The sequence below is a fragment of the Corallococcus sp. AS-1-12 genome, assembly GCF_020036995.1.
Taxonomy (GTDB): Bacteria; Myxococcota; Myxococcia; order Myxococcales; family Myxococcaceae; genus Corallococcus.
Map to the genome: position 1 here is coordinate 115,344 of NZ_JAIQDD010000012.1, position 55,661 is coordinate 171,004.

The window sequence follows — 55,661 nt, forward strand, 5'->3', positions numbered from 1 at the left end:
CCGCGTCTCGCCCTGGAGGGCGAGGGCGGTGTGCGGAAGTCAGGGGCTGGAGCGCAGGGCCTTGAGGGCTTCGCGGAAGAGCGCCTGGAAGGTGGCGTCCGGGCCCAGCCGCTCGATGACGACGTCCGCGGCCTTCTCCGCCTGGGGCTGCTTGTAGCCCAGGTTGAGCAGCGCGGAGACGAGGTCCGCCTTGTTGCCGGAGGTGACGGGCGCGCGCGGGGTGGTGCCCTTCGCGATGCCCTCCGAGTGGAGGTTGCGCACCTTCTCCTTGAGCTCCAGGACGAGCCGCTCGGCGGTCTTCTTGCCCACGCCGTGGATCTTCGCGAGCCGGCCCGTCTCACCGCGCGACAGCGCCGCGATGAGCTCGCCCACCTCCATGCCGGACATCACGCCCAGGGCCATGCGCGGGCCGATGCGGGACACGCTGTTGAGCAGTTGGAAGAGCTCCTCCTCCGCCGGGGAGAGGAAGCCGAAGAGCTCGAAGGCGTCCTCGCGCACCACGGTGCGGATGCGCAGGTCCACCGGCTGGCCGTCCTCGGGCAGCTTGCCCAGCGAGACGGTGGACAGGTTCACGCGGTACCCCACGCCGTGCACGTCGATGACGGCGTCCTCGGCACCCTTCTCCAACACGTTGCCACGCAGCCGGGCGATCATCGGCGGGCCTCCGGGCGCTGGTAGGCGGACGACAGGCGGTCCGCGAGCACCGACGCGGCCCCCTTGCGCTTGCCGTTGCCGGGAGCGCTGGCGCGGGGCATGCCCACGCGGAACTGGTTCAGGTGGCACAGCGCCACGGCGAGCGCGTCGCTGGCATCCGCGCGCTCCAGCGTCGCCTCCTCCACGCCGAGCAGCGTGCGCACCATGCGCGCCACGGCGTCCTTGCCGCCCGCGCCGCTGGCGCCCACGGACTTCTTCACGCTGGCGGGGGCGTACTCGTGCACGGGCAGGCCCGCCTGCGCCGCGGCGAGCAGCGCCACGCCGCGCGCGTGCCCCAGCACCAGGGCGCTCCGGGCGTTGCGGAAGGTGAAGAGCCCCTCCACGGCCACGGCCTCCGGCTGGTAGCGCTGGAGCGCGGCGCTCAAGGCGGCGTGCAGGTCCTTCAGGCGCTCAGCGAGGGGCGCGGACTCCACCACCTTGATGACGCCGTGGCCCAGGTGCACGAGCTTGCCCTTCTTCTCCTCCACCACCCCGAAGCCCATGAAGCGGCTGCCAGGGTCCACGCCGAGTACCCGCACCGGCCCGTTCCTTTCCCACGCGCCCTTCCGGGGCATTACGTGGACAGCGACTCCATCAGGGACTCGTCGATTTCGAAGTTGGCGTGCACGTGCTGCACGTCGTCGTTGTCGTCGAGCGCGTCCATCAGCTTCAACAGGCGCTTCGCGTTGTCGCCTTCCACCTTCACGGTGTTCTGCGGCACGAAGGTCCACTTCTGCTCGCCCAGGGGCAGGCCCGCGGCCTCCAGCTTCGCGCCCACCGCGTGCAGGTCCGCCGGGGCGGTGCGCACCTCGAAGCCGTCCGGCCCCTGGTCCACGACGTCCTCCGCGCCCGCGTCCAGGGCCTGCTCCATCACCTGGTCCTCGGTGGGGCCGGGCTTCACGGTGATGACGCCCTTCTTGTGGAACATCCAGCCCACGGCGCCCTCGGCGCCCATGTTGCCGCCGTAGTTGCCCAGGAGGTTGCGCACGTCGCTGGCGGAGCGGTTCCGGTTGTCGGTGAGGCACTCGATGATGAGCGCGACGCCGCCGGGGCCGTAGCCCTCGTACGTCACCTCTTCGTAGGACTCGCCGGCCAGTTCGCCCGTGCCCTTCTTGATGGCGCGCTCGATGGTGTCGCGCGGGATGTTCGACTCGCGCGCCTGGGCCACGGCCACGCGCAGGCGGGCGTTGCTGGACGGGTCACCGCCGCCCAGGCGCGCGGCGACGGTCATCTCCTTGATGGCCTTGGAGTAGAGCTTGCCCTTGGCCACGCCCAGGACGGCATTCCGGCGTTTGAGTTTCGACCAGCGGTTGTGACCGGACATGGGGGGCGGCTTCGGCGTGGGGTGGACGGGCGTTCAGCCCGGGGCGCTCCCGGCCTTGTGCCCCGAGCAGGCCGCCCGAGTCAAACCCTCACGACGCGTCCGGCCCGGGCTCCGGGCCGGATTCGGGCGCCAGGACGGGCTCGAAGAGGCGGGGCGGCCCCGCGGACTCCCGGGCGCGCTCGCGCTCCTCCACCAGGATGGCGGGCACCAGCACGCCCAGCATGAACAGGCGGGTCGCCGCCTCGTAGGCCAGGGCCTCCGGGAAGCGGCACTCCAGCAGCATCGCGCGCACGGTGCGCCGTCCGTCGAACAGGCGCACCACCTGCTCCACGTCCTCCGGCAGCGAGGGCAGCTCCCGCGCGAGCCGGTTGAAGTCCACCGTGAGCCGCGCCGCCAGGGGCAGGCCCTTGACGCGCAGTTGTTCGAAGCGCTCCAGGCCGGGCACCACCTGGTCGCACAGGAACGGGCGGTCCATGGAGAAGCTGCCCCGCTGCAGCTCCGGGCCGAACGTCACCGTGTACGCGCCCGAGCCGAAGCACAGGAGGCGCCGGAACGCGAGGCAGCCGCGCTCGCCATGGAAGGTCGCGTCCACCACCTGGCCATGGCGGAAGACGAGCGCGCCGGCCGCCTCCGACAGCACCACCCGGCCCGAGCGCACGCCGGACAGGAGCGCGCGCATCAGCGCCACGAGGGGCAGGGTCGCGGTGTGCGCGTCGTAGACGTCCTCCTCGCCGCGCCGCCCCGCCTTGAGCCGCGCGAGCACCGCCACGTCGCGCGCGTCCACCGGCTCCACCAGGTACTCGTCCGCGCCCACGCCCGCGGCGAGGTCGCGGTGGAACTCCTCCGCGCACTTCGCCACCAGCAGCACCGGCAGGTGCGCGGACTTCGGGTCCGCGCGGAGCACGCCGCAGAGGCTGAAGCCGTCGCCGTCCGGCAGGTCCGCGTCGATGATGACCAGCCGGGGCCGCTCGGCCTTCGACTCCGGGGGCGCCGCGTCCGGCCGCGTCCCTCCCGGATCCACGCCCAGCAGCTCCAGCGCCGCGCGGGCCCCGTCCACGTGCACGGGCCTGAAGCCTTCGCGGGCGAGCGCCGCCGCCACCACCGGCCGCGCCGTCTCCCCCACGAGCAGCACCCAGCCCCCGGCCCCACCCGGAAGGTCGAGTGCTTCACGACCTGCCGCGGGCATGGAGGTTTCAGGAGGCGGTGCGACGTGGAGGTAGGCAACCATGGATTCCCCATTCTTCCAGTGATCCCGGCCGGATGTACAATCCGCCCCCAAGTCCCTGGGTTCGTTGGGTTTTTGCCAGCCTGCATCCCAAGCTAGGGTGCGCGGCCATGACGCGCCTCGGACCGCTGCTCGCCCTCCTCGCCGTGCCCGCCCTCGCCTCCGCCCAGGACGCGGAGGTCTCCTTCTCCCAGGAGGACCCGCTGGGCTCCGTGGTGGCGCCGGTGATGCTGCCCGCGGGGGCGACGGCGCTCTATGGCTACACGGGCGCGCCGGAGGTGGGCGTGGGGTTCCGGCAGGGGCTGGGCGCGCTGGAGGTGGAGGCGCGGGCGCGCTTCGACTGGTTCAAGCTGGCCGCGTCGCTGGAGCTCGTGGGCCGCAAGGAGGTGGTGCGCAGCGGGGCGTTCGGGCTGGCGCCGACGTTGGGCGTGGGCCTGGTGCTCAACTCCGGCTCCACGTACATGGACGACGACAACTTCTCCGGCGTGCTGGTGCGCATCCTGCCGGGGATGGTGGCGGGCTACCGCGTGGCGGACACCGTGGCGGTGCTGGGCCTGGTGGACCTGCCCATCGACCTGGGGCTCACGGGCGACAAGCAGCGGCGCTTCCAGGCGCTGGGCGGCCTGGGCGTGGAGGTGTACCTGGGCGGCAACCTGTCGCTGCTCGCGGCGGGACAGGTGGGCGTGGAGACGTTCCAGGAGCGCGCGGGCGCGGGCCAGACGCGGCTGGGGCTCACCGGGCGCGTGGGCCTGGGGACGCGGCTGTTCTGACTAGAAGTCCGGCGGAGGGCTCTGGCGCGGCGTGCCCATCATCTCCAGCGCGCGCATCGCGACGCGGATGAGCGTCTGGGCGCACGGCTCGCAGCCTCCGCCGCAGCAGTGGGGCCAGCGTCCCTCCGGGTCGCGCAGGAGCGGGCGCACGCTGGACTGGTAGTAGCTGGGGAACTGGAGTTCCTCGCTCGCTCGCGCGAGCGCGTCATCGAGGGACAGGGGCGCGGGGGCGGGGACGTCGGACACGCTCCGGTACATACCAGCTCAGAGCAGGGACGTCTGCGCCGGGGCCTCCGTCGCGGCGCCGTCCGCGGGCTGGCAGTGCGCGCACCAGTGCGTGTTGCGGCCTCCGATGCGCAGGTGGGACACGGGCGTGGCGCAGCGGGGACAGGGCGCTCCCGTCCTGCCGAAGATGTTGCGCCGGTGCTTCGCCTGCCCCTGCACGCCGAACAGGTCGCGCTGCGTGCCGCGCAGCCGCAGGCCCTCTTCCAGCACGTCGCGGATGCCCTGGTGCAGCCGGACGATTTCCGCGGGCGACAGGGACGACGCCAGCCGCCGGGGGTCGATGCCCGCGACCCACAGGCTCTCGTCCGCGTCGCGGTTGCCCAGCCCCGCGAGCACGCGCTGGTTCAGGAGCACCGTCTTGAGCGGGCTGCGCCTGCGGCGAAGCTGCTTCGCCAGGACCTCCGGAGTGAAGGCCTCATCGAGCGCCTCCGGGCCCAGCTCCTCCAGCTTGAGCTGAGACGCCAGCAGCGACGTGGGCCCCAGCGCCACGCGCGCGTAGCCCAGCGTGTCCGTGAGATGGAGTTCTTCATTGCCCTCCAGCGTGAGGACCACGAGCGTCGCGGGGGGCCGCTCGCTTCCCACGGGCCGTAGCTGCAGCTCGCCCCAGAGCATGAAGTGCAGCGCGAGCGTCTGCCCGTCATCCAGCGTGAGCAGCATGAACTTCGCGCGCCGCTCGGCCGCGAGCACCTTGCGGCCCCGGAGGTTCTGGATGAAGTCCGGCGGCGAGGCGAAGCGCACCGCCGCGGGCACCCGCACCTCCGCGTCCACGAAGCGCCGGCCCACGACGGCCTGCTTCAGGTCTCGGACGATGATTTCGACTTCAGGGACTTCCGCCACGCGCAGGCCTCCCCCACGGGTCACAACGTAGGAAGGCCGCGAGGTAACGCCATGGGTTGAGCCCTGCTGAATAGGTGCCTCGTCCGACCGCCAGGCGTGCGGCCGGACGAGGGGGCACCGCCCTGCCCCATCTCCTCGTCAGGCGCGCACCGTCACCTCGTGGACGTCGCGCTCCAGCTCCCGCACGTCCACCTTCACGTCGAGGAAGTGCGCCATCGTCTCGCGCTGCGTGAGCGAATGGCTGTCCAGCGCCACCGTGCGGAAGTGGCCGCCCTTCGCCAGGGCGCACAGCAGGAGGAGCTGATCACACAGGTGCTCGCCCACGGGCACGCCCGCGTCCAGGTAGCGCTTCACCTTCGAGGCGACCTCCTCGGCCACGGCCTCCGCGCGCTTGCCGCGCTCACCGAAGCCGGTGAAGACCTCCGTCACGTGCTCGCTCTCCACCTCGACGCGCAGCACGTTGCCCGGACCGTAGGCGCGCTTGAGCTCCTCCGGCCGCTGCTGATCCGGCCGCAGCTTGAGCACGGCGGCCACGGTCTCCAGCTCGCGCTTCGCCACGTCGAAGGGGATGGACGCCACCTGGGCCACGGCCTCCGTGCGCAGCACCCGGCCGCGCTCCAGCAACTGGAGCGGCTGGAGCTTCGCGGGGTGGATGTCCACGCGGAACCGTCCGCCGCCCGCCGGATAGTAGCCGGGCCGCTCCAGCGCCACGTCCACGCGCGGGCCCATGCGGCGCAGGAGCGGCAGGTACGCCTTCTCCAGGAACTCGAACGGCGGCGCCGCCGGGTTGTGCGTCCCGCCCTCCAGCATCAGCGTGGAGGCCCCTTCCGCGTGCAGGAGCGCGGGCAGCACCGTCTGGAGCACCAGCGTCGCGCTGCCCGCCGTGCCCACCGCGAAGTGGTAGTTGCCCGCCGACAGCGCGCGCGGGTGGAAGGCCACCTGCTTGGAGCCCAGCTCCGCGCCCGTCACCTCCGCGGCGCCCACGGCCTCCGCGGCCTTGAGCGCGGTGAGGTGCTGGCGCAGCAGGCCCGGCTTGGCGCGGCCGGCGCGCACGTTGACCATCTCGAACGGCGTGCCCGTCACCAGCGACAGCGCCAACGCGGTGCGCAGCACCTGGCCGCCCCCCTCCCCCTGTGAACCATCGATGCGAACCATGTGCGTGGTGCTCCTTTGCGCGCTCGCGGACGTGTGCAGCATCCCATCCCTGATTTCAAAAAATAGCGGCGCCCGCTCCCCCACGTAACGGCCGCTTGCGCGGACCTCTTCGGGGGAACGGGCGCCTCGGTGTCTTCATCCCGGCATGTGCACCTCCGCGGGCGGCGGGTGGAACGACGCTTCGGCTATCCCTTCACGCACACCACCTGCTTGAGCGTGTGGACGACCTCCACCAGGTCCGCCTGCGCGGCCATCACGGCGTCGATGGGCTTGTACGCGGCCGGCGTCTCGTCAATCACGTCCACGTCCTTGCGGCACTCCACGCCCGCGGTCGCCTTCGCGTGGTCCTCCAGCGTGAAGCGCTTCTTCGCCGCTTCGCGCGACATCACCCGGCCCGCGCCATGGCTGCACGAGTGGAAGGCATCCGCGTTCCCCTTCCCGCGGACGATGTAGGAACGGGCCCCCATGCTGCCAGGGATGATTCCCATGTCGCCCTCGCGCGCCCGCACCGCGCCCTTGCGGGTCACGAAGCAGTTCTTTCCGAAGTGGTGCTCGCGCGAGATGTAGTTGTGGTGGCAGTTCACCGCGGACTCGGACAGCTCGAACGCGGGCAGCTCACCGCTCGCCTTCAGGGCCTCCACCGCCGAGTGCAGCATGAGCTCGCGGTTCATCGCCGCGAAGTCCTGCGCCCAGCTCACCGCGAAGACGTAGTCCTCGAAGTGCTCCGTCCCCTCCGGCAGGTACGCCAGGTCCGCGTCCGGCAGGTGGATGAAGAAGCGCTCCATGTCCTGCTTCGCCAGCTCGATGAAGTGGCTTCCGATGCGGTTTCCCACGCCGCGCGACCCCGAGTGCAGCATCAGCCACACGCCGTCCGACTCATCGACGCACAGCTCGATGAAGTGGTTCCCCGTTCCCAGCGTTCCCAGGTGCGCCAGCTCCGGCCCACGGCCGATGCGCGGGTGCTTCGCGACGATGCGCGCGTACCCCTCCGCCAGGCGGGCCCACGCGGCGGTATGCGTCGCGGGCGAGTCCTTCCACGCGCCGCGGTCATTCCGGCCGCCGTTGTCCGTACGGCCGTGCGGCACCGCCGCCTCGATGGCCGAGCGCACCCCGCGCAGCGAGTCCGGGAGCTGATCCGCGCGCAGCGTCGTGCGCACGGCGATCATCCCGCATCCGATGTCCACGCCCACCGCCGCCGGCACCACCGCGCCCACCGTGGGCACCACGCTCCCGACCGTCGCGCCGTAACCGCGGTGCACGTCCGGCATCACGGCGACCCACTTGTGGATGAAGGGCAGGCCGCGGAGGTTGCGAAGCTGCTTCTTCGCCTCGTCCTCGAACGGCACCCCCACCGTCCACGCCTTGATGGGGCGGCCCGCTTCGTCCGACAGCACCTCGTAGTTCGCGTTCATGCGGTCCATGGCTCTGCACCTTTCGGTCGTTCGACCCGGGCGCTGTGTCCCGGTCACGTAGGGGAGCTAGAGCAGCCGGCGTGCCAACGCCGTCCCCGAGGGGAGCCCCCAGGGCAGGCTGTAAATCCGTATCCCATGGGATAAATACCTATCCTGATGGCTCAAAAGGCGAAGGCGCGGCGGACGGTCGTCATCGGGATGCTGGGGACGACGCTGGACACGGGGATGGGGGCGCACCGCTGGACGCGGTGGCGGCCCACGGTGTCGCTGTGTCAGCAGGAGGACCTGCTGGTGCACCGGCTGGAGCTCCTGCACCCGCCCGCCGCGACGTCACTGGCGGCGGTCATCCGGGACGACATCGCCCAGGTGTCCCCGGAGACGCAGGTGCGGCTCACGTCACTGCCCATCCGGGATCCGTGGAACCTGGAGGAGGTGTACGGCGCGCTGCTGGACCACGTGCGCGCGCAGCCCTTCCATCCGGAGGAAGAGGACTACCTGGTGCACATCACCACGGGCACGCACATCGCGCAGATCTGCATGTTCCTCCTGGTGGAGAGCCGGTTGATTCCAGGCCGGCTGGTGCAGACGTCCCCCGGCAAGGGGAAGGAACACGGGGCGGTGGGCACGCACGCCATCATCGACCTGGACCTGTCCAACTACGACACGCTGGCGGCGCGCTTCCGGCAACAGCAGCGCGAGGGCCTGTCGTTCCTCAAGTCCGGCATCGACACGCGCAACGCCGCCTTCAACCGGATCATTGAGCGGATTGAGCAGGTGGCGGTGCAGTCCCGGGCGCCGCTGCTGCTGACGGGCCCCACGGGCGCGGGCAAGTCGCAGCTCGCGAAGCGCATCTACGCGCTGAAGAAGGCGCGCAACCAGGTGACGGGACCGTTCGTGGACCTGAACTGCGCCACGCTGCGCGGCGACGGGGCGATGTCCACGCTCTTCGGCCACGTGAAGGGCGCGTTCACGGGCGCGGTGGGAGACCGGCCCGGGCTGATGCGGCAGGCGAACGGCGGCGTGCTGTTCCTGGACGAGATTGGCGAGCTGGGCGCGGACGAGCAGGCCATGCTGCTGCGAGCGCTGGAGGACAAGCGCTTCCTCCCGGTGGGCGCGGACAAGGAGGCGGAGAGCGACTTCCAGCTCATCGCGGGGACGAACCGCGACCTCCAACTGGATGTGGAGCGGGGCCGGTTCCGCGAGGACCTGCTCGCGCGCATCAACCTGTGGACCTTCCGATTGCCCGCGTTGAGAGAGCGGCCGGAGGACATCGCGCCCAACCTGCAATACGAACTGGATCAGGCGTCCCAGGCGCTGGGGACGCGGGTGACGATGAGCAAGGAGGCGCAGGAGCACTTCCTGCGCTTCGCCACGTCCCCTGAAGGCCGGTGGAGCGGCAACTTCCGGGACCTCAACGCGGCGGTGCTCCGCATGTCCACGCTGGCGGCCGGTGGGCGGATGACACGCGAGGTGGTGGACGAGGAGCTGGACCGCCTGCGAGCGCAGTGGCGGCCCGCGAGCGCGGCGACGTCAGCGGGAGAAGACGTGCTGGTGGAGGTGATGGGGGCCACGCGCGCGGCGGAGTTGGATCGGTTCGACCGCGTGCAGCTCGCGGACGTGGTGACGGTGTGCCGCTCCGCGCGCTCGCTGTCGGATGCGGGCCGGACGTTGTTCGCGCAGTCCCGTGAGCAGAAGAAGAGCGTCAACGACGCGGACCGCCTCCGGAAGTACCTGGCGCGCTTCGGGCTGGCCTGGGCGGATGTGAGCGGTCGCGACGCGGAGTGAGGCTGGCCCGGCCCCATCCTGGCGACCGGGCCGCGCTCGCGACTCAGCAGGGCAGCCAGGGGCCGACGCCGCGGTCGCACGAGTCGTAGCAGATGGAAATGGCCGCGGCGCACTGCTCATACGTCGCCTGACACTGAGCCGGGCACCAGGAGTAGGCCTGGTAGCACTCATCCACGCACGAGACCGAGGCCTGGGTGACGGACTCGCGCTCCGTCGCCTCCGGGCCCACCGGCTCTGCTTCAGGCGCACCACCGCCGCAGGCGAGGAGGGACAGCGCGGACAACGTGGCCAGGACACACGAACGGAGGGAACGAGCCTGCATGGGATGCTCCGTGGGCAGAGGAGGACCGCGCCCCGCAGCGTAGTCCGGCGGCCCAGGACGGCGCATTCCCCGGGCCGCATTTCCCTTCCACGGGCCTTCCGGCCTGGTGTCAGCGGAAGGCGTCCGCCACGGACCGGCACTGCTTCGTGGCCAGGGCCTCATCGGGCACGCGGACCGTCCCTGCATCGGGAGCCGACGGCACGGGCGCGTTCGCGCCACCCAGCCACGCGGGCGGCACCGTGCATTCGACGGTCAGTGGACCCTCGAAGGTCGCGCGCACGCTCCCGTCCTTCATCCGGACCTCACCCTTCGCATGCATCCCGGAGACGGTCAGCTCCAGGGTGCCCTCGTCCATCATCATCGCGGCCCCCCCGGCCACCTGGTGGTCCACCACCGCGAGGCCCGGGCCCAGTGCCGTCCGAGGGATGATCCGAGCGGTGGCGTGCCTTGACGTCACGAACTTCTCATCCACCGCCATGCGGAAGCCCCAGGTGCCCCCGTCGTCCGATTGCGCGCTCAGCGCGACCTGCATCAGGGGCACGGGCGGCTCCCCCAGGAAGTCGGCGCTGAACCGCACGGACGGAGCCGAGTAGGAGCCCTGGTCCGTGCGCACGGTGGCCGCGCCCCGGGGCTGGGGCCGCTCCTCCGTGAGCGCGTCACGCGACGCCGCCCGCTCCTCCTTCGGCTTCGCGCAGGCGCCCAGGAGCAGCGCCGCCATCAGGACCCCATGCCGCATGCTCAGCACCCCACCCGCAGGAGCATGGCGCTGACGGTGGTGTTGTCGTTCTCCTTCAGCTCGTCCACCGCGCCCGCCGGATCCATGTCCAGGTAGACGTAGTACGTGTTGAACGGCAGCGACGCCGGCACCGTGAAGCCCAGCGAGTAGATGCCCTCCGAGAACGCCCCCAGCGAGTGGTTGAACGTGGCCACCACGTTGGTGGATTCGTAGTAGCCATTCGGCGGCGCCGTCGGGCTCAGGCGCACGCGCATGGCGTAGGACGACGCGGCCGCGTTGCCCATGTTGCCCACGTAGAACTTCACGCTCTGCGCCGTGCCCCGGCACACCGTCTTCGTGCCAGCCGGGTCCAGCGTCTGCGCCACGTCCCCCACCACGCCCATGGCGGACGGCAGCAGGTTCGGCTTCGTCACCGAATAGCCGTACAGCGTGTTCATGCCCTGCGCGTTCGTGGGCCACAGCGTGGAGGACTCGTAGCCGCCCGTCACCAGGTGCGGCGGCGAGGTGCGCAGGATGCTGTGCCCGCCCTCGTGCTTGAAGCCGAAGAAGTGCCCCGCCTCGTGCACGAACGTGCTCCGGCCCGACGTGCCGAACGCGCTGCCGGTGCGCGGCGTGAAGTCCAGGTCGCTGGCGATGCAGATGTCCGCCTCGTCGATGCCGTTGCTCCCGATGAAGCACAGCCCCACGACGGAGTACGTCACGCCGTTGTTCCCGTCGATGGCCGACCGGTCACACAGGCCGATCTCGTTCTGCCCGTCCGTGTGGTCCAGCGAGCAGTCCGTCGCCGCGTTCACGTTGTAGCCCGCGACGATGTGGGACAGGTCGTCCCACTGCCTCAAGCCGTTCCAGTACGCCGTGTTGGTGTTACCGGAGTCCGGGATGCTGCACCGGTTCCGGTACACGACCGGGCCGCTGTACCACTTCACCGGCGACCCGTTGCACGTGTCCCACGCGGCGGCGCCCGCCTCCATGCCGCCCAGCACCAGCGCCGCGACGGCGCCCACGAATGTCGTTGTCTTCATGGCGGACCTCTTCACGGCTGGCCGGGCGGGACGTCCCGCTCGGGCTGGAGGGGAACGGCACCCGGCACCCCGGACGCGCCCGCGGCGGGCGTCACGGGGACGGACAACGACGACGCGGTCGTGACGGGCGCCTCGCGGAACGCCCCCGTCACCGCGAGTCCCCGCGCGCGCAGGTGGTTCTGGAGCAGCGAGAGGAACGCCTCCCGCTCCATCCCCTCCGGCGCCCCCCGCGACAGCGCCTCCGCGCGCGGCGCCGGACGGGCACCCGTCAGGTCCACCGTCTCGAACACCGGCGCCGTCTGCCGCACCCCCGCCGGGCCCAGCCCCGCCACGAGCCCGCCCTCGGCCCCCACCAGCACCTCGCGGCCCGCCACCGACTCCACGCGGAAGGCGTGCTCGTCCAGCACCGGCGACAGGCTCCACCCGGTGTTGCGCAGGAAGACCACGTAGCGCGCGCCCCGGACGAAGCGGGGCACATGGCTCACCACGAGCTGCCGTCCATCCGGCAGCAGCCCTCCGGCCTGCTTGAGGCGCAGCTCCCGCGGCGCCGCGCCCAGGTGCGCCCGCACGTTGCCGAGCGTCACCACCGTCCACGGGCCCGTGCGCGGCGAGTACTCACCGCGCACGTCCGTGACCTCCCCCTCCACCACGGAGGCCGTCTGGTCGAACAGGCCGAGCAGGCTGTCCACCGCGCGCGGCGGCCGGAGCGGCGCTTCCGCGGCCAGGGGGGCCTCCCGCCGCGCGGGGGCTTCGTCCCCACTGGCGGCGCTGCACCCCGTCACTCCCAGGAGGAGCAGTGCGCACGCCCCTCTTCCGAACGTCGTCCATGGCCTGCCCACGCGCATCACGTCCGCTCCCTTCGTGTCGTCAGTGGATGAGATAGAAGGCGTCCTGGCGCGGAACGAAGAACCGCCAGCCTTCGTCCGTCAGGTACGCCGGATCTTCCTGCATCACCGCCACCTTCTGCCCGCCCCACTCCGGAACGGGCGTGACGGTGTTGAGCTCGACGGCGAGGTACGAGCCCTTGCGCAACAGCCGGGGCGCCTCCGAGCGCGCCGCCGCGCGGAAGTCGATGGAGGCCCCCAGCGCATGGCCCTGCGCGCCCAGCGGATGGCTGTAGACCTTGGCCTCGATGCCCCGCTCCTTCATCTCCGCCATCGTCGCGTCGTAGACGTCCGCCGACGAGCGCCCCGGCCGCGACGCCCGCAGCATCAGCGCGTCCTGCAGCGTCCGCGTGTTCTCCAGCGCGCGCTTCAGCCCCTCCGGCGCGTCCGTCTCCCCGTCCTTCAGCACGTAGGCCATCTTCTGCCAGTCCGTGCTCAGCCCCAGCGCCGTGACGCCGAAGTCCACGTGCAGCAGGTCTCCGCGCTGGATGACCACCGCCTCGTCCGCCACCGCCAGGAAGCCCCGGGAGAAGCCGTCCTTCATGCCCTGCCGCTGCACGCGCAGGTCCGGCTGGAACCACGTGCCCACGCGCGCCTCGAAGAGCGCGTCGTAGAGCCAGCGGCGCACGTCCCCCACCGTCGTCTTGCCGGGCACCACCACCTCGTTGGAGAGCGCCCGCTTCACCAGCGACTCCGTCAGCACCACCAGGTCGCGGTAGGGCGTGAACTCGCCGGGCAGCCGCGTGTCCAGGTACTCCTCGATGAGCGGCGCCGCGCTCACGAAGCGCGCTGGCGCGGACGGGCCCAGCGCCTCCACCAGCCACTTGTACGTGTCGTGCGTCAGGCTGCGCGTCACGCCCCGCCGCCCGTCCATGGCCAGCGCGATGGTGCGCGGGTGGTAGCGCGCGTCCAGCTCCGCGAGCGCCTCCGCCTGCTTGCGCTCCACCGCGGGGGACTCGAAGAAGCGCGACACCGCCTCCGTGGCGTAGCCCGTCAACGCGACCTTCTGGAGCCCCGCGTCGCCCGCGTCCACGAAGACGAACACGTCGCGGTTGCCCGCGTACGGCAGCGGCGGCGCGACCCAGGACGTCAGCGGATCATCGTGGAACTCCTCGTTGACCACGACCCACATGGCCACGCCGTGCCGGCGCATCATGTCCAGCAGCAGCCCGTGCCGCTCCTTCAGCCAGGACTCGCGCAGGGCCCGCTCCTGGGACGGCGGCGGCACGGGGGGAGTCGTGAGGGCGGTGGGGGCGCTCACGGGGGCGGTGGCACACGCCACCAGACAGCCCAGGCTCAAGGCGGGGAGGACTGCGCGCCAACGCTTCATGTCGGGAACTCCAGGTCGGGAAGGAGGAGGGGCAGCCTAGCGCGCCTGAAAAACCGAAGCCCCCCGCTCCCGGAACCCATGGGGTCCGGGAACGGAGGGCCTGGGGCGCATTCCCACCTGCTCACCCGCTCGGATGTCCTGGCTCCCTCACGCTTCCGGATCCCTTCCCCCCCGGTCCGGGACACCTGGAACCCGCCGGCCTCACGGCCCGCGAATCCACTGGAAGCGGCGGCCCTCCCCCGAAGGCCGCGTGGAGCGCGAACATCCAACCGCGCGCGCCGTTACCTCAGTAGCTGGCGACCCAATCCAGGTCGCTTTCCTCAAAGTCGAAGGGCGGTTGCTCGCCTTCGTGCCGGGAGCCCTCCGCCCCGTTCCCCTCGTGTGTGTCCTCCCGCACGCCCGCGCCCCCGTTGGAACCGGGCGCCCACAGCACGCCTTCCCCCTGGCTCCACGCATCGATGCGGTACATCGAATCCCCCCGGGTGCGGTGTCTTGCCGTCCACCCACGCCGCCGTCGCCACGCCGCGCCTCGATAATTAGACGCCGACCGCCAGAATCCTTGGGTCGCCCCTTACTCATTTCACGAAGGAGCCCCCCTGCCGGAGCGCCAGGGCCCGAATTCCGGCCTCCTCGCTCCACCCCGGCTCCCCCCGGCGGGCCACGGCCTCGAAGGCCTCCGCCGCCTGGAGCCGGAGCCCCATGGCCCGGAGCACCAGCGCCCGGTTCCACAGTGCCTGGGGATGGTCCGGTGCCTGACGCAGCACGCCTTCGAGCAGGTCCAGGGCGCGCCGCCAGTCCCCCGCCGCCATCGCCACCACGGCCCGGTCGCTGTCCCGGTCCAGCGAGGGGGCGCTGCGCGACAGGAAGTCCGACGCCTGACGCAGTTCGCCGCGCACCAGGTAGGCCGCCGCGATGCCGTGCAGGTCCCCCCGCTCCTCCAGCGCCGCCAGGGTGCGCAGGGGCACCGGCGGTTCGGTCGCGAGCGCCGCTCCGCCCGCCCCCCCCGTCCGGACGGGGACGTAGGGGAGGTAGCGGTCCGCGGCCGGGTACGCGATGCGCGCCTCCAGCTCCCGCGCGGACGCATCCGCCCGCCACGCGTCCCCCGGCTTGAAGCCGTCCCCGGTCAGGAACGCGGCGAGCGCGCCCAGCCCCATGGCCAGCACCGCGCCCAGCGCATGCCGCCACCGGCCGCGCGGCAACGCGAAGCGGAGCGGTCCGCGGACAGGGGTGCTGGGCGGTGGTGGAGCGTCGTTGTGGGCCACCGCGCCACACAGGGCCTGGACGCTGAGCATCTCCAACTGCATGGCATCATGCAGCCCACTGGCGCACGCACGGCAGAGGGCCAGATGGAGCCGGAAGTGCTCCTCGTCCCCCGATTCCAGCTCCCCATCCAGGAAGCGGTAGAGCTTCTTGCACCAGAGATCCATCAAGCGTCAGGGCCCGAGTCTCGAGGCCGCCTCCCGTCCCTTGCGAAACGCGAGCGGGAGCAATCCTTGGTGGATTCCGCTGGCAGCGTCCGGCGCCTGCTCCCCCGCCTGCCCAGCACCCGGTCTCCGAGGAGGAACAGGCGCCAGGCGCCCGCGCCTTCAGCGCCGCGTGCGGGGGCGCATCAGCGTTCCGCCGGAGCGGCTGGTGCGCGGGCACGGGAGGCGCGGCGCGCTGACGGCCTCCACCGCCTCCGTCTTCGCGAACCAGGGGCAGCAGTTGGCGCAGCCCGGGCAGCGGCGGCGGAAGCGGCGGGCACCCTGGTGCCAGGCCCGGCCCTCGCGATCCGGGGGCGGAGCCACCTGCGTGGCGAGCACGTCCCCGGGCCAGTTCTCCGGCACGTCGTCGTCCCAGGACCCGGGCACCGTCTCGCGGGCCTGACGGGCGGACACCCAGCGCTCGCTCTCCGCGGGGTCCTCCAGCGCGAGCCTCGCGAGCATCTCCAGTTGCAGCAGGTCATGGAAGCGGCGGGCGCAGACGTCGCAGGTGGCCAGGTGGCCCCGGACGCGGCGCTGATCCTCGGCGGACAGGCTGCCGTCCAGGAAGGGCTGGAGGTCTTCACACGCGGTGCTCATCGTTCCCTCTCCTGGCGGCGGCGTTCCGCGGTGTCGTGGAGCATGGCCTTGAGGCGGCGGCGGGCGTGGAAGAGCCACGTGCCCACCGTTCCCGCGCTGGGGGTGTTCATCCGCCGGGCGATCTCCGCGTGGCGCAGGCCCCGCGCGTGCAGTTCGAACGCCTGACGCAGCTTCTCGTTGAGCCGCGCCACGGCCTGGCGCAGTTCGTCCTCCGTGACGCACTCCCACTGCTCGGGCTCCGGCGCGTCCTCCGGGTCCTCGAAGAGCATGTGGACGTTGTGCAGGTCCACCCGGCGGTCCGTCTCCGCGCCCTGGCGGCGGCACTGGTCCAGGAACCGGTTGTGCAGCACGCGCACCAGCCACGCGCGGCGTGCGGGCTCCGGCCAGCGCTTGAGCCGCTCCCATTGCAGGAGCGCGCGCAAGAGCACGTCCTGCACCAGGTCGTCGCAATCACTGGCACTCTTGCCGCAGACATTGCGCGCGATGGCGACCAGCACCGGCTGATGGCGGATCGCGAACGCGGCGAACTCCCCTCCAGAGCCCTCCCGGACTGGCGGCTCCTCCCTCCCTGGCACCATGCGACCGCCTCCCTTCCCTCCAGAGAACGCCGAGGGCCGGATTCTTTTCTTCTCACGGATGCGACAAATGCTGTCGCGCTTCTTTCCGCAGCACGGCGACCAGTACGGCTGAAACACTTCAAGCAGACGCCAATTCCTTGCATGGAATAGACAGACATCCAGGGACTCCCCGATCCAATGTCTCTCCATGGGTGAGACTTGCCTCCGGGGTGGCTCGGGCCAGACCCGGCGTGAAAAGGGGGGCGGAAAATGGGCGTCAGCATGCCCCGGCGGCGTCCCGGCGGATGGGGCGGTTTCGTGAACGCGGATCCGCGGTGGAGGCGGGCCCGGGCGGCACCTCCTGGTGCGTCAGGCGGGGGGGGAGTCCTCCCGGGGCCCGGGGAAGCGTCCTCGGACGAAACTCCCCCCTTGCGTGCCTGGGGAGTCCTTTGGTCCTCTTGGGCCACCGCCGTATGCCCATGGAAACCGCCGCCGACAGCCGAGAGTACCGCGTGGTCTTCTTCTGCCCCGCGTCGAACGCCCGGCTCGAGCGGCTGGAGGTCCCGGTGCGCCGGCTGCTGTCGCGCATCCAGGCGCCTCCGGCGGAGCTGGCCCCGCTGAGCGAGGCCGGTGCGCTCACGGAGGCCGGGTGGCAGGTGTACCTGGTGCGCTCGCTGACGGAGCGCAGCGCGGCGCAGGCCATGGCGGCCTACGTCAGCGAGGCCACCTGCGCGCTGGCCGCGGAGGTGGACGCGGAGGTGCTGGGGCTCTACGTGGACGTGTCCGGGGACTCCGCGCGCATCTGCCGGTGCGGCCCGGAGGACGGGCCGGAGACGTTCGCCGGGCGGAGGCAGGCCGCGCTCACCCGCACGTCGGAGTGGCTGGAGGTCGCCCCCGCGAGCCTGTCCGCCCTCTTCCAGTTGGATCCGCCGGACGCCGAGTACGAGCCGGACGCGGACGACCGCTTCGTCGAGGAGAAGCTGCGTGAGGCGCGGGCCCTGATGGAGCGCTACCGCACCGCGGCGAAATGAGGTCGAGCACCCCGGAGGACCTGTCGGGTCGCTGTGCGCGCTGCTACCTGCCCACGGCCCTGTGCCTGTGCGCGGACGTGCCCGTCATCCCCACGCGCACGGAGCTGCTGATCATCCGGCACAACAAGGAGTCGCAGAAGAGCACCAACACGGCGCGCATCGCGGCGCTGGCCCTGCCCCGCTGCCACATCGTGTCGTACGGCGCGCCCGGAGCGCCCTTCGACGCGTCGGTGCTGGACGCGCCGGACACGTGGCTGCTCTTCCCGGACGCACCGGAGGCGGAGGGGCCTCCGCCGAAGCGGCTCGTGGTCATCGACGGGAGCTGGGCGCAGGCGCGGCGCATGGTGCAGCGCGTCCCCGCCCTGCGGCGCCTGCCCGGCATGAGGCTGCCGCCGCCCGCCCCGGACACGCGGCGGCTGCGCAAGCCGCCGCACCCGGACGGGATGTCCACGCTGGAGGCCATGGCCGGCGCGCTCGCGCGGCTGGAGGGCGAGGACATCGCGAAGCCGCTGCTCACGCTGCACGAGCTGATGATCGAGCGCGTGCTCGCGAGCCGCGGGCGGCTGGGCTGGGAGAACTACCTCTAGCGGGCGGTGGCCGGGGCGCTACAGAACGCACCGGAACTCATCGAGCCCCAGCAGGAGGGACCCTGGTGCCTGCGGGGGCTGGACGTTGCCCGCGGCATCTCGCGCGAAGGAATCCGCAGCGGGCCAGCAAGCACTCTCGTTCCCAGTGTACTTCGGGTACGCCTGGACTTCGTCGACCGGCGAACCGTCCAGATAGAAGCGGATCCACGTCTCGATGTTCCGCTTGGGGACGAGGCGGGCGATTCGCTCCGGATTCGTCACAGGCGATTGCCCCTGCTCCTTGAGCGCCGCGTCGAGTTGCTGGCGGCGGTCATGGACGGAGTTGGCGGGATCCGCATCGATATGGATGATCAACGCCGCGTTCACGTGAGCAGTCCGATGCGCCTTGATCTGCTCGGGCGCACGCTGGCGCACATACTGCTCCCCTGCGCCTCCTACAGAGGAGGGCAATGGCTCCGTGCGAATATCCCGACGTCCCACACCCCGAGATTTAAGCGCTCGTTCAATGAAGGTTCGTGCCTGTTTATCCTCACAGAGGATGACGTACTTGACTCCACGACTACTCATGAGGCGGCTCCGTGGTGTCCTCCCAGCCGCGTGCGACGACTTCCGCTGAATTCAGCCCAGGAAGCCCTTGGAAGGGCTCGATTCTCGAAGGCCCTCCGGCCTGGCGGAAGAACCTTGTTCCATTCGAGGGAGCCAGCTGATTGAGGAACTCGGGATGATGGCTCACGAAGAAGACCTGGGGTCCGTCTTCCTCCGAAGCAGCATCGACGACGTCGAGCAGCCAAGGCTGAATCTCCCGCAAAGCGACGTAGTTGTCGGGCTCATCGAAGATGATCAGCCGCCCCGGTTTGATCACGGTGTGGCGCAAGATGTAGAGCGCGATGAGCGCGCGCTGGCCGTCTGACAGCTCAACAAAGTCCACCGAATAAGGGGCTCCCTTGCCTGCGGAGAACCGGACCTGGAGCTGGGGCCGTGTCTTGTCCACCGCCAGTGCTTCAAATCCCGGGATGACCTCGCGAAGCGCATCCTGGATACGGATGGCATCCATCAATTCATGCGTGATGAGCGGCGGGTACCACGACGCGAGATTGTGAAGGCTCTCCTCGAGCATGTCGCGTTGCGCGTCCGTGCGGCCCGACATCCGGCGTGGATCCGGACGGAAGTACCAAACGTCCTCGTCAAGCCAACGCTTGAATACCGCGAGCTTCTTGGCCCCTGTCCCGAGCGCACTCAGTCCCGAACTGCCTGTGCGGGCGCTGAACGTGACGTCCGGCGCCCCCTTACTTCCACGTATCGTGAGCTGCCCGTTGACGAACTCCAGCAGTGACGTCTCGTTGCAATGAAGAGACTCGAACCCGACCCGGGTATTGGATGGTTCCTCTTCATCGTGGTCTACCTGCAAACGGTACTTGTAGAGATCCTGGCCCAGTCGCACATCCAGTTCCACGCGCTGGTTCAGCCTGGATTCCCACCGGGTCCGGGACTCGTGTGGGAAGCATCCGCGGACCTCGCGGTCTCGTACAACCAGACTTCGCACACTCCACAACACGTCGAGGACCGACGTCTTGCCCGAGCCGTTCTCTCCCAGCAGCAGCGCCAGCCGGTCGGGCTTCCACTCGAAGTTGACGAAGCACCGGTAATTGTCGACGTAGAGCCGCTCAAGCATTCGTGCCTCCTACCACAGCCTACTGGAGGACGACCTTCTGCATCTCCGCCGCGAAGGGCACGGGCTCCAGGAAGCCCGTCACGCGCGGCTTCGTCAGCACGGTGCCGTCCGGGTTCACGAAGGCCACCGTGGGCAGGCCCTCCACGCCCAGCTTCTCCATCAGCGCATCCAGGCGGTCCTCGCTGTTCGTCGCGTCGATCTTGATGGTGAGGAAGCGGCTGTCCTGCGCCTGGGAGATGACCTCCGTGGACGGGTACGTCAGCCGGTCCAGCTCCTTGCAGGCCGCGCACCAGTCCGCGAAGAAGTCGATGAGCACCGGGCGGCCCTCCTTCTTCGCCGCCGCGAGCACCCGCTCGAACTGGCCGGCGTCGAACGTCGCCTGCTTCTCCGGCATCACGTGGTGCCACTGCCAGGACGGCGCCACCGGGCGCTCCTGGAGCCCCATGCGCACCCACAGCTCACCCACGGGCCGCGCGTCCAGCGCGCCGCCGCGCACCACCAGCGCGCCCACCACCAGCGCCACGCCCAGCGCCTTGAAGCCGAAGTCGCGCGCGCCCTCCTTGAACGAGCGGTGCACCGCGCCCACCCCGACGCCCACCACCACCAGCGCCGCGGCAATCACCGCGCCGGGCACCTGGCCCACCTCGGCGCCCAGCGCCTTCACGTGGTCGCGCGCCCAGGGGAAGGCGTCCTTCAGGTACGAGAACGCGAGCGCCACCAGCATGATGCCCAGCACGCTCTTCACCCACTCCATCCACACGCCACCGCGCGGCAGGCGCACGGTGAAGACGCCGATGAGGAAGAACGGCACGCCGATGCCCAGCGCGTAGATGAACAGCAGCGTCGCGCCCAGCGTCGTGTTGGCGGACTTCGCCACGAAGGCCAACAGGCCCGTGAGCACCGGCCCCGTGCACGGCGCCGCCAGGAACCCGGACACGCTGCCCATCACGAACGCACCGGCGATGCCCGCGCCGCCCACGTTGCTCAGCTTCGTCTGCAGGGACGACGGCAGCGCCAGCTCGAACGCGCCGAACATCGACGAGGCCAGCAGCAGCAGGAACGCCGCCAGCCCCATCACCACCGAGGGGCTGCCCAGCATGGCGCCGAAGGCCTGGCCCGTCTTCGCCGCCAGGATGCCCAGCGCGCTGAACACCACGCCCATGCCCACGATGTACGACGTCGTCAGCGCCAGCGAGCGGCCCCGCGCCTCCGCCTTCCTCGCGCCGAACACCGACACGGTGATGGGGATGAGCGGGTACACGCACGGCGTCATCGCGGTGAGCAGGCCGCCGGCGAACACCACCAGCGCGCCCCACGCGAGGTTGCCGGACTCCAGGAACCGGGCCGCGTCCAGCCCGGCGCTCGGCCCCGTGGGCAACAGCCACGGCACCACCGCCACCGCCACACCCGCCACCACCGCCGCCAGCGTCAGCTTCTTCGTGTCCATGCGTGCCTTACGCCTCCGCGCGTCCGGACCTTCGGAGGCCCCTTCTATATGCGGAGGCCGGGGACGCGGCTACCCCGCCGGCATCTGCGCGGGGGAGGCAGGCACCTTCAGCCCCGCGGAGCGCGCCAGCCCCATCACGCCCTCCACGGCGGCGGCGATGTAGCCAAAGGGGTTCGCTCCATCCACCGCCGTCACGTGCACCTCGCCCATCCGCTGCTGGAAGGCCGCCGCCACCTGCGGCAACTGCTGCGCCAACGTCAACTGGATGACCTCCGGGCTCACCGCGTTCTCGATGTCGCGCAGCGTCTTCGCGCGCTCCAGCTCCAGCCCCTGCTGCGCGCGGGTGCGCCGCAGCTCCAGCTCCGCGATGCCGGCCTCCGCCTCCGCGATGGACTGCTTCGTCAGGAGCACCTGGAGCCGGGCGGACAACTGCTCGGCCTCCTGCTGGGCCTCCGCGAGCTGGACCTCGTGACGCGCGGCCTCCGCCTCGCGCTGGCGGCGCAGCCGGTCCAGCTCCACCTGGGCCCGGGCGGCCTCCGCCTCCTGCTCCCAGCGCAGTTGCTCCAGCTCTCCCTGCGCGCGGTTGTACGCGAGCTGCCGCTCGCTCGTGAGCCGCGCCTCCTCCAGCCGCGCGTCCGTGGCCAGCGCCTCCAGGCGGGCCTGCTCCTTCAGTGCCTGCGTGCGCGTGCGGACCTCCTCCTGCGCGGCCAGCTTCGCGAGCGCGACCTCCCGCTCCACCGACGTGCGCTCCTGCTGCTGCTGGCGCACCTGCTCCATCTTCGCCTGGGCGAGCCGCGCCTCCACCGCGAGCTGCTCCAGCCGCGCCTGCTCGTCCGTGCCCTGCGTGCGCTGGCGGACCTCCTCGCGCGCGGCGAGCTTCTGGAGGTTGAGCACGCGCTCGGCCTCCGTCTCCTCGCGCCGCACGAAGCGCTCCTTGGCCAGCTCCGCCTCGCGCGCCTGCCGTTCCTGCTCGCGGCGGAAGCGGGCCTGCATGTGCTCGAAGACGGCGCTGGAGAGCACGCGCACGTCCTGGATTTCAATCGTGTCCAGCAGCACGCCCCAGCCGGAGTCGGTGCGGTCCTCCAGCCGGCCCCGCCCGGAGAGCACCGGCGCGATCTCTCGCATCAGCTCCTCGGCGATGCCCTCCTTGCGCCGGGTGAGGCACTGCTCCACGGTGAGGTTCGCCACCAGCCGGCGCGCCGCGCCCACGAACATCTCCCCGAGCAGCTCCGCCAGCTTCTCCTGCGCGCGCTCCGGGTAGCTGAAGTTGAGCATCCGGAAGGCCACCAGCGGATCCGCGATGCGGTACACCGCCAGGCCCGTCACCGCCACGCCCACCTTCTCGCTCGTCACCTGATCCGCGGTGAACTGGAAGCGCTGGATGCTGGTGGGCACGATGGCCACCGAGTCCCCCGGCAGCTTGAAGCAGCTCGCGCCCTGGCCGCTCACCTCGCGCACGCGCCCCCGACGCATGTGGATGAGGAACTCGCTGGGCCGCGCGGTGATGAGCCCCCACTTCTTCACCTTGTCCGGATCCTCCGCGGGCTTGCCCGCCCGCCAGCCGTCCGCGTAGCGGGAGCGCTCCAGGCCCCCCTCCAGGCGGATCAGCGACGGCCGCCCCATCCCCTCCTGCTGCATGTCCTGGGCGTTGCTCCGGGCCTGCGACTTCGCGTTGGCGCTCATGTGTTGGCACCCTCCGCGCCGGCACCAGTGCAGGCGCCCGGCCATGCCCGGCGGGGCCTTGAAACGGGCACTTATGGGCGCGCGAAGCGCTGTTTCGGATCACCCCGCGCCAACCTGGCGCAGCCGGAGTGCTCCACTCTGGAGGCGCGTTGACCCAGGCCGGCGCACTCCGCACGCATCGACCTGATGCGTCGGAGACAGGGGCCCCGGACCCCATGTTCCCTTGACCCGAGGGGGGTCGATTTTATAATTGACCAGTCCGGTCCACATTCGTGTGGGCCCATGTAGACCCTGCCGCTGCGCGCGGCCCCACCGCGTCGCCGGGGAGCGGAGGGGTGTTCCACCCTCCTGCATCACTTCTTCCTGAGGACTTCATGCTGAACCTGCCCATCTACATGGACAACCACGCGACCACCCCGCTCGACCCGCGGGTGCTGGAGGCGATGTTGCCCTACCTCCGCGAGGACTTCGGCAACGCGGCCAGCCGCAACCACGCGTTCGGCTGGAAGGCCGAGGCCGCGGTGGAGAAGGCGCGCCGGCAGGTGGCGGACCTCATCGGCGCGTCGGAGAAGGAGATCGTCTTCACCTCCGGCGCCACCGAGTCCGACAACCTGGCCATCAAGGGCGTCATCGAGTTCTACAAGTCCAAGGGCGACCACATCATCACCCTGAAGACGGAGCACAAGGCCGTCCTGGACACCTGCAAGCGCCTGGAGCGCGTGCGCCAGGAGCGGCTGGATGAGCTCAAGCTCCTGCGCCTGGGCCAGTTGGCCGAACGCGACGTCACGCCGGAAGAAGTCCCCGAGCTGGCGGCGAAGTTCAACCTGGACGCGGACGACACGTACAAGAAGTGGGCGGAGCTGCCCACGGGCGGCGCGCGCGTCACCTACCTGGACGTGGAGAAGGACGGCCGCGTGAGCCTGGAGAAGCTGGCCGCGGCGATGACGCCCAAGACGGTGCTCGTCTCCATCATGTTCGCCAACAATGAAATCGGCGTGGTCCAGCCGGTGGCGGAGATTGGCAAGCTGTGCCGTGAGAAGGGCGTGCTCTTCCACTGCGACGCGGTGCAGGGCGTGGGCAAGGTGCCCTTCGACGTGGAGAAGATGAACGTCGACCTGGCCTCCATCAGCGCGCACAAGATGTACGGCCCCAAGGGCGTGGGCGCGCTCTACGTGCGCCGCAAGCCGCGCGTGCGCATCGCGCCCATGGTGGACGGCGGCGGTCACGAGCGCGGCATGCGCAGCGGCACGCTGAACGTGGCGTCCATCGTCGGCTTCGGCGCGGCGGCGGAGGTCGCGAAGCAGGACCTGCCGGAGGAGGCGGCGCGCCTGCTGCGCCTGCGCGAGCGGCTGCGCACCGGCATCATGGAGCAGTTGGACATGGTGACGGTGAATGGAAGCCTGGAGCACCGCATGCCGGGCAGCCTCAACATCTCCTTCTCCTACGTGGAGGGCGAGGCCCTGATGATGTCCATCAAGGACGTCGCCGTGTCCTCCGGGTCCGCGTGCACGTCCGCGTCGCTGGAGCCGTCCTACGTGCTGCGCGCGCTGGGCGTGGAGGAGGACATGGCGCACAGCTCCATCCGCTTCGGCCTGGGCCGCTTCAACACGGAGGAGGAGGTCGACTTCGTCATCCGCCTCGTGGTGGACAAAGTCCGCAAGTTGCGAGACATGAGCCCCCTGTACGAGATGGCCAAGGAAGGCATCGACCTCAAGAGCATCGAGTGGACCGCCCACTAGGCGCTCCCCTCCCCTCAAGACTTCCCGCCGGGCACGGAAGCCCCCGCCCGCCCGGCCGCGCATCGGTTGCCCGGATGGCGCATCAGTTCAAGCGTTGTGTGAAGGAGCGTTAGACGCATGGCTTACAGCGAGAAGGTCATCGAGCACTACGAGAACCCCCGCAACGTGGGGACGCTCGACAAGAACGACCCGAACGTCGGCACCGGCCTCGTGGGCGCCCCAGCCTGCGGCGACGTGATGCGCCTCCAGTTGAAGATCAGCGACTCGGGCGTGATCGAGGACGCGCGCTTCAAGACCTTCGGCTGCGGCTCCGCCATCGCGTCCAGCTCGCTCGTCACCGAGTGGGTGAAGGGCAAGACGGTGGATCAGGCCATGACCATCTCCAACAAGGACGTGGCCCGGGAGCTGGCGCTGCCCCCGGTGAAGATCCACTGCTCCGTGCTGGCCGAGGACGCCATCAAGGCGGCCATCGAGGACTTCAAGAAGAAGCGCGCGTCGCGGCAGGCCTGAGGCTTCCGCGCGGCACTTCTTCTCACTGGATTGAGGACGACCCCATGAACGAGCAGGCCCAGACGACCCAGGCCCCTCAGACGCCCCCCAAGCCGGCCCCCAAGGGCATTGGCCTGGCGGACAGCGCGGTGGCGCGCCTCAAGCAGCTCCTGGAGGAGCGCCAGACGCCGGACGCCGGCCTGCGCATCGCCGTGAAGGGCGGCGGGTGCTCCGGCCTCCAGTACTCCATGGAGTGGTCGGAGAAGTCCCGCGAGCGCGACAAGGTGTTCGAGCGCGACGGCGTCCGCGTCTTCGTGGATCCGAAGAGCTACCTGTACCTCATCGGCACGGAGCTGGTGTTCGAGCAGACGCTGATGGCGTCCGGCTTCAAGCTGAACAACCCCAACGTCAAGGCCGCCTGCGGCTGCGGAGAGAGCTTCTCCGTCTGAACTGAAGCGGCCTTCCCGCCCGCCCCGTGGGTCAGGGAGCGGGCAGCAGGGGTCCGGCCCGGTGCCGGGCCCCTTTTTCGTTTCCCCCATGAGGATGTGCGCACCGTGAGGACCCACTTCGACGTGTTCGGGCTGCCCCGCTCCCACGCCGTGGACATGCCGGCCCTGGAGAAGCAGTACCGGGAGCTGTCGCTCCAACTGCACCCGGACCGGGTCGGCCCCGGTGACGCGAAGGCGCGCCTGGCCGCCGTGGAGGGCACCACCGCCCTCAACGAGGCCTTCAAGACGCTGAAGGACCCGGTGCGCCGCGCCTTCTACCTGCTCAAGCTCCACGGCGTGGACCTGGACCGCGAGGACGCGGGCGCCCAGAAGGACATGCCCCTGGAGTTCCTGGAGGAGGTCATGGAGCTGCGCGAGGCCCTGGATGAAGCCATCGCGGCGAAGGACCTGCCCCGGGCCCAGGCCATGGCGAAGGACGTGGCGGGCCGCAAGGCGGCGGCGCTCCAGGAGGCCGTCGCGGCGCTCGGTTCGCTGGAGGCCGCCGGGGATTCTCCGGACGGGGTGAGAAAGGCATCGCACGCGCTGGGGCGGGTGCGCTACTTCACGCGCTTCCTCGAGCAGGTGGACGCGTTCGAGGAGGAGGTGCTCGCGTGAGCAACAACGGCTATCTGCAGATCCACGACCCGCTCAAGCCGAAGGGCCACGTGGTGGGCATCGACCTGGGAACGACGCACTCGCTGGTGGCGTCCGTGTCCCAGGGCAAGCCCCGGTGCGTTCCGGTGGACGAGGGCGACTCGCTCCTGCTGCCCTCCGTGGTGCACTACGGGAAGGACGGCGGCGTGGTGGTGGGCGTTCGCGCGCGGAAGCTCGCGGCCGAGGCCCCCACGGACACCATCGTGTCGGTGAAGCGCTTCATGGGCCGCAGCCCGGACGACCCGGAGACGCGCAAGCTGGGCCACTACGACTTCGCCCCCGGCGCCAACGTGGTGCGCTTCAACGTGGCCGGCGGCCAGCCGGTGACGCCCATCGAAGTGTCGGGCGAGATCCTGCGCGCCCTGAAGCGCCGCGCGGAGGCGCACTTCTCCGGCAAGGTGGAGCAGGCCGTCATCACCGTGCCCGCCTATTTCGACGACGCCCAGCGCCAGGCCACCCGCGACGCGGGGAAGCTCGCCGGCCTGGAGGTGCTGCGGCTGCTCAACGAGCCCACCGCCGCCGCGCTGGCGTACGGCCTGGACAAGGGCAGCCAGGGGATGTTCGCCGTCTATGATTTGGGCGGCGGCACGTTCGACATCTCCATCCTCAAGCTGGAGGACGGCGTCTTCGAGGTGAAGTCCACCGGCGGTGACTCCGCGCTGGGCGGCGACGACTTCGACCGCGCCATCGCGCAGCACGTGCTCCAGAAGCGGGGCGTCCAGTCCCCCACTCCCGCGCAGGTGGCGGAGCTGATGGCCGCCGCTCGAAAGGCGAAGGAGGCGCTCACCGACGCCGCGGAGGTCGTCCTCAGCGTGGACGGCCACTCGCAGCCGGTGTCCCGCGCGGACTTCGAGGCGTGGATCCAACCGCTCGTGGCGAAGACGGGCGCGGTGTGCCGGCGGGCCTTGAAGGACGCGGGCGTGGCGGCGGGCGAGCTGGACGGCGTCATCCTGGTGGGCGGCTCCACCCGCGTGCCCGCGGTGCGCCGCTTCGTGGCGGAGCTGTTCGGCCGCGAGCCCCTGGGCGACATCGATCCGGATCAGGTCGTGGCGCTGGGCGCGGCGGTGCAGGCGAGCCTGCTCACCGACACCGGCCGCCAGGACGAGGTGCTGCTGCTGGACGTCATCCCCCTGTCGCTGGGCCTGGAGACGATGGGCGGCATCACGGAGAAGCTCATCCCGCGCAACTCCACCATCCCCACGGCGGCGGCGCAGGTGTTCACCACGTTCAAGGACGGCCAGACGGGCCTGGACGTGCACGTGGTGCAGGGCGAGCGCGAGCTGGTGCAGGACAACCGCAGCCTCGCGCGCTTCACGCTCTCCGGCATCCCCTCCATGGCGGCCGGCATGGCCCGCGTGGAGGTGCGCTTCCAGGTGGACGCGGACGGCATCCTCTCCGTCACCGCCAAGGAGCAGAGCACCGGCGTGGCGCAGGCCATCACCGTGAAGCCCAGCCACGGCCTGACGGACGAGGAGATCGAAAAGATGCTCCTGGACTCCATCGACTTCGCGGAGGACGACATCCAGGCCCGCCAGTTGCGCGAGCAGCAGGTGGAGGCCGAGCGCGTCCTCTCCGAGGCCGACCGCCAGCTTCGTGAGAACGCGGGGCTGCTCCAGGCCGGCGAGCCGGAGGCCATCCAGGCCGCCATGGCCCGCGTGCGCGAAGCGGCGCAGGGCAAGGACTACCTGGCCGTGAAGGAGGCCCTGCACGCGCTGGACGAGGCGTCCCGGGCCTTCATCGAACGGGTCATGAACCGCGCCATCACCCAGGTGGTGTCCGGCCATTCCGTGGAGGAGTACTGAGCCGTGCCCAAGGTCACCTTCAAGAGCCCCCTGGCCGAGGTCGCCGTGGACGTGCCCCCGGGCACCACCCTGCTGGACGCCGCGGAGAAGGGCGAGGCCCAGGTGGGCCATAGCTGCGGCGGCGTGTGCGGGTGCTCCACCTGCCACGTCTGGGTCCGCAAGGGCCTGGAGTCGCTGAGCGAACAGCGCGACGACGAGATGGACCGGCTGGACATGGGCTTCGACGTCCGGCCGTACTCCCGCCTGTCCTGCCAGACGGAGGTCGGCGGCGAGGACGTCACGGTCGAAATCACCGAGGAGTCCCTCGTCGCCTTCATGGACGAGAACCCGGCCATCCGCCGGAAGCTCGAGTCCGAGGGCCGCTGGCCGCTGAAGAAGTAGGCGGAAAAAAGGGTGTTGACCGGGCGGGGGAGGTTCTCTATACGTCTCGCCCATCACGGCGCCGCGAGGCACCGCGAGCCACCTGCCCAGGTGGTGGAATTGGTAGACACACTAGATTCAGGGTCTAGCGCCTGCAAGGGCATGGAGGTTCGAGTCCTCTCCTGGGCACTGCAGTAGACGAAGGGCCCCGACCACAAGTCGGGGCCCTTTTTGTTTTTCCGGTCAGGGCGGCGCGGGCTCCACGGCCTCGTGCGCCACGTGGTGCGCGGCGGCGTTGGCCAGCCGGCCGCCCTTGCGCAGGTCGCGGATCCGCAGCTTGGAGCGGTGCACGGACCAGGCCCCCACCGCCACCTGGCTGATGACGGTGCCCAGGTGGGTGAGCGTGGCGAAGGCCGCCGCGTCCTCCGCGGGGGAGCCCAGCGCGCGCGCCGCCCAGCTCGTGACGAAGTAGTAGATGCCCATGCCCGCCGGGACGCCCGGCAGCGACTGCCCCAGGGAGATGGCGCCCAGCACCACGGCGCCCGCGAAGAGGCCCCCGGGGATGTGCACGCCGTGCAGCGCCAGGCCGTACGCCAGCGCGGAGGCGAACACCGGGAAGATGGAGAAGAAGAACACCTTCGCCATGCCCTTGAAGGAGCGCGCGGTGCCCAGGCCCTCGCCCACGTGGTTCAGGAAGCTGTCCACGCGGGGCATGGTGTGACGCTGGTGGAGCCAGCGGCCCAGGGGCGCCGCCCAGTGGGCCAGCAGCACCACCAGCGCCACCAGGCCGATGCACAGCGACAGCGCCACGTGCAGCTCCGTGCGGAAGTGGGCCATCGTCTCGCCGAAGGGGCCCAGGAAGGACAGGGCCACCAGCAGCATCAGGCAGGCGAACTCCATCAGCTTGCACACGCCCACGGAGCCCAGGCTCCGGATGAAGGGGATCTTGTGCGTGCGCGACAGGAGGAACGAGCGCGTCACCTCGCCCAGCTTCCCCGGCAGCGCGTTGTGGACGAAGACGCCAATGCCCACCAACTGGAAGCGGTCCTTGAACGGGATGGGCCTGCGCAGCGTGGCCTGCCATTGCACCGCGCGCAGCGGCACCAGCGACGCCTGCAGCAGCATGAACGGCACCAGCCACACCAGGTGCCCCGGCAGGTCGCGCACGAACTTGTCCAGGGGGAAGCGCGGCGTCAGCAGGTCGCCGGCCCCGCTCAGGTTCCACTTGAAGAACGCGGTGGAGAGCAGGAGCAGGGACAGGACGACCCCCACCGCTCCGCCCAGCACCTTGAGCCACGTGCGTCCACCGGCGTTGGGAAGCCGCATGGTCCTCCCCTTCCTCGGTCTCAATGGAGAATCCGCGGCGAGCCGGTGTCCAGGTAGGCCTCCGCCAGGCGCTCGTGCAGCCGCGCGCAGTGGCTCAGGCCGGACAGGTCCACCGGGCCGCTCGCGGGCCACATCACCAGGCTGTCGGACTCCACCTGCGTCAGGCCGCCGTGCGAGCCGAACTCCCACGCGAAGCCCACCGTGCCGCCCTTCTGGACGGCTTCACCGAAGAGGACCAGGTCCCCCGCGGTGTCCATGCGCGGCAGCCCGTGGAGGAAGTCCGCCACGGCGCGCTTGCTGTACTCGGTGGTGAGCGGCGCGCGGTCCAGGTCCTCCGCGCCGTAGACACCTCCGCCCATCACCACCACCGCCTCCGCGCCCCGGCGAATCGCCACCATGCCGATGTCCGGGTTGTTCGTGGCCCGCGCCAGCACCTCCGGATGCCGCGCCAGCAGCTCGCGCGCCTCCAGCGGCACGGAGCGGCCGCTCAGGTAGACGTGGGCGAAGTTGCCGGCCTCCACCACCACCGGGATGAAGGGCGCGCGCGCGGCGGTGTCCGGCGCTGGCGCCTGGCGCCCGTCCAGCAGGCCCCGGCGCACGTCGTCCTTCAGCGGAGGCACCTCCCCCTCGAAGAGGACGGCCTCCAGGCGCCGGCCCTGGCGCTGCTCCAGGGGCAGGCTGTCCACGTGGCCGTGGTCCGACAGGAGGATGACGTCGTAGGGCTCCGGCGCGGCGCGGGCCACGGCGAACAGCTCCGCCAGTGACGCGTCGACCCGGTAGAGCTCCTGGAGCGCCAGCTCCGAGCGCGGGCCCCGGCGGTGGGCCACCTCGTCGTAGTTGCCATACACCAGGTAGATGAGCGGCACGCCGCGCACCATGTCCACCAGGGACTTGGTGTGCGCGAAGCTCCAGCCCAACCGCTGGAGGAGGATGCGGCTGACGAGGAAGCCCTGCTCGTGGCGCCAGTCGTTGAGCGAGCGCGCCCACTGGCGCACCTCGCGCGCGGCCTGCCAGGACTCCATGCCGAAGGAACGCAGGAAGTCCCACGCGCCCTGCGTCCGCGCCGAACCCAGCCCCTGGAGCTCGTACGCGAACGAGCGCGCCATGAGCTTGAAGCTCGACAGCGTGCTCATGCACATGCGGTTCATGGCGCCCGCGTGGAAGAGCGAGAAGTACGTGTGGCCGCCGTCGTCCAACAGGCTCGTGCGGCCGTGGCCGCGCAGGCGCGCGTCGATGGCCATCGCGTCCGCGGGCGTGTTCATCTGCACCTTGCGGCCGAGCGCCCGGTCGTACCAGCTATAGCCCGGCAGGTTCGGGTGCCTCAGCCCGTAGAGCAGCCCCGCCTGGAAGAAGGGCGTGGACGTGGGCGCGCCCCAGAACGCGTTCTCCAGGTGATACGCGCCAGAGCGGACGAGCTGTGAAACAAAGGGCATGCGCCCTGTGACAATGGCCTCGTCGAGCAGCGCCTTGGGCACCCCGTCCAGGTGGACGAGCAGAGCGTTCCGGGGCCGACGCGCCGCCACGGGCGGAACTTTCGATCCAATCCTCCGGACGAGGGTATTCGCCCAATTTCGTGAATTCTCGCTGACGAGCTCGTTGAGACTTTCGCGCACGTTGACGGCTCCCCCATCCCCCAAGGCAAAATGGGCATTCAGGGGGACAGGAGCTTCCGGGGCCGCGCTGCTCTCTTGGAGAGCAGGCGGGCGGATGGGCTCGCTGTCCCGGGCTGGAATCGACGCGCCCCCTCGGGGCTTCACGGGGTTTCGATGCTGGCTCCAGTCGTCTTCCTCTTCTTCTTGCTGATGTCGTTGAGCGCCGTGGCCGCCGGCCGCACGGCGCCCGGCCTCGTGCCGGTGAAGCGGACGCCGACGATGGACGGCATCGCGCTGCCGCTCGTGTCCTTCAGCTCGGACCAGGGCTTCGGCTACGGCGCTGTCGGCGGCATGTACCTCTATGGCGACGGCAGCAAGACGCCCTACGCGCATGCCCTGTCCGCGCAGGTGTTCTTCAGCTCGCGCGGCGCCATGAATCATTACCTCCGTTACGACGGGCCGCAGTTGCTGGGGCCCCTGCGGCTGGAGGGACGGCTGGAGTACCGCCAGGAGAAGAGCAGCCCCTTCTTCGGCGCGGGCAACCTGTCCGCCCCGGACTTCCGGGGGGACGTGGACGACCAGCGCTACAACTACGACAAGGGCTCGCCGGGCCTCTGGGTGCGGCTGCGCGGGCGGCCCTTCGGGGACAAGCACCCGTTCCAGTCGTACGTGGGCTACGGCTGGCGCTACACGCGCGTGTCACCCTACGAGACGTCCATCCTGGCGCAGGAGCGGCCCATCGGCATCGAGGGCGGGCCCAGCGGGCAGCTCCTCGCGGGGGCGCTCTGGGACACGCGTGACGACGAGTCCGACCCCACGTCCGGCGGCGTGGAGGAGGTGGCGCTGCGCGTGTCGGGCCTGGCCACCTTCAGCCGCTACCAGTACGCGGGCGTAACGCTGAGCGAGCGCCGCTACATCCGCATCACCCCGCGGCTCATCTTCGCGCAGCGGCTCACGCTGGACATGCTCTTCGGGGAGGTGCCGTTCTTCGAGTGGATGACCACGGGCGGCGTCAACGTGTCCGAGGGCATTGGCGGCATGAGCAGCGTGCGCGGCATCGAGCGCAACCGCTTCGCCGGCAACGTGAAGGCGTTCAGCAACTCCGAGCTGCGCTTCCAGGCGGCGCGGATGAGCGTGCTGGGGCAGCCGCTGGCGCTGGGCGCGGTGGTGTTCCTGGACCTGGGCCGCGTGTGGCATCCGGGCGTGACGGACGGCAAGTGGCATGAGTGGCACCCGGGCATCGGCGGCGGCCTGCGCTTCTCGCGCCGCGCGGCCGTGGTGCGCATGGACTACGCGCGCTCCACCGAGACGGGCCGTCAGCGCTTCTACATCACGTTCGGTCACATGTTCTAACGGCGGGCCCGGGCGCGCGCCGCGCGGAATTTCACGTGAGCGCGTCCACCCAGCCGCGAAGCCGCGCATCCACCTGCGCCTCGCCGCGCACGCCCTGCTCCACGTCCAGCGTCAGCGTGAGGAAGCCGCGCGACTCCAGGCCTTCGCGCAGCGCTTCGCGCGCCTGGGCATCCGGGGCGAAGAGGATGCAGCCGTCACCGCCGCCCGCGCCAGAGAGCTTGCCCGCGCAGTGGTAGGATGCGGCGATGGCCAGCACGCGGCGCATGCCCTCGGTCTCCAGCGGGCCCAGCTCCAGGAGCAGCGCGTGCTGGGCCTTCACGGCCTCGGCGAAGGCGCGGAAGTCGCCGCCGCCCAGGCCATCTTCAATGGCGTGGCCCAGCGCGTCCGAGCGCTCCACGAAGGCCTTGCGTCCGGCCTCCGCGAGGCGGGCCTCCACCTGGCCGATGAGGAGCTTCGTGGACGCGCTCTCGCCGGTGAAGGCGTAGAGCATGGACACGCGCGGCACGGGCATGCGCCACAGGTCCACCGGCGGGGACTCCGCGAGCGCGGCGTTGAAGCGGCCGGTGTTGGCGGCGTCCGCGAGCGCGGTGACGTCATAGCGCCGGTAGCGCACGGCGCCGCCAGCGAAGCTCGTGGCCACGTCGCCGCCGCTGCCCTTGCCGCCCTGCCCCAGCGTGTGCGCGGTGAGGGCGAGCTTGAGGACGTCGAACTTCTCCTCCAGCACGAAGCGCGCGGCCTCCGCGGCGAGCACCGTGGCGGAAGCGCTGCCGCCGATGCCCAGCTTGTGGCCCCCGGGGCCGAGCGCGCCTGGAGCGACGGCCACGTCGAAGCCCACGCTCGCGCGGCCATGCGCGCGCAGGGCTTCATCCAGCGTGCGGGCGACGAACGAGAAGCCGGCGGGCACGTCGCGGTCCCACTTCACGCCCCGGGGCGTGGTGAGCCCCTGGAGCGTCCCCTCCTCCAGGCAGATGTGCACGCGCGAGTCCGGGCGCCTGCGCACATAGGCGGCCGTGCGTGGGCCCACGGCCACGAGGCGCGACACGCCGCCCCACAGCACGGCGTACTCGCCGGAGATGAACAGCTTGCCCGGGGCGGAGAGCGCTCGGTCCATCCGTGTGTCACCTCGTGCAGACACGACGGCCCGGTGCCTGCGTTGAAAGCCTTCCGACAGGGGATTCGCTGGAGCCACAGGCCGGCTCCAGCGTCATGCGCCGTTCGTCAGAACAGGTGCTCGGTGAGCAGCGTCGCGTCACCGCCGGGCACGCAGCGCACCACGTCCACGGCGCCGCAGGCGCGGGCCAGGGCCTCCGCCGCGACCTCGTGGGCCGCGTCCGTCAGCAGCACCGGGTTCGGCCCCGCGTCGAGCGTGAACCACACCGGCACGCCCTTCTTGCGCTGCTCGCGCAGGTGCTGGATGAGCCCCAGCGTCGCCGAGTTCAGGTAGCAGAGCGGCGGATCCGCCGCGAGCGAGGTGGAGTGCATGCGCCACGCGTTGCGCTCGCACAGCTCGCCCAGCCCCTCCAGGTCCTTCTTCGCGATGAGCTCCCGGGCGCGGGGCACCTCGGCCTCCGCGTCCTTCACCCACGCCGGATAGTAGGGGCTCGTCTCCACCGTGTTCTTCATCCCGTCCCGCGACTTCACCTCCTTCTCGCCGCGGTCGAGGATGGCCACCACCATGCGCAGGTCCGCCCAGTGTCCCGCGTCGAAGCGCTGCACGGCGTAGCTGTCCTCGCCGTCCGCGAGCTCGCCGCGCATCCACTCGCAGAAGCCGCCCTGCACGCTGCGGCACGCGGAGCCGCTGCCCCGGCGCGCCAGGATGCTGGACGCCCGCGTGTCCTGGGGCAGCCCCGCCGCCGCGCGCCCCGCCACCGCCAGCGCCGCGAAGCCCGCCGCGCTGCTCGCCAGCCCCGCCGCCATGGGGAAGTCCCCGCGCGACACCACCTTCGCGGGCCCCAGGTCGCGCCCCGCCTGCACGCGCACCGCGTCCAGGAGGCGCAGCACGCGGTCGCGCTCGCTGCCCCTGGCCACGTGGCCGTGCAGCTCCACCGTGTCCGACGGCGCGCCGAACTCCACCGTCGTCGTCACGTGGATGGGGGCCAGCGTCAGCGACAGGCTGGACTGGTGCGGGAGGATGAGCGCCTCGTCGCGCTTTCCCCAGTACTTCACGAGCGCGATGTTGGGATGCGCCCGGACCGTTGCCTTCATGGAATGTCTCCCTGGAGCCGTGGACCCGCGAGCTGGCTCGCGAAGCAGCGCACGCCGTCGCGCGTCAGCCGCGCGACCACGGGCTCCGGTTCGGGGAAGAGGCCGATGACCGCGCCACCGTCACCTCCCGCCCCGGTGAATTTGGCCCCCAGCGCGCCCAGCGAGCGCAGCCGGAACACCATGTCCTCCAGCGCTGGCGACGACAGCCCCAGCGCGTTCAGGAGGCCCTGGTTGACGTTCATCGCGTCCCCCAGCCCCTCCAGGTCGCCCGTCTCCACCGACTTCGCCGCCTCGGTGACGAGCCTGCCCACCTGACCGAAGAGCCGCCGATAGCGCTCCGGCCACCGCGCCTGCCGCTCGCGCAGCGCCCCCACCGTCAGCTTCGTGGGACTGCGCGCCCCCGCCAGCGCCACCACCACCGACACCGGCCGAGGGCTCTTCAATGCGCGCGCGCGGCCCGTGACGCCCGCCGGCGACTGCACCCGCCGGTAGAGGATGAGCTGCTCCTCCGCGCTCGTGGTGTGGTCCACGCCGGACGGCGTGCCGTGGAACTCCTGCTCCATCTCCCACGCCAGCCGCGCCGTCGCCTTCGCCGTGGGCGCCTGCCCCGCGGCCTGGAGCAGCACGCGCGACGTGGCCACCGCCAGCGCCGCGGAGCTGCCCAGCCCCGCGGACAGGGGCAGTTGCGGCTCCAGGGTCACCTTCACCTTCGGCTCGCCCACCAGCTTCGCCGCCCGCGCGAAGGCCTTGCGCATCATCCGCTTCTGCGCCGCGTCCGCCGTCACCGGCACGTCCAGCACGCACGAGCGCGAAGGCCCGCCGCGCGCCACCACGCCGATGCTCAGGGGGCCGGCGATGGCCGGGTAGCCGTACACCACGCTGTGCTCGCCCAGCAGGATGACCTTGCCGGCACCGAAGGCGACCAGGGGATTCATTGCGGAAGTCATGGCACCAGGCACACGCGAAGGGGGCGGCGCCTTCTTTCCGCGCACCGCCCTGCCCCGTCAAGCGCTCCCGCGAGGAGAGCGCCGGGGGCGGACGTCAGCCGTTGGTGAGGGTGGCGACCGCGGGCGTCTCCGGGGGCAGGTTCGCGAGGATCTCCCGCGCCTTCTCCACCTTCACGTGCCCGGCCTTCACCAGCAGGTTGGCCACCTTCTCCACGTCCCCGCCGCGCGCGCCCGCCGTGACGGCGACGCTGCGCGCGTGCATGGCCATGTGGCCCTTCTGGATGCCCACGGAGCCCAGGGCGCGGAGCGCCGCGAAGTTCTGCGCCAGGCCCACCGACGCGAACACCATGGACAGCTCGCGCACGCTGGTGGCGCGCATCAGCTTGAGCGCCACCTGCGCGCCCGGGTGGATCTTGATGGGGCCGCCCACCATGCCCAGCGCCAGCGGCAGCTCGATGCGGCCCACCAGGTGGCCCTCCTCCAGGTACCAGGTGGACAGCGGGCGGTACTGCCCCTTGCGGCACGCGAACGCGTGCGCCCCCGCCTCGATGGAGCGCCAGTCCTGCCCCGTGGCGATGGCCACCGCGTCGATGCCGTTCATCACGCCCTTGTTGTGCGTGGCGGCGCGGTACGGGTCCGCCTCCGCGAAGCGGCTCGCCTGCGCGATGCCCTCGGCGATGACCTCGCCCGGCAGGCCGAAGTCCGCCAGCAGCGGCAGCGGGATGCGGCACGTGGAGCGCGCGAGCCGCTTGTCCGCCAGGTTCGACAGGATGCGCAGGTACACCCGGCCGCCCGTCAACTGCTCGATCAGCGGCGCCACGCCCTCCGCCATGGTGTTGATGAGGTTCGCCCCCATGGCCTCCTGCGCGTCGATGAGCAGGTGGACGATGAGCAGCGGCTCGCCGCGCGGCCCCTCCGGCGCGGGCAGCAGGCGCACCTCCACGTCCCGGGCGCCGCCGCCGCGGGCCACCATGGCCGGGTGGAAGCTGTTGGCCAGGGCGAGGATCTGCTCCTTCGCGTCGAGGATCCTGTCGGACGCGCGGCCGGGGTCGCCGTAGTTGGAGACCTGCACCTGGCCGATCATCATCGACTCGTCGGCCTCCGCGGTGAAGCCGCCCGCCTCGCGGACGATCTTCGACGCGAAGGACACCGCCGCCACGACGGAGGGCTCCTCCACGGCCATGGGCACCAGGTAGTCGCGCCCGTTGACGGTGAGGTTGAGGCCCAGGCCCAGCGGCAGGGAGAAGGTGCCCACCGCGTTTTCGATCATCTGGTTGGCGATGGACAGGTCCAGGCCATTCTCGCCGCGCAGTTGCTCCAGCTCCGCCTCGGTCAGGCGGAACATCTGGCCGATGCGCGCCAGGCGCTCTTCCAGGGGCAGCTTGTGGAATCCGGCGAGCCGGGACGTCACGGTGTCAGACATGTTCTTCCTTCCCAACCTGGGATCCACCCTGCATCACAACGCCGCCAGCCAATCCTTCAACGCGCCGGTCACCACGCGCGGCCGCTGCCGCAACTGCGCGACGGTGCGGCTGCCCGTCAGCACCAGCGCCTGACGCAGGCCCGTGAGGATGATCTTCAGCGCCTCCTCCGCGGCCGGCAGCCCGCCCTGCTGCTGGGCCCGGAACAGCGGCAGCGCCATGCCCGCCAGGTCCGCGCCCAGCGCGAGCACCTTCGCGGACTCCAGCCCGCCGCGCACGCCGCCGCTGGCGACCAGCCGCACCTCCGGCCCCACCGCCTTGCGCACGCTGGCGATGGCCGCCGCGGTGGGGATGCCCCAGCCGCTGAACTCCTCGCCCACCTGGACCTGCGAGCCCACCGCGCGAAGCTGCTCCACGCGCACCCAGGACGTGCCGCCCAGGCCGGAGACGTCCAGGTTGCGCACGCCCAGCTCCACCAGGCGCCGCGCCACGTCCGGACCGATGCCGCACCCGGTCTCCTTCACCAGCAGCCGGTCGCCCATCGCGCGCGCCAGCTCCTCCACCACGCGGTAGCCGCCGCGGAAGTCGCGGTCGCCTTCCGGCTGCGTCAGCTCCTGGCCCGCGTTGAGGTGCAGCGCCATGCCGTCCGCGCCGATGGCGTCCATCAACCGCCGCACGCCGTCCACGCCCAGGCCAATGGCCTGGTACAGCCCGATGTTGCCCAGGAGCGCCACCGTGGGCGCCACGTCGCGCACCGCGTACGACGCCGCGCGCGCGCCGTCCTCCGCCATGGCGCGCTGGCTGCCCACGCCGAAGGCCAGGCCGTGCCGCTCCGCGAGCAGCGCCAGGTCCCGGTTCACCACGCCCGCCCGGTCCGTGCCGCCCGTCATCCCGGTGACGAGCAGCGGCGCCTTCAGGCGCTTGCCCAGGAACGGCGTGGACAGGTCCACGTCCTCCACCGCCATCTCCGGCATGGCGCAGTGGATGAGGTGCACGTCCTCCAACAGCGTGGAGTTGCGCGCGGGTTCCACGTCTCCGGTCGCGCACAAATCGAGGTGGGCATCCTTCCGCCTGGCTGTCGTCTCGTCGCCCATGTCGCTGAAAGCCACCCGTGCTGTCGCTGCAAAAAACCTGTAAGCCTGGAAGGTCATTGGGTTCCTAGCAAGCGCCAGGGCCGGGGTGCAAGCCAAAGGGCCCCAGCGGTCCCCCTCCGGGCGTGAATGGACGCGGTGGCTTCTGGACGGTATGAGCGACCGCGTGAGCGCGCCGGACAACAGGGTCGTCGTCTTCCTGCACAGTGGTGAATACGACCGGGTGCACCAGGGCCTCTCCATCGCGGCGGCGGCGACCGCGGCCGGACGGCGGGCGGAGGTGTACCTGTTCTGGTGGGCCCTGGAACGCTTCCTGTTGGACAGGCTGGACGAACCGGACTTCGCCGGACGCGAGGACGTGGCGGACCGCTTCGAGGCGCGCGGCATGCCCACCGTGCGTGCGCTCCTCGAGCACGTGCGCGAGTCCGGGCTGGGCCTGGTGGCGGGCTGCACGGGCTCGCTCGGTGCCCTGGGGAGCGAGTCGAAGGCGGGCGGCAGTGGCATTGACGTCTGGCTCGGTTGGAGCGCCATCCTCCAGCGTACGGCGGGCGTGGCGGATCGTTTCTATCTTTAAGGCCGGCACTACCTTTGGGACGGGCGCCGGCCGGGGCCATGGGCCTCCGGGGTAGCCTGGCCCCGTTACGTTGACGCCCCCCTGCTCCTGCTTACGTTTCGTGTGGCCCCCTTGACGGGGCGAAAGGCACGGAACGAGGACCATGGCGCAGCGTGACCCCCACATGACAACCCGAGGACCGGCCGCACCGGCGCTCAAGGGCGGCGGGTGGCACCGGCTGGGCAATGCATTGAAGACGACCGTACTGCTGGCGGGCTTGACGGCCCTGGTGCTCGTCATCGGCCAGCGGCTGGGCGGCGCGCAGGGGCTGATGATGGCGGGCCTCTTCGCGGTGGTGATGAACTTCGGCTCGTACTGGTTCAGCGACCGCATCGCGCTGGCCATCCACGGCGCGCAGCCGCTGTCCTACGAGCAGGCCCCGTGGCTGCATGAGATGGTGGAGCGGCTGGCCGCGCGCGCGGGCATGCCGAAGCCGAAGGTCTACCTGCTGCCCACCGCGCAGCCGAACGCGTTCGCCACGGGCCGCAACCCGAGCCACGCGGCCGTCGCGGTGACGGCGGGCATCATGGACATCCTGGACCGGCGCGAGCTGGAGGGCGTGCTGGCGCACGAGATTGGCCACGTGCGCAACCGGGACACGCTCATCGGCACGGTGGCGGCGACGCTCGCGGGCATCATCAGCTACGCGGCGCAGATGCTCTTCTGGTTCGGCGGCAGCATGCTCAGCCGCAGCGACGACGACGAGGGCGGCGGCCTGGCCGGGGCGCTGTCCAACCTGGGCCTGCTGCTGGTGGCGCCCATCGCGGCCACGCTGCTGCAACTGGCGGTGAGCCGCTCGCGCGAGTACGGCGCGGACGCCACGGGCGCGGAGCTGTGCGGCGACCCGGATGCGCTGGCGAGCGCGCTGTTGAAGATGGAGCGCGGCGCGGAGCTCATGCCGTATGACCGGGCCCCCGCGACGTCGCACCTGTTCATCGTCAACCCGCTGCACCACGGCGGGGTGATGTCGCTGTTCTCCACGCACCCGCCCATCCCGGAGCGCGTGCGCCGGCTGCGCGAGATGAGCGCGCGGATGGGCCAGCGCGCCCGCGGCCGTGGCGGCTGGGAGTATGCGTACTGACAGGCTCCCGGCCGTTCACGCCGACCGGGCCAGCGCCACCGCGTCTGGCCCGGCGGGGAAGCGGAGCGTCCCCGACGTGTCGTTCGCGGCACGCCAGATGGCCTCCGCCACGTCGGACTCGCGCGTCACCGCGGAGGGCTGTCCCAGCGAGGCGAAGATGCGCTGGGCGTAGGGCGCGTACGCTTCGGGGAACAGCCCCTCCATCCGGGGCGTGCCGTTGCTCGTGAAGCGGGTGTCGGGGCAATAGCCCGGCTCGACGAGCTTCACGCGCAGGTGGAAGTCCGCGAGTTCGAAGGCGAGCGACTCCGTGAACCCTTCGATGGCCACCTTGCTGGCGGTGTAGACAGCCACCAGCGGCATGGGGGCCAGCGTCGCGCTGGAGGTCACGTTCACGATGACGCCCGACTTGCGTGCGCGAAGCCGCGGCAACACCGCCTGCGTCATCGCCATGACGCCGAAGACGTTGGTCTCGAACACCTCGCGCACCGTGGCCATCGGCGTGGCCTCGAAGGCGCCCATGAGCCCGATGCCCGCGTTGTTGACGAGCACGTCGATGGGCCCGCTCGCCTCCAGCGCGGCGGCGATGCTCTCCGGCTTCGTCACGTCGAGCGGCACCACGCGCAGCCGGTCCGAGGCAGGGAGGACACCCTCCCGCGGCGTTCGCATGGTGGCCACCACGTTCCAGCCCTGCGCGTGAAAGTGGCGCGCCGTCTCAAGTCCATAACCCGAAGAGCATCCCGTGATGAGCACCGTCTTCATGCCGCCTCCTTTGGCCGCGACTCGCGCGGCGTTGATGTCCTGAAGGTACCGGCGGCGTTCAGGACGCTCCACTACGGGGAGTCCGCATTTCTTTTGCTAGCGTCCGGGCATGACCGACCCTCTTTCGGAAGTCATCGCGCTGCTTCAGCCCCGGGCCATCTTCTCGAAGGGCATCAGCGGCGCTGGCGCATGGGGTGTCCGCTACTCGGACTTCGGGCAGCCCAGCTTCTGTGCGGTGCTCGAAGGGGGCTGCCGGCTCGCCGTCGACGGACAGCCGACCCTCACGCTCGAGGGGGGCGATTTCGTGCTGCTGCCGGCGACGCCAGGCTTCACCATCTCTGGCTTCGAGCCGGTGACGCCCGAGCGTGTCGACCCCAAGGTGGCCCCTTCCCCCACCGGGGAGGTGCGTCACGGCCGGCGGGGTGGCCGCCCGGACGTGCGCTTGCTCGGGGGTTATTTCGTCTTCGACTCGCCTGACGCGGCCTTGATGGTGTCGTTGCTCCCGGTCCTGGTGCACGTGCGCGGCGTGGAGCGGCTCTCCACGCTGGTCCAGCTCGTCCGCGACGAAACGAGCGAACAGCGCTCGGGGCGCGAGTTGGTGCTGACGCGGCTCGTGGAGCTGCTGCTCATCGAGGCGCTGCGCTCAACGCCGAGCGGCGACACACCTCCGGGGCTCCTGCGCGGACTGGCGGACGCGCGGCTCGCACCCGCGATCCGCCAGATGCACCGCCACCTCACGCGGCCGTGGACCGTCGCGCAGCTCGCGAAGAGCTCGGCGCTCTCACGCACGGTGTTCTTCGAGCGCTTCACGCGCACCGTGGGCCTGCCCCCCATGGAGTACCTGCTGGACTGGCGGATGGCCGTCGCGAGGGGACTGCTTCGCGGCCAGGAGCTCTCCATCACGGAGGTGGCCGAGCGCGTGGGCTACAGCTCGGCGAGCACCTTCACCGCGGCGTTCAGCAAGCGCGTGGGCCAGCCTCCCGGACGCTTCGCTCGCGGGAGCGGACAGCGTTGACGGCGGGCTATTCCGCCGATGGAGCCGGGAGCGGACCGAAGGCCTCCTCCGGGTGCTCCAGCATCTCCCGCAGCGTGCTGGCGATGACGCCCGCGTGGTAGCCGTCGAGGAAGCGGTGGTCGAAGGACGCGTTGATGTTCATCACGTGGCCGGGCACCACCCTGCCCTCCTCCACCACCGCCACCTCGCGCACCGCGCCGGGCGCGAGGAAGACAGGCACGCGGGTGAAGGGCGCCAGCGGCAGGTACGCCGTCTCCAGCCCCAGCGCGCCCACGTCCACCACCACCGCGGACCCGAACGGATCCCGGGGCAGGCCCAGCCAGGACGGATCCACGTTCAGCGTGTACGTGAGGAACGACACGAGCCCGGTGAAGCGGTTCAGGAACAGGTGCGGCACGCGCTCGAGGAGGCGGCGGCCCTGCTCCACCTGCGCGTCCCGGCCTTCGCGCACGCGCGCCGCGGTGGACTCCACCTCCAGCGCCAGCGCGTGCACGGACTTCGTGTCCACGTCCTCGATGCGCACGGGCGTGAGGCCGCGTTGATCCGCGCCGGGGAGCACCGCGCACACGGTGATCCGCTGGCGCAGGTAGATGCGCTGGTAGCGCAGCAGCGCGTTGGCGTCCGGGCAGCGGCGCAGCGCTTCGCCCACGGCCTTGATGACCAGATGCGTCGCGGTGAGCCGCACGCCGGTGCGCTGGTGGAAGGCGTCCAGCCAGGCGAGCGCCGCGTCCATGCGCACCGTCAGCGTGCCGTAGACCGTCGGATCATACGCGGTCGCCCAACTCCCGATGGCGAGCTTGCGGAAGCTCGACACGTCCCGCTTCGGCTTCAGCTCCAGGTGCGCCATGGGCGTGAGCGTGCCCCAGGACGGCGCCGGGAGGGGAGCCGGAATGCGGGGGGACGCCACGGCCCGGCCAGCACCGTGGGTGGGGCCCGCCGGGTTGCCTGCCAGTGAAGCCTTGACGCGCCATGTCCGGGCGGTAGGCTGCCCCGCTTTTTGCATCTTTCTGTGGAGGTCGTTCCCTTGCTGGTTGCACTCATCCTCGTATCGGTCGGGTTCGCCGTGACGCTCGGCCTGCTGCTCTTCGGAGACAAGAGCGGCGCTGGAGCCAACGCGGGCCGCCCCTCGCTCTCCTCTTCCTCCTCCGCGCCGTCGTTCCGGGGCGAGCTGGAGTCCGAGAGCAAGGCGCGCGCGAAGGCGGAATCGGAGGTCCAGCGCAAGCAGAAGGAGCTGGACGAGCAGCGCGCGCAGCTCCAGGAGGTCAAGGAGCAGCTCAAGCAGACCAAGCGCAAGCTCTTCGAGCAGAAGGAAGGCGAGAAGGGGTCGAACGACCTGGCCAAGGCCCGCGCCGAGGTGGAGCGCAACGCGAGCATCCAACTGGAGCAGACCCGCGCGGAGCTGGCGCAGGCCCTGACGGAGAACGCCCGGCTGCGCGCGGAGACCGAGTCGCGCAATGGCCCCCGCCGCCGTGAGGTCCCGGCCGCCGCCGTCCCCACGCAGACGCCCGTGGCCGCCGCTGCGCCCGCGGAGCAGATCGCCGCGCCCGCGAGCGAGCCCGTGGTGAGCGCGGCGGTGGCCGTGACGCCCGCGGCCCCGGCGGAGCCCGTGCGCCGCTACCGCGAGCTGAACGACGCGGACCGCGAGAAGATGAACCGCCTGGAGCAGGCGGCGAACAAGGACCGCGCGCGCGCCGCGGAGCTGGAGAAGGAAGTGCGCCGGCTCAAGGGCCGCGCCGACACGCAGGCGCGCATCCTGTCCGTGACGAAGTCCGAGGCCGACCTGGGCAAGGACAAGTACAAGGCGCTGGAGAAGCGCCTCAACCGCACGCTCCTGGAGCGCGACCTGCTTCGCCGGGCCATCAAGGACCTGGAGAAGAAGACGGGCATGCTCGCGGACCGCACGGAGCTGACGCCGGACGAGGTCGCCGCCAGCGACCAGCGCAGCGAAGAGCAGGCCCGCGCCCGCGCCGAGGCGGAGGCCCGCGCCGCCGCCGCGGCCACGCCCACGGAGGCCCCGGCCGCCCCCGAGCCGGCGTCCACCGAGGGCGAGGCGAAGCCTTCCGAGGCCCCGCCGTCCAACGCCTGAGCCGCACCCCGGCGTGAAGCAGGAAGGCCCCGCGGTCCCCTCACCGGGACGCGGGGCCTTCGTGTTTCCGGAGGGCCTGCCGTCGTCAGTCGCGCGGCGGCGGCATCACCACCAGGGCTTCGGTGTTGGCGCGGATCTCCCCGGTGCTGTCGTCCACGCCGCCCACCACCAGCACGGAGCCGTCCGGCAGCGCGGAGCACGTGTGCCACACGCGCGGCTGCGGCATCAGCGGCAGGCCCAGCACGGTGGGCTGCGCGCCCGCGTGCGGGGTGATCAGCTCCGCCCACGGCACCGCGTACGTCGTGCCGAAGCCGGTGCCCCGCCCGCCCAGCGCCACGACGCGGCCGTCCGTCAGCGTCACCGCGCACAGGTTGCCCCGGGGCATCAGCGCGGGGCCGTCACGCACGGAGAGCACACCGTCCAGGAACTCGGAGGCGCCGACAGGCCGCGCGCCCTGCTCCGGCTCCGCGCCGTCGAAGCCGCCCATGACCAGGAGCGCTGGAGACTCATCGGCGCGGCCCAACATCGCCACGGCGGCCCCCTGCCTGCCGATGCGCAGCGCCGTCCCTGCCGGGAGAGCCCCGAGGGAGCCGTTCTGGAACCTGAAGGCCGGTACGTCGGTCTCGGCCTTCTTCAGGGGATCAACGCCCCCCACGACCTGGATGTCCATCCCGTCCGGCCTCACCGCCAGCGCGACGTCCGTGCGGCGGAGCGGCGTGCCGGAGGACACGAAGAGCCCCGTGGCCGCGTCGAAGCCTTCCAGCTCGCCCACCGTGCCGCCGTCCGCCGCGCGTCCGCTCACCAGCGCCACGTGACCTTCCGCATCCACCGCCGCCGCATGCTGGTAGCGCGCCACCTTGGGCGTGAGCGCCTCCACCACGCCTGTCGCCACGTCCACGAGGCGCGCCGTGGACTGCAATGAGACGGGGGCGAAGGACTCCGCGCCGCCCGCCACGAACACGCGGCCATCCGGCAGCAGCGACGCCGTGTGGAAGGCCCTCGCGCCCACCTCCGGCCCTGCGCTGAACGTGCCGTCCGCCGGGTTGAACACCTCCGAGGTCCGGGACACGGGCCGCGTGCCATCCGGCTGGGGCCGGTAGCCACCGGCGAGCCACACCCGCCCATCCGGCAGCGTCGTGGCCGTGTGCGCCGCGCGCGCTTCGGCCGGCAACGCGCAGGTCCTCGGGTCCGCCGCCAGGTTCACCGGCACGAACTCCCCCAGCCTCCGCAGGAAGACGCGCACCCTGGGCGCCTGCCCCTCCGCCACGTCGAACGGCGCGGTGCGCCCCAGCGACACCAACCGTCCTCCCTGGTCCGGAGCCCCCGCGTAGGCCCGCACCTCCAGCACGCGCGCGCTCCCTGGCGGCAGGGCCGGCACGTCCTCGGGGGCCCACTGCACCGTCGACACGCGCTCGCGGGGCCCGTCGAGTCCCGGGCCCGTCACGCGGAAGCGCAGGTGCGTCACCCCGGCCAGGGGCTGGGTGCCCGCGCAGGAGGCGGTGAGCAGGTCCAGGGAGGGGCGGACCTCCTTCACCCCGCACGCGGGGGTGAGGGACACCAGGGCGGCGGCGAGGAGCGTGGAGCGGAAGAAGCGCGGTGCCATGCGGTGGACGCTACCAGCCCCCTCCCCGGAGGGGTGGAGTCCAGCCGGCCGGAAGCAGGCGGCGCGGTGGGGATTGCGCTGTAATGCGCCCGCTCCAGGACGTATGTCCTGTGCCCTCCTCCATGAAGCTCTCGCTCGCCACCCGCATCTTCCTGGGCTACGCGCTGGTGCTGCTGACGTTCGGGGCGGTGTCCCTCTTCAGCGTGGCGGAGCTGCACCGCAACCGGCTGGAGATCCGGCTCGTCAGCCAGGGCTACCTCCAGTTGTCCCAGGACGCCGCCGCGCTGGAGACGTTCCAGACGAGCCAGGAGAAGGACACCGAGCGCGTGCTGGAGCAGAACAGCGTGGAGACGCGCCGCGCGCTCATCCGGCTGGCGAGCCTGTACTACGCACCCCAGATGGCCCAGCGCCTGGAGGCCGCCCGCGCCAAGGCCCGCGAGGTGCTCACCTTCGCCCCGGAGGGAGAGGTCCGCTTCGTGATGGAGCTGGACTCGCGCTTCGCGGAGCTGGCGCGCAACTCCCAGGCCTACGGCCACGCGGTGGAGGCCGTGTTCGCCGCGCTCGCGTCCGAGTCCCCCGAGAGCCAGGAGGTGGCGCGCGCCACCGCCGAGCTGCGCCAGTTGGAGAGCGCCATCGGCCGTGAGCTGCGCGTGCTGCGCGCGACGCTGACCAACCGCATCCGCGAGCGCGTGGACGGCGCGGAGGAGCGCGAGCGCAGGACGGGCCTCACCATCATCGCGCTGTCCATCATGGCCATTGGCGTGGGCGTGGGCGTCACCGCCTGGTCCGCCCGCACGCTGCGCCCGGTGCGCACGCTGATTGAAGGCGTGTCCCGCATCGGCCGGGGCGACTACTCCGCCCAACTGGGCGTGCGCGGCGAGGACGAGGTCGCGCTGCTCGCGCGCGAGTTCGACCAGATGGCCCGCTCGCTCCAGGCGCGCGAGGCGCAGCTCAAGTCACAGGCGGAGGCGCTGATGCGCGCGGAGCAGTTGGCCGCGGTCGGCCGCATCTCCGCCCAAATCGTGCACGAGGTGCGCAACCCCCTGTCCTCCATCGGCCTCAACGTGGAGCTGCTCCAGGACGCGGTGGACAGCGCGAGCTTCGACTCCCAGGACACCGCCACGGAGGCGCGCGAGCTGCTCTCCGCCGTCACCCATGAGGTGGACCGCCTCACCGACGTCACCGAGCAGTACCTGCGCATGGCCCGCCCCGCCCGGCCGGACCTGGAGCCGGAGGACATCACCGCGGTGCTGGACGGCGTGCTCGACTTCACCCGCGAGGAGCTGGTGCGCGCGGGCGTGGAGGTGGTGCGCGACTTCGCGCCCGACACGCCCCGCGTGCTCGCGGACCAGGGCCAGTTGCGGCAGGTGTTCCTCAACCTGCTCCGCAACAGCCGCGAGGCCATGCCCACGGGGGGCCAGCTCACCGTGGCCACCGCCCCGCACGAGGGCGACGTGGAGGTCACCGTGCGCGACACCGGCAACGGCATGACCGAGGAGGTCCGCCGCCACCTCTTCGAGCCCTTCTTCACCACCAAGGAGGGCGGCACGGGCCTGGGGCTCGCGGTGAGCCAACAGATCCTCCAGGCCCACGGGGGCTCGCTCTCCTGCCAGAGTATTCCCGGCCAGGGGACGACCTTCGTGTTAAGGCTTCCTCGCGCATGAGCTTTACACCGTACCGGGACGTGCTGCCCTCGGGGCTGCGCGTCGTCACCGTCGAAACGCCCCACCTGCACACCGCCCTCCTGGCCGTGTACGTGAGGACCGGCAGCCGCCACGAAACGGCGGAGAACAACGGCGTCAGCCACTTCCTGGAGCACCTCTTCTTCCGGGGAAGCGAGGCCTGGCCGGACACGGTGAAGATGAACGCGGCCGTGGAGGAGGTGGGCGGCAACCTCAACGGCGCCACCACCCGCGACCACGGCTACTACTACACGCCGCTGCACCCGTCGCACCTGCGCGTGGGCCTGGACGTCATCGGCGACATGCTCACCCGCCCCCGCCTCACCGACATGGAGGTGGAGCGGCAGATCATCCTGGAGGAGATGCTCGACGAGGTGGACGACAAGGGGCGCGACATCGACCTGGACAACCTGTCCAAGCGCCTGCTGTTCCCCGGCCACCCGCTGTCCCTCAAAATCGCCGGCACCCGCGAGTCCGTGAAGGCGCTCACCCACGCCCAGGTGCTGGAGCACTTCGCCCGGCACTACGTGGCCGGCAACCTGGTGGTGTCCGCCGCGGGCAGCGTGAAGCACTCGGAGGTGCTGGCCCTGGCCGAGCGCGCCTTCGCGCACCTGCCCAAGGGCAGCGCCACCACGGAGAGCGCGCCGCCGCCCCTGGGCCCCGGGCCGCACTTCCACTTCGTCTCCCACGACGAGTCGCAGACGGAGTTCAAGCTCACCTTCCGCGCCGTGCCGGAGCAGCACGAGGACTTCCCCGCGCTGCAGATCCTCCGGCGCCTGCTGGACGACGGGCTGTCGTCGCGGCTGCCGTTCGAGATCGTGGAGAAGCGCGGCCTCGCGTACTCGGTGCAGGCGGGGCTGGACACGTACCACGACCTCAGCCTCTTCGAGATTGAGGCGGCCAGCGCGCCGGAGAAGGCGTCGCTCGTGGTGGCGGAGGCGCTGCGCTGCCTCGCGGAGCTCTGTGACAAGGACGCGAGCGAGGAGGAGCTGAACCGCGCCAAGCGCCGCCACCGGATGCTGCTGGAGTTCTCGCAGGACTCGCCGGGGGAGCTGGCCGGGTGGTTCGGCGGCGTGGAGCTGTTCCGCCGGCCGGAGACGTTCGGACACCGCGCGGATCAGGTGGACCGCCAGACGGCCGCGCGGGTGCGCGAGGTGGCCCGGCGCTACTTCACCCGCGAGAACCTGCTCGTGGTGGCGGTGGGCCAGCGCAAGGGGCACAAGGCGCTGGAGAAGGTCGTCCTGGACGCGGAGGGGCTGCCCTCCTCCGCGCCCGCCGTCAGCGCCGCCCGCGGATGATGATGGGCCCCGTGGGGGCCTTCTTCTTCTTGGGCGTCGCCTTGTCGATGGCCTTCTGGATGCGCAGGTACTCGGGGTTCTGCGGCTCGCGCTTCAGGGCCTCGTCGATGAGCTTCCTGCCGCGCGGCAGTTGCGTCTCGAACTGGGCGTAGAGGTTCGCGAGCGCGGCCTTCTCCTCCACGGACGCCTCGTTCAGGCCCGCCAGCCGCTCCAGCACCTCCTGCGCCTCCGGCTTGCGGCCGGCCTTCAGGTGCAGCCGCCACATGCGCGACAGCGCGGGCGGGAACGCGGGCTCCGCCTTGAGGGCGAAGCGGTAGCTGTCCTCCGCCCCGCGCGCGTCGCTCTGCTCCTCCAGCACACGGCCGCGCACGTACAGGGCGCGGGCGAAGCGCGGGCGCAGGTGCAGCGCGCGGTCCACCAGTTGCTGGGCCTCCGACGCGCGGCCCTGGGCGCAGACGATCTCCGCCAGCCACGCGGTGGCCTCCGCGTTCTCCGCGTCGTCCTCCAGCAGCTTGCGGAGCGCGCCTTCGGCTTCGACCGGGCGCCCGAGCGCCATGAGCACGCGGGCCTTCATCGCCACCACGTCCGTGGTGTCCGCGTCCTCGGGCGGCACGGACTGGAGGTCCGCCTCCGCCATGTCGTAGACGCCGCTCATCAGGAAGTAGCGCGCGCGGAGCAGCCGCGCGGGCGTGAAGCTGGGGGTGCCCTGGAGCACGCGGTCCATCAGGTTGGCCGCGAGCAGCTCCTCGCCCTTCATGAGCAGGATTTCGGCCTCCACCGTCTTCGTCGGGGCGTCGTCCGGGTTCTCCCGGAGGATGCGCTCCAGCGTGGTGAAGGCCTCGTCCGGGTGGCCCTGCCGCGCCTGGAGGCGGGCCAGCGACAGGATGTCCTCGTTGGACAGCTTGCCCTCGTCCCGCAGCGAGACGAGCGTGGAGATGGCCTGGGGGATCTGTCCCTCCCCCATGTACAGGTCGGAGAGCTGCTTCTGGATGACGGGGTCCGTGCCCGGGATGAGGCCCTCCGCCTGCTTCAGCGTGAGGATGGCCGCGCCCGGGTTGCCGGCGCCCTGGTGGGCCCTGGCCAACAGGAGGAGCGGCTCCACGCTCTCTGGCGCGGCGTTGGCGGCCTTGCGCAGCTCGGAGATGGCGCGGGCGTACTGGCCCTGCGAGAGCGCCTCACGGCCCTGGGACAGGGAGTTCTGGACCTGGACGGCCTGTTTCTGCGCGGCCGCCGTCTCCGGGTCCTTGCAGGCAAGCGGCAGGAGCAGGACGAGCGTCCAGGGACGGGGGAAAAATCGAGGGGGCATCGCTGAGGGACAGGGTAGCGGATGTTATCCTTCTCCGTCGATGGACCCTTTCGTGCGCCGCCTCGTGGAGAGGCTTCATGATCCCAGCCGGCCGCTGTCGCGGAACCGGCATTTCCACACGTTCGACACCCCCGAGGGTCGAATGGCGCTGAAGGTGTTCCGCCGTCTGCGCAGCCTCCAGCAGGACATCCTGGCCTGTCACAAGGAGGGCCGGCGCGCGCGCATCTCCCGCCAGGTCAACCCGGACGGAGACCACCGCATCGAGCTGTGGATGGAGCGCGTCGCGGGCCGCCGCGTGTCCATGCTCCAGCCCGCGGAGTACGAGCTGCTCGCCCGGCTGCCGGGCGTCCGGGACGCGCTGGAGATATTGGACGAGGCCGCCTGAAGCGTCAGCGCGATTAGAAGACCCAGGGCCCCAGGCCCGTGGGCGCCCCGTCGCACGCGGCCTTGAGCCGCGCCTGGGCGTCCTCGTAGGAGAGCCGGGCCGCGTCCGCCTGGAGCGACGCGGAGGCCCAGTCCCGCCACGAGCGCAGCACCGCGACGTGGCGGCCGTCGTCATCCTGCGCCTCGGAGAAGTGGACCAGCAGCCGCTCCTCCAGCGTTTCGCGCGCCTTGGTCCACGGGCCGTCCTTGTCCAGTTGGACGCGCTTGTCCCGCTCCACGGTGGAGAGCAGCGCGCGTGCGTCCGGGGACAGGCCCTGGAGTGACGGGCGGCGGCGAGCGGGCTCCATGGCGACGCGGTACACGGCGGGCCAGAGCGTGGGGTCCACGAAGGCGACCTTGCCCTCCACCAGCCGCACCGCGAGCACGTCCTTCGACGCGCGCAGCATGCGCCCCAGCCGGTACGCGAGGCGCCCCTTCGCGTGGTCGCGCCAGCTCCCGGTGGGCCTGCCGCCCATGACCTGTTCGACGAGGGACGTGGGCCCGTGGGTGGGCACCTCGGTGATGACGTGGCGCGTGCGCACCAGCTCCTCCGCGTCCCTCAGCGTCTTGATCATCCGTGTTCCCCTCCTGGGGGGAAAACATTCCGCGAGAGGGACGGATTCCGGCGCCTGCCTCCCTGGATGCGTCAGGGAGACGGCGTCACGGACGCGCGCTGCACCTGCGTGACGCCGGGCAGCGTGGGCGCGGGGTTGAGCGCCTGGACCAGCATGGCGCGCAGGGCCTCCGTGAGGTCCTCACCGGGAGCGATGACGCCCGCGGGCGCGCCCTGCAGCGGCGCCGGGACCTCCGTGCCCACCACCACGATGGGGATGCGGACCTCCCAGGCCAGGTAGTGCGCCAGCCGCACCGCCGGCTCGGAGTTGTCCATCAACAGCGCGCCAATCGCCCCCGCGCTGAACGGACGCCACAGCGGGCGCGCGGCCTCCGCGGGCGGCAGCACGCAGAAGTCCACGTTCAGCACGTCACTCAGCTCCAGGCGCCCCAGCGTCCCGAAGCCGCTCTTCACCGCGGTGGGGTCCGCGGACATCGCCTCCAGCCCCGGCACCCGCGCCAGGATGCGGCGCGCCGCGGACGAGCCGCTGCCGCAGACGAAGACCTTCGCCGTCGCCACCTTGGCCAGCGTGCGGGTGCGGAGCAGGCGCCCACGCAGCGCGTGCACCTCCGCCGCGCCGATGAGGTCACCCCCGCCCAGGTTCTGGCCTTCGCTCTCCGTGGGGCGCGCCACGCCCTTCTGGAGCAGCGTGGACAGCACGCCCAGCACCTCCATGTCCGTGGCGGGCGCCAGGTCCAACACCTCGCCCAGCGCGCGCGGCTGGCGCAGCAGCTCCATCACCTGCGCCGTCACCGGGTGCTGCTCCTCGGACAGGTCCACCTCCGGCGCCAGCATCAGCCGCGTGTGGCGCGGCGGCAGACCCGGCAGCAGGCGGTTCACCTCGTCCGACTGACGCATGCCCTCCAGCAGCGCGTCGTCCATGGCGCGGTTGATGCGGGGACGCGCGGCGCTGGTTCCAGGCGTGAAGGTGAAGTTGCCCTCCGTCCACGCCAACAGCCGGAACAGCGCCTTCTCCCCTTCCACCCTCCCGAGCCGCGCGTTCACCGTGCGGCCGTCCGAGACGGTGATCTCCCCGCGCTCCGAACCGCGCTCCAGCGCCAGGCGCCCGTTGCGCTTGTTCATGCCCAGAATCTGCATGAGGTCCGGGATGCTGAGCTGGCTGAGCGAACCTTCGATCTCCTGCTGCTCGCTCTTGAGGTCCTTGGCCGCTTCGTTGCGGCGGAAGATGTGCTCGATGCGGCTGAGCACCTCATCCAGGTTGAAGGGCTTGCGCAGCGTCCCGTCCCGCATGCCCCGCGCCCGGTCCGAGTCCAGGCTGGACGTGGTTAGCACCACCGGGATGTCTTCCGTGCGCGGGTTGGTGCGCAGGATTTGAACGAACGTGCGCGCGTCCAGCAGGCGGCACGCCTCGTCGAAGAGCGTCAGGTCCGGGTGCCGGAGCACCGCGACCTCCAGCGCCCGCGAGCCATCCGGCGCGTAGTGCACCTGATAGCCCTTCGTGCGCAGCGCCCGCGACAGGGCGCGCACCGAGTCGAGGTCGGGGTCGGCGATGAGGATCTTCCGCACCTGGGCCAAGGTCGCTTGCTCCGCTTCGTGACGTCAGTAGGGCTGCAGGTCGTATTCGGCCTGCAGCTTGGAGATGAGCCCGTCCACCACCGCGGTGTCCGAGGTGTGGAACCCCCACGTCGCGCCCCGTCCGCGCCGCTGGATGAGCGCGTACGACGCGCTCTCCGACAGCCAGAGGATGAACTCGTGGCGCGCCACCCGCTCGTCCCCTTCCAGGAACACCGGCGTGAGCGCGGCGTGCGACTCCAAATCCACGCGCCGGCCCAACAGGTAGATGCGGGACGACAGGTCCGGCGGCGCCTGCTCCAGGCCCACCGCCAGCGGCAGGTCCGCGCGGATCTCCGGGCCGCCCACGTAGAGCAACCCGCGCGAGCCCGGGTCGCGCACCAGCTCCCGGGCGATCTCCACCTGGAGCTCGTCGAAGAGCACGTCCGCGACCTTCCCCCTGCGGCTGGGCTCCGCGCGGTCGTCCGTGGGCAGGCGCGGGCTGTTGGGCGTGCCCAGGAGCAGGTCCACCTCGTCCCAGAACGGCAGCCCGTCCAGCATCAGCCGGCGCTGGAGCGACGCGCGGCGCTCGTCCATGCGGCGGCGGCAGCGGTGCACCAGCTCGTCGAAGTCCTCGCCGTCCTTGGGGAACGTGCTGGCCCCGCCCACGAGCGCGAGCGGCAGGCGCTGCTCCACGTCCTGCACCTCCGGCTCGTCACGCACGGCGGCGACGGCGCGGCGCACGAACATCATGGCGCCGAAGAAGTCCGTCTCCGGCAGCAGGAGGTAGAACTCCTGGTCGCTCGCCTTCGCGATGACGTCCGAGTCGCGGATGATCTTGCTGAGCGCCTTGATGATGCCGCGCACCGCCTTCTTCGCGTCCTGCGCGCCCAGCCGCACGCGCACCAGCGGAAGGTTGTCGATGCTGAAGGTCAGCAGCGAGAACGTGCGCCCGTACCTGCGCGCCTTGTAGATCTCCTTGGACGCGTAGTCGGTGAAGTAGCTGAGGTTGTATGCGGCCGTGTCGCGGTCGCGCAGGCCCAGGCGCTGGAGCGCCATCAGCTTGCGGCCGTTCTTCACGCCCACCGCGGCGAAGTCCGCCAGCACCTTCGCGTCGCGCGTGTGCTCCAGCCGGAAGTCGCCGGTGAGCGGATCCGAAAGCTGCGCCAGGCCCATCACCTCTCCGGCGGCCACCAGCGGCACGTACAGCACCGGCGAGCGCTCATCGCGCGCGAGCCACGGGGCGGCTTCGCGCAGGCGCAGGGACAGCGGCCCCTCCGGGCTCATCTTCTCCGGCAGGAACTGCTTGTCGAGCAGGCCCCGGTAGGAGCGCAGCGCCAGGTCTCCCCGGTCGTCCACCACCCACAGCGCGGCGCTCTGCGCGTCACACACCGCGCCCAGGTCCGCGATGACGCGCTCCTGGAGCCACTCCAGGTCCGGATGGGAGAGCAGCTCCAGGCAGCGCTGCTGGAGGTTGTGGAAGCGGGCGAACTCCAGGTTCTCGTCCTGGAGCCGGGCGCGCTCGTGGCGCAGTTGGGCGCGCTCCATGGCGCGGTCCACCGCGAGCAGCAGGTCCGACTCCTCCACCGGCTTGACCAGGCAGTCCGCCACGCCCAGGCGCAGCGCGACCTCCGAGCCCTGCACGTCGTCGCGCGTGCTGACGAGGATGACCTCCTGCTCGGGGTCGCGTTCGCGCAGGCGCGCGGTGAGCGCGAAGCCGTCCACGCCGGGCATCACCACGTCGGTGAGCACCAGGTCGAACGTCGCCCGGGCCACCTCTTCCAGGGCCAGGGTGGCGTTCTCCACCGCCACCACGCGGTGCCCCCGGCGCGACAGCAGGTCCGTGGCGAGTTGTCGGAAGAACAGGTCGTCGTCGACGACGAGGATGGGACCGGCCACGGCGCTCGGGGGGCGAAGGGAGGAAAACCGAAGGCTATCGGGCCCTTGGAAGCGCGACAACGCCTTCGAAGACGAAGGCCACGGGGCCTCGGAGCCGGATGTCGGACAGGTCGTCCGGAACGCGGATTCTCAGGTCGCCGCCCGGCAGCGTGACGCGCAGCCAGGCATTCGAGGGCAGGCGCTTCGCCAGCACGGCCGCCACCGCCGACGCGCACGCCCCCGTCCCACACGCCTGGGTGAGGCCGCAGCCACGCTCCCAGACGACGACGGTGAGGCCGTCCTCGTCCACTCGGACGAACTCCACGTTGGTGCGGTCCGGGAAGGCGGGGTGCCGCTCCAGGCCGGGGCCCAGGCGCTCGGCGGCCTCCAGGGGCTGGTCCAGGAGCACCAGGTGCGGGTTGCCCATGTTCACCGCGGTGCCGAGCAGGCCCTCGTGGCCGGGGACGGGGGCGCTGACGAAGGGCTGGCCGGTCGTCCCGGAGGGCAGGTTCGCGGCCACCAGCCGCGCCGGGCCCATGGAGATGTCCACGCCGACGACGCCGCCGTCGCCATAGCCGGGCTCGCAGGTGAGCACGCCGGCCCCGGTCTCCACGTCGATGAGCGCGGGGTGCTCGCCGGAGCGGTCCACCAGATACTTCACCGCACAGCGCAGGCCGTTGCCGCACATCTCCGCGACGCTGCCGTCGGCGTTGTGGACGACCATGCGGGCGAGGCCGCGGGACGACGGGAGGATGGCGAGCACCCCGTCCGCGCCGATGCCCCGGCGCCGGTCGCACAGCCAGCGGGACTGCTCCGCGTTGATGTCCACGCCGGTGCGGCGGCGGTCCAGGACGACGAAGTCGTTGCCCAGGCCGTGGTACTTGAAGATGCGTTCGCTTGCGTCCACGGGGGCAAGTGTAGACGCCCGCGTTTATTCGCGCTCGCCGACCTTCTTGGGCGCGGCGGGGACGTCCAGGGCGGGCATGGCCCGGCGCGAGGCGGCGGGGGTGCTGGCGCGGCGCAGCTCGGCCAGTTCGGCCTCCCGGGCGGCGAGCTGGTCCTGCATCTTCTCCACGTGGGCCTGGAGGACCTCCATCTCCGCGGCCATCTCCAGCACGTCCTCCGGGGGCGGGGCGGCGGCGGACTTCGCCTCCTCCAGGGCCTGGAGGAGGGTCTGGCGTTCGGTCTCCAACGCTTCCAGCCGGGCCTGCTGTTCGCGGATCCGGGCGGAGAGCTGGTCGCGTTCGGCGCGCTCGGCGTCCAGGAGGCGCGCGGCATCCGCGGCGGCGGTCTCCAGGGAGTTGGTCCGGCCCTCCAGGCGGACGCGGGCGGCGCGGGCGACGGTCAGGTCCGACTGGAGGCGCTCGCGTTCGGAGTCCGCGCGGCGGGCATGGGCCTCGGCGTCGGCGGCGGCCTGGGTCAGGGCGGTGACGCGGGACTCCAACGCGGCCTGTTCGGTCCGAGCGTCCTCGAGCGCCGTGGCGAGCCGGGACTCCATGGCGGCGAGG

General features: G+C 71.4%; 54 protein-coding genes and 1 tRNA gene (1 of these 55 only partly in view). 19 read left to right on the forward strand and 36 right to left on the reverse strand.

The window, feature by feature from the left end; genetic code table 11:
- Positions 1-39: 39 nt before the first annotated feature.
- From ruvA to K8556_RS20690, 4 genes are all read right to left on the reverse strand, one after another.
- Positions 40-654, reverse strand: a complete 615-nt coding sequence (gene ruvA, locus K8556_RS20675) for a Holliday junction branch migration protein RuvA (protein WP_223741794.1) — start codon at positions 652-654, stop codon at positions 40-42.
- Positions 651-1,232, reverse strand: a complete 582-nt coding sequence (gene ruvC, locus K8556_RS20680; protein WP_223741795.1) for a crossover junction endodeoxyribonuclease RuvC — start codon at positions 1,230-1,232, stop codon at positions 651-653. The genes ruvA and ruvC overlap by 4 nt, the downstream gene beginning before the upstream one ends.
- A 35-nt stretch (positions 1,233-1,267) precedes the next feature.
- On the reverse strand, positions 1,268-2,017 hold the full coding sequence (locus tag K8556_RS20685; RefSeq protein WP_223741796.1) for a YebC/PmpR family DNA-binding transcriptional regulator: 750 nt from the start codon (positions 2,015-2,017) through the stop codon (positions 1,268-1,270).
- An 88-nt stretch (positions 2,018-2,105) separates the two neighbouring features.
- A complete protein-coding gene (locus K8556_RS20690; protein ID WP_223741797.1) occupies positions 2,106-3,245 on the reverse strand; it encodes a PleD family two-component system response regulator in 1,140 nt (379 codons plus the stop codon).
- A gap of 107 nt (positions 3,246-3,352) precedes the next feature.
- Between K8556_RS20690 and K8556_RS20695 the strand changes: the two genes are divergently transcribed.
- A complete protein-coding gene (locus K8556_RS20695) occupies positions 3,353-4,012 on the forward strand; it encodes a hypothetical protein (protein WP_223741798.1) in 660 nt (219 codons plus the stop codon).
- On the opposite strand, the gene K8556_RS20700 is transcribed toward K8556_RS20695, so the two are convergent.
- From K8556_RS20700 to K8556_RS20715, 4 genes are all read right to left on the reverse strand, one after another.
- Positions 4,013-4,270 (reverse strand): hypothetical protein, encoded by a 258-nt coding sequence (locus K8556_RS20700; protein WP_223741799.1) that lies wholly within the window; start codon positions 4,268-4,270, stop codon positions 4,013-4,015.
- 6 nt (positions 4,271-4,276) lie between these two features.
- Positions 4,277-5,134, reverse strand: a complete 858-nt coding sequence (mutM, locus tag K8556_RS20705) for a DNA-formamidopyrimidine glycosylase (RefSeq protein WP_223741800.1) — start codon at positions 5,132-5,134, stop codon at positions 4,277-4,279.
- 138 nt (positions 5,135-5,272) lie between these two features.
- Positions 5,273-6,289 (reverse strand): RNA 3'-terminal phosphate cyclase, encoded by a 1,017-nt coding sequence (rtcA, locus tag K8556_RS20710; RefSeq protein ID WP_223741801.1) that lies wholly within the window; start codon positions 6,287-6,289, stop codon positions 5,273-5,275.
- A 185-nt stretch (positions 6,290-6,474) separates the two neighbouring features.
- Positions 6,475-7,710, reverse strand: coding sequence for an RtcB family protein (locus K8556_RS20715; protein WP_223741802.1), 1,236 nt, complete (start codon positions 7,708-7,710; stop codon positions 6,475-6,477).
- Between the two features lie 147 nt (positions 7,711-7,857).
- On the opposite strand from K8556_RS20715, the gene rtcR reads away from it, so the two are divergent.
- A complete protein-coding gene (gene rtcR / locus K8556_RS20720) occupies positions 7,858-9,486 on the forward strand; it encodes an RNA repair transcriptional activator RtcR (RefSeq protein ID WP_223741803.1) in 1,629 nt (542 codons plus the stop codon).
- A gap of 43 nt (positions 9,487-9,529) precedes the next feature.
- Here the strand turns inward: rtcR and K8556_RS20725 are convergent, their stop codons facing one another.
- From K8556_RS20725 to K8556_RS20760, 8 genes are all read right to left on the reverse strand, one after another.
- On the reverse strand, positions 9,530-9,808 hold the full coding sequence (locus K8556_RS20725) for a hypothetical protein (protein WP_223741804.1): 279 nt from the start codon (positions 9,806-9,808) through the stop codon (positions 9,530-9,532).
- 109 nt (positions 9,809-9,917) lie between these two features.
- Complete coding sequence (locus tag K8556_RS20730; protein WP_223741805.1) at positions 9,918-10,544, reverse strand: hypothetical protein; 627 nt, start codon at positions 10,542-10,544, stop codon at positions 9,918-9,920.
- A gap of 2 nt (positions 10,545-10,546) precedes the next feature.
- The gene (locus K8556_RS20735; RefSeq protein WP_223741806.1) at positions 10,547-11,566 is read right to left on the reverse strand and encodes a hypothetical protein; all 1,020 of its coding nucleotides are present in this window, start codon (positions 11,564-11,566) and stop codon (positions 10,547-10,549) included.
- A gap of 11 nt (positions 11,567-11,577) precedes the next feature.
- Entirely contained in the window at positions 11,578-12,411 is an 834-nt protein-coding gene (locus K8556_RS20740; protein ID WP_223741807.1) for a hypothetical protein, read from the reverse strand.
- A gap of 22 nt (positions 12,412-12,433) precedes the next feature.
- Positions 12,434-13,780, reverse strand: coding sequence for a M24 family metallopeptidase (locus K8556_RS20745; protein WP_223741808.1), 1,347 nt, complete (start codon positions 13,778-13,780; stop codon positions 12,434-12,436).
- A gap of 575 nt (positions 13,781-14,355) precedes the next feature.
- The gene (locus tag K8556_RS20750; protein WP_223741809.1) at positions 14,356-15,207 is read right to left on the reverse strand and encodes a zf-HC2 domain-containing protein; all 852 of its coding nucleotides are present in this window, start codon (positions 15,205-15,207) and stop codon (positions 14,356-14,358) included.
- A gap of 159 nt (positions 15,208-15,366) precedes the next feature.
- Positions 15,367-15,840, reverse strand: a complete 474-nt coding sequence (locus K8556_RS20755; protein WP_223741810.1) for an anti-sigma factor — start codon at positions 15,838-15,840, stop codon at positions 15,367-15,369.
- A complete protein-coding gene (locus K8556_RS20760) occupies positions 15,837-16,418 on the reverse strand; it encodes an RNA polymerase sigma factor (RefSeq protein WP_120564062.1) in 582 nt (193 codons plus the stop codon). The genes K8556_RS20755 and K8556_RS20760 overlap by 4 nt, the downstream gene beginning before the upstream one ends.
- 458 nt (positions 16,419-16,876) lie before the next feature.
- Between K8556_RS20760 and K8556_RS20765 the strand changes: the two genes are divergently transcribed.
- Positions 16,877-17,428 carry a hypothetical protein gene (locus K8556_RS20765; protein WP_014395291.1) on the forward strand — a complete coding sequence of 184 codons (552 nt, stop codon included), beginning with the start codon at positions 16,877-16,879 and terminating at the stop codon, positions 17,426-17,428.
- The gene (locus K8556_RS20770) at positions 17,425-18,015 is read left to right on the forward strand and encodes a tRNA-uridine aminocarboxypropyltransferase (RefSeq protein ID WP_223741811.1); all 591 of its coding nucleotides are present in this window, start codon (positions 17,425-17,427) and stop codon (positions 18,013-18,015) included. Before K8556_RS20765 ends, K8556_RS20770 begins: the two co-directional genes overlap by 4 nt.
- Before the next feature lie 18 nt (positions 18,016-18,033).
- Here the strand turns inward: K8556_RS20770 and K8556_RS20775 are convergent, their stop codons facing one another.
- The 4 genes from K8556_RS20775 to K8556_RS20790 form a co-directional block, all read right to left on the reverse strand.
- Positions 18,034-18,429, reverse strand: coding sequence for a hypothetical protein (locus K8556_RS20775; RefSeq protein WP_223741812.1), 396 nt, complete (start codon positions 18,427-18,429; stop codon positions 18,034-18,036).
- A 145-nt stretch (positions 18,430-18,574) separates the two neighbouring features.
- Entirely contained in the window at positions 18,575-19,687 is a 1,113-nt protein-coding gene (locus K8556_RS20780; protein ID WP_223741813.1) for an AAA family ATPase, read from the reverse strand.
- 19 nt (positions 19,688-19,706) lie between these two features.
- Positions 19,707-21,134, reverse strand: a complete 1,428-nt coding sequence (locus K8556_RS20785) for a protein-disulfide reductase DsbD (RefSeq protein ID WP_223741814.1) — start codon at positions 21,132-21,134, stop codon at positions 19,707-19,709.
- Positions 21,135-21,203: 69 nt separating this feature from the next.
- On the reverse strand, positions 21,204-22,817 hold the full coding sequence (locus tag K8556_RS20790) for an SPFH domain-containing protein (RefSeq protein WP_223741815.1): 1,614 nt from the start codon (positions 22,815-22,817) through the stop codon (positions 21,204-21,206).
- Between the two features lie 377 nt (positions 22,818-23,194).
- Here K8556_RS20790 and K8556_RS20795 point away from each other — a divergent pair, with 377 nt between their 5' ends.
- From K8556_RS20795 to K8556_RS20825, 7 genes are all read left to right on the forward strand, one after another.
- Positions 23,195-24,556 carry an IscS subfamily cysteine desulfurase gene (locus K8556_RS20795; protein WP_223741890.1) on the forward strand — a complete coding sequence of 454 codons (1,362 nt, stop codon included), beginning with the start codon at positions 23,195-23,197 and terminating at the stop codon, positions 24,554-24,556.
- A gap of 117 nt (positions 24,557-24,673) precedes the next feature.
- Positions 24,674-25,066, forward strand: a complete 393-nt coding sequence (iscU, locus tag K8556_RS20800; RefSeq protein WP_120553652.1) for a Fe-S cluster assembly scaffold IscU — start codon at positions 24,674-24,676, stop codon at positions 25,064-25,066.
- A gap of 44 nt (positions 25,067-25,110) precedes the next feature.
- The gene (locus tag K8556_RS20805; RefSeq protein ID WP_223741816.1) at positions 25,111-25,494 is read left to right on the forward strand and encodes an iron-sulfur cluster assembly accessory protein; all 384 of its coding nucleotides are present in this window, start codon (positions 25,111-25,113) and stop codon (positions 25,492-25,494) included.
- A 105-nt stretch (positions 25,495-25,599) separates the two neighbouring features.
- Complete coding sequence (gene hscB, locus K8556_RS20810; RefSeq protein WP_223741817.1) at positions 25,600-26,148, forward strand: Fe-S protein assembly co-chaperone HscB; 549 nt, start codon at positions 25,600-25,602, stop codon at positions 26,146-26,148.
- The gene (gene hscA / locus K8556_RS20815) at positions 26,145-27,989 is read left to right on the forward strand and encodes a Fe-S protein assembly chaperone HscA (RefSeq protein WP_223741818.1); all 1,845 of its coding nucleotides are present in this window, start codon (positions 26,145-26,147) and stop codon (positions 27,987-27,989) included. The genes hscB and hscA overlap by 4 nt, the downstream gene beginning before the upstream one ends.
- A gap of 3 nt (positions 27,990-27,992) precedes the next feature.
- The gene (locus tag K8556_RS20820) at positions 27,993-28,370 is read left to right on the forward strand and encodes a 2Fe-2S iron-sulfur cluster-binding protein (RefSeq protein WP_120548006.1); all 378 of its coding nucleotides are present in this window, start codon (positions 27,993-27,995) and stop codon (positions 28,368-28,370) included.
- A gap of 84 nt (positions 28,371-28,454) precedes the next feature.
- Positions 28,455-28,538 (forward strand) — tRNA-Leu (locus K8556_RS20825).
- Positions 28,539-28,592: 54 nt separating this feature from the next.
- On the opposite strand, the gene K8556_RS20830 is transcribed toward K8556_RS20825, so the two are convergent.
- Together K8556_RS20830 and K8556_RS20835 are read right to left on the reverse strand one after the other, a co-directional pair.
- Entirely contained in the window at positions 28,593-29,675 is a 1,083-nt protein-coding gene (locus K8556_RS20830) for a lysylphosphatidylglycerol synthase transmembrane domain-containing protein (protein ID WP_223741819.1), read from the reverse strand.
- A gap of 20 nt (positions 29,676-29,695) precedes the next feature.
- Complete coding sequence (locus tag K8556_RS20835) at positions 29,696-31,288, reverse strand: alkaline phosphatase family protein (protein ID WP_223741820.1); 1,593 nt, start codon at positions 31,286-31,288, stop codon at positions 29,696-29,698.
- Positions 31,289-31,441: 153 nt separating this feature from the next.
- Between K8556_RS20835 and K8556_RS20840 the strand changes: the two genes are divergently transcribed.
- On the forward strand, positions 31,442-32,620 hold the full coding sequence (locus tag K8556_RS20840) for a BamA/TamA family outer membrane protein (protein WP_223741821.1): 1,179 nt from the start codon (positions 31,442-31,444) through the stop codon (positions 32,618-32,620).
- Positions 32,621-32,651: 31 nt separating this feature from the next.
- On the opposite strand, the gene K8556_RS20845 is transcribed toward K8556_RS20840, so the two are convergent.
- The 5 genes from K8556_RS20845 to fni form a co-directional block, all read right to left on the reverse strand.
- A complete protein-coding gene (locus tag K8556_RS20845) occupies positions 32,652-33,731 on the reverse strand; it encodes a mevalonate kinase (RefSeq protein ID WP_223741822.1) in 1,080 nt (359 codons plus the stop codon).
- A 107-nt stretch (positions 33,732-33,838) separates the two neighbouring features.
- Positions 33,839-34,825, reverse strand: coding sequence for a diphosphomevalonate decarboxylase (mvaD, locus tag K8556_RS20850; RefSeq protein ID WP_223741823.1), 987 nt, complete (start codon positions 34,823-34,825; stop codon positions 33,839-33,841).
- The gene (mvk, locus tag K8556_RS20855; RefSeq protein WP_223741824.1) at positions 34,822-35,760 is read right to left on the reverse strand and encodes a mevalonate kinase; all 939 of its coding nucleotides are present in this window, start codon (positions 35,758-35,760) and stop codon (positions 34,822-34,824) included. Before mvk ends, mvaD begins: the two co-directional genes overlap by 4 nt.
- A gap of 106 nt (positions 35,761-35,866) precedes the next feature.
- Positions 35,867-37,195 carry a hydroxymethylglutaryl-CoA reductase, degradative gene (locus tag K8556_RS20860; protein ID WP_223741825.1) on the reverse strand — a complete coding sequence of 443 codons (1,329 nt, stop codon included), beginning with the start codon at positions 37,193-37,195 and terminating at the stop codon, positions 35,867-35,869.
- A gap of 33 nt (positions 37,196-37,228) precedes the next feature.
- Positions 37,229-38,287 carry a type 2 isopentenyl-diphosphate Delta-isomerase gene (gene fni, locus K8556_RS20865; protein WP_223741826.1) on the reverse strand — a complete coding sequence of 353 codons (1,059 nt, stop codon included), beginning with the start codon at positions 38,285-38,287 and terminating at the stop codon, positions 37,229-37,231.
- 151 nt (positions 38,288-38,438) lie between these two features.
- Between fni and K8556_RS20870 the strand changes: the two genes are divergently transcribed.
- Positions 38,439-38,858, forward strand: coding sequence for a hypothetical protein (locus K8556_RS20870; RefSeq protein WP_223741827.1), 420 nt, complete (start codon positions 38,439-38,441; stop codon positions 38,856-38,858).
- Between the two features lie 163 nt (positions 38,859-39,021).
- Positions 39,022-39,978: a zinc metalloprotease HtpX gene (locus tag K8556_RS20875; protein WP_223741828.1), complete on the forward strand. Its 957-nt coding sequence runs from the start codon at positions 39,022-39,024 to the stop codon at positions 39,976-39,978.
- Positions 39,979-39,993: 15 nt separating this feature from the next.
- Here K8556_RS20875 and K8556_RS20880 read toward each other — a convergent pair whose 3' ends face one another.
- Positions 39,994-40,737 carry an SDR family oxidoreductase gene (locus K8556_RS20880; RefSeq protein WP_223741829.1) on the reverse strand — a complete coding sequence of 248 codons (744 nt, stop codon included), beginning with the start codon at positions 40,735-40,737 and terminating at the stop codon, positions 39,994-39,996.
- A 109-nt stretch (positions 40,738-40,846) separates the two neighbouring features.
- Here K8556_RS20880 and K8556_RS20885 point away from each other — a divergent pair, with 109 nt between their 5' ends.
- Positions 40,847-41,752: an AraC family transcriptional regulator gene (locus K8556_RS20885; protein ID WP_223741830.1), complete on the forward strand. Its 906-nt coding sequence runs from the start codon at positions 40,847-40,849 to the stop codon at positions 41,750-41,752.
- 7 nt (positions 41,753-41,759) lie between these two features.
- On the opposite strand, the gene K8556_RS20890 is transcribed toward K8556_RS20885, so the two are convergent.
- A complete protein-coding gene (locus K8556_RS20890; RefSeq protein WP_370639949.1) occupies positions 41,760-42,659 on the reverse strand; it encodes a 2-oxo acid dehydrogenase subunit E2 in 900 nt (299 codons plus the stop codon).
- Between the two features lie 117 nt (positions 42,660-42,776).
- On the opposite strand from K8556_RS20890, the gene K8556_RS20895 reads away from it, so the two are divergent.
- Positions 42,777-43,838: a cell envelope biogenesis protein TolA gene (locus K8556_RS20895; RefSeq protein WP_223741831.1), complete on the forward strand. Its 1,062-nt coding sequence runs from the start codon at positions 42,777-42,779 to the stop codon at positions 43,836-43,838.
- Between the two features lie 85 nt (positions 43,839-43,923).
- Here K8556_RS20895 and K8556_RS20900 read toward each other — a convergent pair whose 3' ends face one another.
- The gene (locus K8556_RS20900; RefSeq protein WP_223741832.1) at positions 43,924-45,441 is read right to left on the reverse strand and encodes a kelch repeat-containing protein; all 1,518 of its coding nucleotides are present in this window, start codon (positions 45,439-45,441) and stop codon (positions 43,924-43,926) included.
- A 122-nt stretch (positions 45,442-45,563) separates the two neighbouring features.
- Between K8556_RS20900 and K8556_RS20905 the strand changes: the two genes are divergently transcribed.
- Both K8556_RS20905 and K8556_RS20910 read left to right on the forward strand, forming a co-directional pair.
- Positions 45,564-47,105 carry a HAMP domain-containing sensor histidine kinase gene (locus tag K8556_RS20905; protein ID WP_223741833.1) on the forward strand — a complete coding sequence of 514 codons (1,542 nt, stop codon included), beginning with the start codon at positions 45,564-45,566 and terminating at the stop codon, positions 47,103-47,105.
- Positions 47,102-48,421: a pitrilysin family protein gene (locus K8556_RS20910; protein WP_223741834.1), complete on the forward strand. Its 1,320-nt coding sequence runs from the start codon at positions 47,102-47,104 to the stop codon at positions 48,419-48,421. The genes K8556_RS20905 and K8556_RS20910 overlap by 4 nt, the downstream gene beginning before the upstream one ends.
- Here the strand turns inward: K8556_RS20910 and K8556_RS20915 are convergent.
- Positions 48,402-49,727: a lipopolysaccharide assembly protein LapB gene (locus tag K8556_RS20915; protein ID WP_223741835.1), complete on the reverse strand. Its 1,326-nt coding sequence runs from the start codon at positions 49,725-49,727 to the stop codon at positions 48,402-48,404. The genes K8556_RS20910 and K8556_RS20915 overlap by 20 nt on opposite strands.
- A 142-nt stretch (positions 49,728-49,869) precedes the next feature.
- Between K8556_RS20915 and K8556_RS20920 the strand changes: the two genes are divergently transcribed.
- On the forward strand, positions 49,870-50,112 hold the full coding sequence (locus tag K8556_RS20920; protein ID WP_223741836.1) for a hypothetical protein: 243 nt from the start codon (positions 49,870-49,872) through the stop codon (positions 50,110-50,112).
- Between the two features lie 13 nt (positions 50,113-50,125).
- On the opposite strand, the gene K8556_RS20925 is transcribed toward K8556_RS20920, so the two are convergent.
- The 5 genes from K8556_RS20925 to K8556_RS20945 form a co-directional block, all read right to left on the reverse strand.
- Positions 50,126-50,725, reverse strand: coding sequence for an RNA methyltransferase (locus tag K8556_RS20925; protein WP_223741837.1), 600 nt, complete (start codon positions 50,723-50,725; stop codon positions 50,126-50,128).
- Positions 50,726-50,796: 71 nt separating this feature from the next.
- Positions 50,797-52,299: a DUF4388 domain-containing protein gene (locus K8556_RS20930; protein ID WP_223741838.1), complete on the reverse strand. Its 1,503-nt coding sequence runs from the start codon at positions 52,297-52,299 to the stop codon at positions 50,797-50,799.
- Positions 52,300-52,323: 24 nt separating this feature from the next.
- Positions 52,324-54,174, reverse strand: a complete 1,851-nt coding sequence (locus K8556_RS20935) for a response regulator (protein WP_223741839.1) — start codon at positions 54,172-54,174, stop codon at positions 52,324-52,326.
- A 34-nt stretch (positions 54,175-54,208) separates the two neighbouring features.
- A complete protein-coding gene (gene dapF, locus K8556_RS20940; RefSeq protein WP_223741840.1) occupies positions 54,209-55,060 on the reverse strand; it encodes a diaminopimelate epimerase in 852 nt (283 codons plus the stop codon).
- 24 nt (positions 55,061-55,084) lie between these two features.
- On the reverse strand, positions 55,085-55,661 hold the 3' end of the coding sequence (locus K8556_RS20945; RefSeq protein WP_223741841.1) for a methyltransferase domain-containing protein. Its footprint extends 6,179 nt past the window's final position; the window shows 577 of its 6,756 coding nt (coding positions 6,180-6,756); its start codon lies beyond the right edge, outside the window; the stop codon is at positions 55,085-55,087.

Excerpts from the sequence above, each read along its gene's own strand:
- ruvA (WP_223741794.1), bottom strand. The coding sequence starts at position 654 with ATGATCGCCCGGCTGCGTGGCAACGTGTTGGAGAAGGGTGCCGAGGAC.
- K8556_RS20685 (WP_223741796.1), bottom strand. The coding sequence starts at position 2,017 with ATGTCCGGTCACAACCGCTGGTCGAAACTCAAACGCCGGAATGCCGTC.
- K8556_RS20690 (WP_223741797.1), bottom strand. The coding sequence starts at position 3,245 with ATGGTTGCCTACCTCCACGTCGCACCGCCTCCTGAAACCTCCATGCCC.
- K8556_RS20695 (WP_223741798.1), top strand. The coding sequence starts at position 3,353 with ATGACGCGCCTCGGACCGCTGCTCGCCCTCCTCGCCGTGCCCGCCCTC.
- K8556_RS20700 (WP_223741799.1), bottom strand. The coding sequence starts at position 4,270 with ATGTACCGGAGCGTGTCCGACGTCCCCGCCCCCGCGCCCCTGTCCCTC.
- rtcA (WP_223741801.1), bottom strand. The coding sequence starts at position 6,289 with ATGGTTCGCATCGATGGTTCACAGGGGGAGGGGGGCGGCCAGGTGCTG.
- K8556_RS20715 (WP_223741802.1), bottom strand. The coding sequence starts at position 7,710 with ATGGACCGCATGAACGCGAACTACGAGGTGCTGTCGGACGAAGCGGGC.
- rtcR (WP_223741803.1), top strand. The coding sequence starts at position 7,858 with ATGGCTCAAAAGGCGAAGGCGCGGCGGACGGTCGTCATCGGGATGCTG.
- K8556_RS20725 (WP_223741804.1), bottom strand. The coding sequence starts at position 9,808 with ATGCAGGCTCGTTCCCTCCGTTCGTGTGTCCTGGCCACGTTGTCCGCG.
- K8556_RS20730 (WP_223741805.1), bottom strand. The coding sequence starts at position 10,544 with ATGCGGCATGGGGTCCTGATGGCGGCGCTGCTCCTGGGCGCCTGCGCG.
- K8556_RS20735 (WP_223741806.1), bottom strand. The coding sequence starts at position 11,566 with ATGAAGACAACGACATTCGTGGGCGCCGTCGCGGCGCTGGTGCTGGGC.
- K8556_RS20740 (WP_223741807.1), bottom strand. The coding sequence starts at position 12,411 with ATGCGCGTGGGCAGGCCATGGACGACGTTCGGAAGAGGGGCGTGCGCA.
- K8556_RS20745 (WP_223741808.1), bottom strand. The coding sequence starts at position 13,780 with ATGAAGCGTTGGCGCGCAGTCCTCCCCGCCTTGAGCCTGGGCTGTCTG.
- K8556_RS20750 (WP_223741809.1), bottom strand. The coding sequence starts at position 15,207 with ATGGATCTCTGGTGCAAGAAGCTCTACCGCTTCCTGGATGGGGAGCTG.
- K8556_RS20755 (WP_223741810.1), bottom strand. The coding sequence starts at position 15,840 with ATGAGCACCGCGTGTGAAGACCTCCAGCCCTTCCTGGACGGCAGCCTG.
- K8556_RS20760 (WP_120564062.1), bottom strand. The coding sequence starts at position 16,418 with ATGGTGCCAGGGAGGGAGGAGCCGCCAGTCCGGGAGGGCTCTGGAGGG.
- K8556_RS20765 (WP_014395291.1), top strand. The coding sequence starts at position 16,877 with ATGGAAACCGCCGCCGACAGCCGAGAGTACCGCGTGGTCTTCTTCTGC.
- K8556_RS20770 (WP_223741811.1), top strand. The coding sequence starts at position 17,425 with ATGAGGTCGAGCACCCCGGAGGACCTGTCGGGTCGCTGTGCGCGCTGC.
- K8556_RS20780 (WP_223741813.1), bottom strand. The coding sequence starts at position 19,687 with ATGCTTGAGCGGCTCTACGTCGACAATTACCGGTGCTTCGTCAACTTC.
- K8556_RS20785 (WP_223741814.1), bottom strand. The coding sequence starts at position 21,134 with ATGGACACGAAGAAGCTGACGCTGGCGGCGGTGGTGGCGGGTGTGGCG.
- K8556_RS20790 (WP_223741815.1), bottom strand. The coding sequence starts at position 22,817 with ATGAGCGCCAACGCGAAGTCGCAGGCCCGGAGCAACGCCCAGGACATG.
- iscU (WP_120553652.1), top strand. The coding sequence starts at position 24,674 with ATGGCTTACAGCGAGAAGGTCATCGAGCACTACGAGAACCCCCGCAAC.
- K8556_RS20805 (WP_223741816.1), top strand. The coding sequence starts at position 25,111 with ATGAACGAGCAGGCCCAGACGACCCAGGCCCCTCAGACGCCCCCCAAG.
- K8556_RS20830 (WP_223741819.1), bottom strand. The coding sequence starts at position 29,675 with ATGCGGCTTCCCAACGCCGGTGGACGCACGTGGCTCAAGGTGCTGGGC.
- K8556_RS20840 (WP_223741821.1), top strand. The coding sequence starts at position 31,442 with ATGCTGGCTCCAGTCGTCTTCCTCTTCTTCTTGCTGATGTCGTTGAGC.
- K8556_RS20845 (WP_223741822.1), bottom strand. The coding sequence starts at position 33,731 with ATGGACCGAGCGCTCTCCGCCCCGGGCAAGCTGTTCATCTCCGGCGAG.
- mvaD (WP_223741823.1), bottom strand. The coding sequence starts at position 34,825 with ATGAAGGCAACGGTCCGGGCGCATCCCAACATCGCGCTCGTGAAGTAC.
- mvk (WP_223741824.1), bottom strand. The coding sequence starts at position 35,760 with ATGAATCCCCTGGTCGCCTTCGGTGCCGGCAAGGTCATCCTGCTGGGC.
- K8556_RS20860 (WP_223741825.1), bottom strand. The coding sequence starts at position 37,195 with ATGTCTGACACCGTGACGTCCCGGCTCGCCGGATTCCACAAGCTGCCC.
- fni (WP_223741826.1), bottom strand. The coding sequence starts at position 38,287 with ATGGGCGACGAGACGACAGCCAGGCGGAAGGATGCCCACCTCGATTTG.
- K8556_RS20870 (WP_223741827.1), top strand. The coding sequence starts at position 38,439 with ATGAGCGACCGCGTGAGCGCGCCGGACAACAGGGTCGTCGTCTTCCTG.
- K8556_RS20875 (WP_223741828.1), top strand. The coding sequence starts at position 39,022 with ATGACAACCCGAGGACCGGCCGCACCGGCGCTCAAGGGCGGCGGGTGG.
- K8556_RS20880 (WP_223741829.1), bottom strand. The coding sequence starts at position 40,737 with ATGAAGACGGTGCTCATCACGGGATGCTCTTCGGGTTATGGACTTGAG.
- K8556_RS20885 (WP_223741830.1), top strand. The coding sequence starts at position 40,847 with ATGACCGACCCTCTTTCGGAAGTCATCGCGCTGCTTCAGCCCCGGGCC.
- K8556_RS20900 (WP_223741832.1), bottom strand. The coding sequence starts at position 45,441 with ATGGCACCGCGCTTCTTCCGCTCCACGCTCCTCGCCGCCGCCCTGGTG.
- K8556_RS20905 (WP_223741833.1), top strand. The coding sequence starts at position 45,564 with ATGAAGCTCTCGCTCGCCACCCGCATCTTCCTGGGCTACGCGCTGGTG.
- K8556_RS20910 (WP_223741834.1), top strand. The coding sequence starts at position 47,102 with ATGAGCTTTACACCGTACCGGGACGTGCTGCCCTCGGGGCTGCGCGTC.
- K8556_RS20915 (WP_223741835.1), bottom strand. The coding sequence starts at position 49,727 with ATGCCCCCTCGATTTTTCCCCCGTCCCTGGACGCTCGTCCTGCTCCTG.
- K8556_RS20920 (WP_223741836.1), top strand. The coding sequence starts at position 49,870 with ATGGCGCTGAAGGTGTTCCGCCGTCTGCGCAGCCTCCAGCAGGACATC.
- K8556_RS20925 (WP_223741837.1), bottom strand. The coding sequence starts at position 50,725 with ATGATCAAGACGCTGAGGGACGCGGAGGAGCTGGTGCGCACGCGCCAC.